46 protein-coding genes, 2 tRNA genes, 3 rRNA genes, 2 pseudogenes and 2 riboswitches (2 of these 55 only partly in view) are annotated in these 57,671 nt (G+C 47.0%); of the genes and pseudogenes, 33 read left to right on the plus strand and 20 right to left on the minus strand.

Annotated features, from left to right (window positions below; translation table 11 throughout):
• The 6 genes from PRU_RS03225 to rrf all read left to right on the plus strand — a co-directional run.
• Positions 1-1,662, plus strand: the 3' portion of a protein-coding gene (locus tag PRU_RS03225) for a transglycosylase domain-containing protein (protein ID WP_013064810.1). 663 nt of this gene lie to the left of the window's left edge; 1,662 of the gene's 2,325 nt are visible here — the last part of the coding sequence; the start codon falls outside the window, past its left edge; it ends in the stop codon at positions 1,660-1,662.
• Between the two features lie 351 nt (positions 1,663-2,013).
• Positions 2,014-3,543 (plus strand): 16S ribosomal RNA (locus tag PRU_RS03230).
• A 118-nt stretch (positions 3,544-3,661) separates the two neighbouring features.
• Positions 3,662-3,735 (plus strand) — tRNA-Ile (locus PRU_RS03235).
• 48 nt (positions 3,736-3,783) lie between these two features.
• Positions 3,784-3,857, plus strand: a tRNA-Ala gene (locus PRU_RS03240).
• Between the two features lie 215 nt (positions 3,858-4,072).
• Positions 4,073-6,970: ribosomal RNA gene (locus PRU_RS03245) — 23S ribosomal RNA — on the plus strand.
• 145 nt (positions 6,971-7,115) lie between these two features.
• Positions 7,116-7,228, plus strand: a 5S ribosomal RNA gene (rrf, locus tag PRU_RS03250).
• Together the 16S, 23S and 5S rRNA genes with 2 tRNA genes alongside form the textbook arrangement of a ribosomal RNA operon.
• Before the next feature lie 75 nt (positions 7,229-7,303).
• Here the strand turns inward: rrf and PRU_RS15985 are convergent.
• Both PRU_RS15985 and PRU_RS03255 read right to left on the minus strand, forming a co-directional pair.
• Positions 7,304-7,405 (minus strand): smalltalk protein, encoded by a 102-nt coding sequence (locus PRU_RS15985; protein ID WP_177168200.1) that lies wholly within the window; start codon positions 7,403-7,405, stop codon positions 7,304-7,306.
• A 203-nt stretch (positions 7,406-7,608) separates the two neighbouring features.
• Positions 7,609-8,148, minus strand: coding sequence for an HU family DNA-binding protein (locus PRU_RS03255; protein ID WP_013065199.1), 540 nt, complete (start codon positions 8,146-8,148; stop codon positions 7,609-7,611).
• A gap of 565 nt (positions 8,149-8,713) precedes the next feature.
• On the opposite strand from PRU_RS03255, the gene PRU_RS03265 reads away from it, so the two are divergent.
• The 6 genes from PRU_RS03265 (at position 8,714) to PRU_RS03290 (ending at position 14,512) form a co-directional block, all read left to right on the plus strand.
• Positions 8,714-10,108 carry a hypothetical protein gene (locus tag PRU_RS03265; RefSeq protein ID WP_143040169.1) on the plus strand — a complete coding sequence of 465 codons (1,395 nt, stop codon included), beginning with the start codon at positions 8,714-8,716 and terminating at the stop codon, positions 10,106-10,108.
• A 226-nt stretch (positions 10,109-10,334) separates the two neighbouring features.
• Positions 10,335-11,015, plus strand: a complete 681-nt coding sequence (locus PRU_RS03270) for a sigma factor (RefSeq protein WP_013063993.1) — start codon at positions 10,335-10,337, stop codon at positions 11,013-11,015.
• A 13-nt stretch (positions 11,016-11,028) separates the two neighbouring features.
• Positions 11,029-11,310: a DUF3127 domain-containing protein gene (locus PRU_RS03275; protein WP_013064622.1), complete on the plus strand. Its 282-nt coding sequence runs from the start codon at positions 11,029-11,031 to the stop codon at positions 11,308-11,310.
• Positions 11,311-11,336: 26 nt separating this feature from the next.
• A complete protein-coding gene (locus PRU_RS03280) occupies positions 11,337-11,705 on the plus strand; it encodes a 2OG-Fe(II) oxygenase family protein (protein ID WP_013064851.1) in 369 nt (122 codons plus the stop codon).
• Entirely contained in the window at positions 11,702-14,047 is a 2,346-nt protein-coding gene (locus PRU_RS15195; RefSeq protein WP_013065563.1) for a hypothetical protein, read from the plus strand. The genes PRU_RS03280 and PRU_RS15195 overlap by 4 nt, the downstream gene beginning before the upstream one ends.
• Positions 14,048-14,080: 33 nt before the next feature.
• The gene (locus PRU_RS03290) at positions 14,081-14,512 is read left to right on the plus strand and encodes a hypothetical protein (protein WP_013063671.1); all 432 of its coding nucleotides are present in this window, start codon (positions 14,081-14,083) and stop codon (positions 14,510-14,512) included.
• Positions 14,513-14,578: 66 nt separating this feature from the next.
• Here the strand turns inward: PRU_RS03290 and PRU_RS03295 are convergent, their stop codons facing one another.
• Positions 14,579-15,655, minus strand: coding sequence for a metallophosphoesterase (locus PRU_RS03295; RefSeq protein WP_177168199.1), 1,077 nt, complete (start codon positions 15,653-15,655; stop codon positions 14,579-14,581).
• Between the two features lie 62 nt (positions 15,656-15,717).
• On the opposite strand from PRU_RS03295, the gene PRU_RS03300 reads away from it, so the two are divergent.
• Complete coding sequence (locus PRU_RS03300; protein WP_013064593.1) at positions 15,718-15,978, plus strand: hypothetical protein; 261 nt, start codon at positions 15,718-15,720, stop codon at positions 15,976-15,978.
• A 90-nt stretch (positions 15,979-16,068) separates the two neighbouring features.
• Here the strand turns inward: PRU_RS03300 and PRU_RS03305 are convergent, their stop codons facing one another.
• Positions 16,069-16,482: a hypothetical protein gene (locus PRU_RS03305; protein ID WP_013065375.1), complete on the minus strand. Its 414-nt coding sequence runs from the start codon at positions 16,480-16,482 to the stop codon at positions 16,069-16,071.
• Positions 16,478-16,588, minus strand: a riboswitch (SAM-I-IV-variant riboswitch). It overlaps the preceding gene by 5 nt.
• 284 nt (positions 16,589-16,872) lie before the next feature.
• Complete coding sequence (locus PRU_RS03310) at positions 16,873-18,969, minus strand: hypothetical protein (protein WP_041385607.1); 2,097 nt, start codon at positions 18,967-18,969, stop codon at positions 16,873-16,875.
• A gap of 365 nt (positions 18,970-19,334) precedes the next feature.
• Between PRU_RS03310 and PRU_RS03315 the strand changes: the two genes are divergently transcribed.
• The 3 genes from PRU_RS03315 (at position 19,335) to PRU_RS03325 (ending at position 23,804) form a co-directional block, all read left to right on the plus strand.
• Positions 19,335-19,763 (plus strand): acyl-CoA thioesterase, encoded by a 429-nt coding sequence (locus PRU_RS03315; protein ID WP_013064489.1) that lies wholly within the window; start codon positions 19,335-19,337, stop codon positions 19,761-19,763.
• A 653-nt stretch (positions 19,764-20,416) separates the two neighbouring features.
• Positions 20,417-21,592 carry a glycoside hydrolase family 3 protein gene (locus tag PRU_RS03320; protein WP_013065062.1) on the plus strand — a complete coding sequence of 392 codons (1,176 nt, stop codon included), beginning with the start codon at positions 20,417-20,419 and terminating at the stop codon, positions 21,590-21,592.
• A gap of 169 nt (positions 21,593-21,761) precedes the next feature.
• On the plus strand, positions 21,762-23,804 hold the full coding sequence (locus tag PRU_RS03325; RefSeq protein WP_041385608.1) for a hypothetical protein: 2,043 nt from the start codon (positions 21,762-21,764) through the stop codon (positions 23,802-23,804).
• A 12-nt stretch (positions 23,805-23,816) separates the two neighbouring features.
• On the opposite strand, the pseudogene PRU_RS16245 reads toward PRU_RS03325, so the two are convergent.
• Positions 23,817-24,123, minus strand: a pseudogene (locus PRU_RS16245) (IS1380 family transposase); the annotation flags it as partial.
• A 25-nt stretch (positions 24,124-24,148) separates the two neighbouring features.
• Here PRU_RS16245 and PRU_RS03335 point away from each other — a divergent pair.
• Complete coding sequence (locus PRU_RS03335; RefSeq protein WP_013063598.1) at positions 24,149-25,063, plus strand: glutaminase; 915 nt, start codon at positions 24,149-24,151, stop codon at positions 25,061-25,063.
• A gap of 1 nt (position 25,064) precedes the next feature.
• On the opposite strand, the gene PRU_RS03340 is transcribed toward PRU_RS03335, so the two are convergent.
• The 3 genes from PRU_RS03340 to PRU_RS03345 all read right to left on the minus strand — a co-directional run bounded on the left by PRU_RS03340 (position 25,065) and on the right by PRU_RS03345 (position 29,030).
• Positions 25,065-26,735 (minus strand): putative transporter, encoded by a 1,671-nt coding sequence (locus PRU_RS03340; protein WP_041385611.1) that lies wholly within the window; start codon positions 26,733-26,735, stop codon positions 25,065-25,067.
• Between the two features lie 208 nt (positions 26,736-26,943).
• The gene (locus tag PRU_RS15990) at positions 26,944-27,105 is read right to left on the minus strand and encodes a hypothetical protein (protein WP_170857894.1); all 162 of its coding nucleotides are present in this window, start codon (positions 27,103-27,105) and stop codon (positions 26,944-26,946) included.
• A gap of 86 nt (positions 27,106-27,191) precedes the next feature.
• Entirely contained in the window at positions 27,192-29,030 is a 1,839-nt protein-coding gene (locus PRU_RS03345; RefSeq protein ID WP_143040072.1) for a hypothetical protein, read from the minus strand.
• 414 nt (positions 29,031-29,444) lie between these two features.
• On the opposite strand from PRU_RS03345, the gene PRU_RS03350 reads away from it, so the two are divergent.
• Positions 29,445-29,831: a (deoxy)nucleoside triphosphate pyrophosphohydrolase gene (locus PRU_RS03350; RefSeq protein WP_013063197.1), complete on the plus strand. Its 387-nt coding sequence runs from the start codon at positions 29,445-29,447 to the stop codon at positions 29,829-29,831.
• A gap of 391 nt (positions 29,832-30,222) precedes the next feature.
• Here the strand turns inward: PRU_RS03350 and PRU_RS03355 are convergent, their stop codons facing one another.
• The gene (locus tag PRU_RS03355) at positions 30,223-30,459 is read right to left on the minus strand and encodes a hypothetical protein (protein WP_041385613.1); all 237 of its coding nucleotides are present in this window, start codon (positions 30,457-30,459) and stop codon (positions 30,223-30,225) included.
• Between the two features lie 176 nt (positions 30,460-30,635).
• Between PRU_RS03355 and PRU_RS03360 the strand changes: the two genes are divergently transcribed.
• From PRU_RS03360 to PRU_RS03405, 8 genes are all read left to right on the plus strand, one after another.
• The gene (locus tag PRU_RS03360) at positions 30,636-31,256 is read left to right on the plus strand and encodes a hypothetical protein (protein ID WP_041385614.1); all 621 of its coding nucleotides are present in this window, start codon (positions 30,636-30,638) and stop codon (positions 31,254-31,256) included.
• Between the two features lie 186 nt (positions 31,257-31,442).
• Positions 31,443-31,832: a (deoxy)nucleoside triphosphate pyrophosphohydrolase gene (locus PRU_RS03365; protein ID WP_013063308.1), complete on the plus strand. Its 390-nt coding sequence runs from the start codon at positions 31,443-31,445 to the stop codon at positions 31,830-31,832.
• Between the two features lie 525 nt (positions 31,833-32,357).
• Positions 32,358-32,606 carry a hypothetical protein gene (locus PRU_RS03375; RefSeq protein WP_041385617.1) on the plus strand — a complete coding sequence of 83 codons (249 nt, stop codon included), beginning with the start codon at positions 32,358-32,360 and terminating at the stop codon, positions 32,604-32,606.
• 52 nt (positions 32,607-32,658) lie between these two features.
• The gene (locus PRU_RS03380; protein ID WP_013063702.1) at positions 32,659-33,765 is read left to right on the plus strand and encodes a HindVP family restriction endonuclease; all 1,107 of its coding nucleotides are present in this window, start codon (positions 32,659-32,661) and stop codon (positions 33,763-33,765) included.
• Positions 33,762-35,108 (plus strand): DNA cytosine methyltransferase, encoded by a 1,347-nt coding sequence (locus PRU_RS03385; RefSeq protein ID WP_013064476.1) that lies wholly within the window; start codon positions 33,762-33,764, stop codon positions 35,106-35,108. Before PRU_RS03380 ends, PRU_RS03385 begins: the two co-directional genes overlap by 4 nt.
• 6 nt (positions 35,109-35,114) lie before the next feature.
• A complete protein-coding gene (locus PRU_RS03390; protein ID WP_013065588.1) occupies positions 35,115-35,723 on the plus strand; it encodes a hypothetical protein in 609 nt (202 codons plus the stop codon).
• Positions 35,724-35,906: 183 nt separating this feature from the next.
• Complete coding sequence (locus tag PRU_RS16250; RefSeq protein ID WP_013063760.1) at positions 35,907-36,734, plus strand: HNH endonuclease; 828 nt, start codon at positions 35,907-35,909, stop codon at positions 36,732-36,734.
• Positions 36,735-37,131: 397 nt separating this feature from the next.
• Positions 37,132-37,251, minus strand: a riboswitch (SAM-I-IV-variant riboswitch).
• A gap of 116 nt (positions 37,252-37,367) precedes the next feature.
• Complete coding sequence (locus PRU_RS03405; protein ID WP_041385619.1) at positions 37,368-37,637, plus strand: hypothetical protein; 270 nt, start codon at positions 37,368-37,370, stop codon at positions 37,635-37,637.
• A gap of 197 nt (positions 37,638-37,834) precedes the next feature.
• Here the strand turns inward: PRU_RS03405 and PRU_RS03410 are convergent, their stop codons facing one another.
• A complete protein-coding gene (locus tag PRU_RS03410; RefSeq protein WP_033151324.1) occupies positions 37,835-38,254 on the minus strand; it encodes a hypothetical protein in 420 nt (139 codons plus the stop codon).
• Between the two features lie 141 nt (positions 38,255-38,395).
• Here PRU_RS03410 and PRU_RS03415 point away from each other — a divergent pair, with 141 nt between their 5' ends.
• Together PRU_RS03415 and glgP are read left to right on the plus strand one after the other, a co-directional pair.
• On the plus strand, positions 38,396-40,108 hold the full coding sequence (locus tag PRU_RS03415; RefSeq protein WP_013064685.1) for a glycogen/starch synthase: 1,713 nt from the start codon (positions 38,396-38,398) through the stop codon (positions 40,106-40,108).
• A 73-nt stretch (positions 40,109-40,181) separates the two neighbouring features.
• Positions 40,182-42,761, plus strand: a complete 2,580-nt coding sequence (gene glgP / locus PRU_RS03420; RefSeq protein ID WP_013064138.1) for an alpha-glucan family phosphorylase — start codon at positions 40,182-40,184, stop codon at positions 42,759-42,761.
• 34 nt (positions 42,762-42,795) lie between these two features.
• On the opposite strand, the gene PRU_RS03425 is transcribed toward glgP, so the two are convergent.
• Genes PRU_RS03425 through PRU_RS03435 form a run of 3 tightly spaced genes read right to left on the minus strand, consistent with a single transcriptional unit; the run spans position 42,796 to position 44,957 of the window.
• Positions 42,796-43,368 (minus strand): DUF4369 domain-containing protein, encoded by a 573-nt coding sequence (locus PRU_RS03425; protein WP_013063625.1) that lies wholly within the window; start codon positions 43,366-43,368, stop codon positions 42,796-42,798.
• Positions 43,368-44,306, minus strand: coding sequence for a ribose-phosphate pyrophosphokinase (locus PRU_RS03430; RefSeq protein WP_013063227.1), 939 nt, complete (start codon positions 44,304-44,306; stop codon positions 43,368-43,370). Before PRU_RS03430 ends, PRU_RS03425 begins: the two co-directional genes overlap by 1 nt.
• 42 nt (positions 44,307-44,348) lie before the next feature.
• A complete protein-coding gene (locus PRU_RS03435) occupies positions 44,349-44,957 on the minus strand; it encodes a thiamine phosphate synthase (RefSeq protein WP_013063409.1) in 609 nt (202 codons plus the stop codon).
• 203 nt (positions 44,958-45,160) lie between these two features.
• Here PRU_RS03435 and fabD point away from each other — a divergent pair, with 203 nt between their 5' ends.
• Positions 45,161-46,051, plus strand: a complete 891-nt coding sequence (fabD, locus tag PRU_RS03440; RefSeq protein ID WP_013064140.1) for an ACP S-malonyltransferase — start codon at positions 45,161-45,163, stop codon at positions 46,049-46,051.
• A gap of 26 nt (positions 46,052-46,077) precedes the next feature.
• Positions 46,078-47,736, plus strand: coding sequence for an alpha-amylase family glycosyl hydrolase (locus PRU_RS03445; protein ID WP_013063395.1), 1,659 nt, complete (start codon positions 46,078-46,080; stop codon positions 47,734-47,736).
• Positions 47,737-47,939: 203 nt separating this feature from the next.
• Here the strand turns inward: PRU_RS03445 and PRU_RS15205 are convergent, their stop codons facing one another.
• A complete protein-coding gene (locus PRU_RS15205) occupies positions 47,940-48,605 on the minus strand; it encodes a GIN domain-containing protein (RefSeq protein WP_177168152.1) in 666 nt (221 codons plus the stop codon).
• A gap of 126 nt (positions 48,606-48,731) precedes the next feature.
• Here PRU_RS15205 and PRU_RS03455 point away from each other — a divergent pair.
• Positions 48,732-49,193: pseudogene (locus PRU_RS03455) on the plus strand (alanyl-tRNA editing protein); the annotation flags it as partial.
• A 38-nt stretch (positions 49,194-49,231) separates the two neighbouring features.
• Here the strand turns inward: PRU_RS03455 and PRU_RS03460 are convergent.
• The 5 genes from PRU_RS03460 to PRU_RS03480 all read right to left on the minus strand — a co-directional run bounded on the left by PRU_RS03460 (position 49,232) and on the right by PRU_RS03480 (position 55,000).
• Positions 49,232-50,308, minus strand: a complete 1,077-nt coding sequence (locus PRU_RS03460) for an endonuclease/exonuclease/phosphatase family protein (RefSeq protein ID WP_013063143.1) — start codon at positions 50,306-50,308, stop codon at positions 49,232-49,234.
• 36 nt (positions 50,309-50,344) lie between these two features.
• Positions 50,345-51,598 (minus strand): ATP-binding response regulator, encoded by a 1,254-nt coding sequence (locus tag PRU_RS03465; RefSeq protein WP_049769067.1) that lies wholly within the window; start codon positions 51,596-51,598, stop codon positions 50,345-50,347.
• Positions 51,599-51,685: 87 nt separating this feature from the next.
• Entirely contained in the window at positions 51,686-52,870 is a 1,185-nt protein-coding gene (locus tag PRU_RS03470) for a glycosyltransferase family 2 protein (protein ID WP_013064671.1), read from the minus strand.
• A 23-nt stretch (positions 52,871-52,893) separates the two neighbouring features.
• Positions 52,894-54,468, minus strand: coding sequence for an Rne/Rng family ribonuclease (locus PRU_RS03475; RefSeq protein ID WP_013063881.1), 1,575 nt, complete (start codon positions 54,466-54,468; stop codon positions 52,894-52,896).
• A 256-nt stretch (positions 54,469-54,724) separates the two neighbouring features.
• The gene (locus tag PRU_RS03480) at positions 54,725-55,000 is read right to left on the minus strand and encodes an HU family DNA-binding protein (RefSeq protein WP_013063334.1); all 276 of its coding nucleotides are present in this window, start codon (positions 54,998-55,000) and stop codon (positions 54,725-54,727) included.
• Positions 55,001-55,194: 194 nt separating this feature from the next.
• Here PRU_RS03480 and pyk point away from each other — a divergent pair, with 194 nt between their 5' ends.
• Entirely contained in the window at positions 55,195-56,640 is a 1,446-nt protein-coding gene (gene pyk, locus PRU_RS03485) for a pyruvate kinase (protein WP_013064982.1), read from the plus strand.
• 24 nt (positions 56,641-56,664) lie between these two features.
• On the plus strand, positions 56,665-57,671 hold the beginning of the coding sequence (locus PRU_RS03490) for a M3 family metallopeptidase (RefSeq protein ID WP_041385624.1). It continues 1,084 nt past the right edge of the window; only the first 1,007 of its 2,091 coding nucleotides appear in the window; it begins with the start codon at positions 56,665-56,667; its stop codon lies off the right edge, out of view.

Below are 57,671 nucleotides of genomic sequence, written 5' to 3' on the forward strand. Positions count from 1 at the left end.
CGCAATCCCGAGCGCAGTCGCGACCGTCGTAACGTGGTGCTCGGTCAGATGGTAAAGGCCGGCTACCTTACCCCCGAAGCCTACGATTCGCTCAGCACCCAGCCACTCACTCTCAAGTTCCATGTGGCCGACCATAAGGAAGGTCTGGCACAGTATTTCCGTGAGTACCTGCGCCAGTACATGACTGCCAAAAAGCCTGTCCGTGCCAACTATCCTTCGTGGAATATGGCCAAGTTCGTTACCGACTCAATTAACTGGGAGACAGACCCTTTGTTCGGTTGGTGTAACAAAAACAAGAAGCGCGATGGCGAGAATTATAACATCTATACCGATGGCCTCAAGGTTTACACCACCATCGATTCGCGCATGCAGGAGTATGCCGAAAAAGCAGCCTACCAGCACGTGGTAAAGTTCCTGCAGCCCGCCTTCGATAAGGAGATGCAGTCAAAGAAGAATGCCCCTTATTCGGCCAACCTCACCGCTGCCCAGGTAGAGCAGATTCTGAATCGTTCTATCCGTCAGTGCGAGCGCTATCGTGTGCTCAAGGAGAGTGGGGCAACCGACGACGAGATCTACCGTTCGTTCCGTACCAAGACCAAGATGTCGGTCTTCACTTACCACGGCGAGGTGGATACCATTATGACGCCACTCGATTCGATAAAATATTACAAATCATTCCTGCGTACCGGCTTCATCAGCATGTGTCCACAGAATGGTTATGTAAAGGCCTACGTGGGTGGTCTTAACTACGAGCACTTTGCTTACGATATGGTGATGGAGGGTCGCCGCCAGGTTGGTTCTACCATCAAACCCTATCTGTACTCGCTCGCCATGGAGAACGGTTTCACCCCTTGCGACGAGGCGCCTAACGTACAGCAGACCTACATCGTGGCCGGTCAGTCGTGGACGCCACGCAACGGTAGTAAGGCCCGCTACGGCGAGATGGTAACCCTGAAGTGGGGCTTGCAGCAGTCAAACAACTGGATTTCGGCCTACCTCATGAGTAAGCTCAATCCCCGTGCCTTCGTCGATCTGCTTCACGAGTACGGTATCCGCAACCCCGATATCCATCCTTCGATGGCCCTCTGTCTGGGTCCTTGCGACATCAGTGTAGGCGAGATGGCCAGTGCTTATACCGCATTTGTTAACCATGGTATCCGCGCTGCGTGCATGTTTGTTACTAAGATCGAGGACAGCGAGGGTAATGTGATTGCCCAGTTCCAGCCCCGCCTTAACGAGGTGATTAGCGAGGAGAGTGCACATAAGATGATATATATGCTGCGCAATGTAGTTGATGGCGGTACCGCCAGTCGTCTGCGCTTTAAGTATAACCTTACCGGTCAGCTGGCAGGTAAAACAGGTACCACCAATAATAATAGCGATGCCTGGTTCGTAGGTCTTACCCCCACATTGGTTAATGCCTGCTGGGTAGGTGGCGACGATCGTGATATCCACTTCAACTCTATGGCCATGGGTCAGGGAGCCTCGGGTGCACTGCCCATTTTCGCACTCTATATGCAGCAGGTTTATAAAAATGCCCGCTTAGGATATCACCAGGACGAGGTGTTTGATGTACCTGCCGGTTTCGATCCTTGTCCGATGGGTGGCGGCGAGACCGACGATTTGGGTGGCGAAAACGACATTGAGGAGATTTTTGAATAAAAACCTCAAAAATATAGAATTTCGTATTTGCCTATATATTATATATAAGGTGTAATACAGAGATTGTAAACATTCCCGAAAACTTTCACGTTTTTGGGAATTTTTTTTGGAAAATGTTTGGTTGGTATTGAAATTTGTTGTACCTTTGCACCCGCAAATCAGGAACACCACCTGACAAGCTAACAGAAAATGAGTTCTTTGAAAGATTTACATAAACAGAAGTAGTACAAGAAGCGAGTACTTTTCGAAGTACTTGGGTAAATGAACAAACCGTTTCAATTTCTTGAATTTGGATAGTTGTTCTGAGACAGATACATTTCTATTTTAAATAGAATAAACAAACAATTTTTTACAGTGAAGAGTTTGATCCTGGCTCAGGATGAACGCTAGCTACAGGCTTAACACATGCAAGTCGAGGGGCAGCATGATCGAAGCTTGCTTTGATTGATGGCGACCGGCGCACGGGTGAGTAACGCGTATCCAACCTTCCCTATAGTAGAGAATAGCCCGGCGAAAGTCGGATTAATGCTCTATGTTGTATTTAGAGGACATCTGAAGAATACCAAAGGTTTACCGCTATAGGATGGGGATGCGTCTGATTAGGTAGTAGGCGGGGTAACGGCCCACCTAGCCGACGATCAGTAGGGGTTCTGAGAGGAAGGTCCCCCACATTGGAACTGAGACACGGTCCAAACTCCTACGGGAGGCAGCAGTGAGGAATATTGGTCAATGGACGGAAGTCTGAACCAGCCAAGTAGCGTGCAGGATGACGGCCCTATGGGTTGTAAACTGCTTTTATATAGGGATAAAGTCGGGGACGTGTCCCCGTTTGTAGGTACTATATGAATAAGGACCGGCTAATTCCGTGCCAGCAGCCGCGGTAATACGGAAGGTCCAGGCGTTATCCGGATTTATTGGGTTTAAAGGGAGCGCAGGCTGATGATTAAGCGTGACGTGAAATGTAGCCGCTCAACGGCTGAACTGCGTCGCGAACTGGTTATCTTGAGTGAGTTCGATGTTGGCGGAATTCGTGGTGTAGCGGTGAAATGCTTAGATATCACGAAGAACTCCGATTGCGAAGGCAGCCAACAAGGCCTTTACTGACGCTAAAGCTCGAAGGTGCGGGTATCGAACAGGATTAGATACCCTGGTAGTCCGCACGGTAAACGATGGATGCCCGCTGTTTGCGATATACTGTGAGCGGCCAAGAGAAATCGTTAAGCATCCCACCTGGGGAGTACGCCGGCAACGGTGAAACTCAAAGGAATTGACGGGGGCCCGCACAAGCGGAGGAACATGTGGTTTAATTCGATGATACGCGAGGAACCTTACCCGGGCTTGAACTGCCAGCGAACGATTCAGAGATGATGAGGTCCTTCGGGACGCTGGTGGAGGTGCTGCATGGTTGTCGTCAGCTCGTGCCGTGAGGTGTCGGCTTAAGTGCCATAACGAGCGCAACCCTTTTCTTTAGTTGCCATCAGGTAATGCTGGGCACTCTGGAGATACTGCCACCGTAAGGTGTGAGGAAGGTGGGGATGACGTCAAATCAGCACGGCCCTTACGTCCGGGGCTACACACGTGTTACAATGGGGGGTACAGAGAGTCGGTGCATGGCAATATGCATCTAATCCTTAAAGCCTTCCTCAGTTCGGATTGGGGTCTGCAACCCGACCCCATGAAGCTGGATTCGCTAGTAATCGCGCATCAGCCATGGCGCGGTGAATACGTTCCCGGGCCTTGTACACACCGCCCGTCAAGCCATGAAAGCCGGGGGCGCTTGAAGTCCGTGACCGCAAGGATCGGCCTAGAGCGAAACTGGTAATTGGGGCTAAGTCGTAACAAGGTAGCCGTACCGGAAGGTGCGGCTGGAACACCTCCTTTCTGGAGAGAACAAGTATCTGAAGGTTTGATTTCAAACCCAGTGCTTCTTTACTACCAATGTTTATTAATATAAGAGAAGTATGAGGCTGGGCAGAGGAACCCCCTCTGACCAAAATAGAGTCCTATAGCTCAGTTGGTTAGAGCGCCACACTGATAATGTGGAGGTCGGCAGTTCAAGTCTGCCTGGGACTACTCAAGGTAATTGTCAATTATCAATTTTCAATTATCAATTCTCGTTATGGGGGATTAGCTCAGTTGGCTAGAGCGCTTGCATGGCATGCAAGAGGTCATCGGTTCGACCCCGATATTCTCCACTAAGTACAGACAACCTCTGAAATTTAATGTTTCATGTTTAATGTTTAATGTACAACGATCTTTGACATGTTGATACACAAGAAACTGTAAGTAAAAGACTTTGTTTTTAGAAACTGAGTAGATTTTTTCTAAAATCTCAATTACAGCTGATAGTATGAGCTACTTCACATTAATATTTAATCTTTAATGTTTAATGTTTAATGTAAGTAAATAGGCGAAAGAAAGTTAGGGCGTCTGGTGGATGCCTTGGCTCTCGGAGGCGATGAAGGACGTGATAAGCTGCGATAAGCCTCGGGTAGATGCAAATAATCTTTGATCCGAGGATTTCCGAATGGGACAACCCAGCTGGCTGAAGGCCAGTTATCTACACCTAAGTGTAGAGGCAAACGCAGGGAACTGAAACATCTTAGTACCTGTAGGAAGAGAAAATAAACTAATGATTCCCCCAGTAGTGGCGAGCGACCGGGGAATAGCCCAAACCGCATGTGTAGCAATGCATATACGGGGTTGTAGGACCACGCCGTAGTACTTGAATCGTGAGGAGAATCTTCTGGAAAGTTGATCCAAAGAGGGTGAAAGGCCCGTAACCGAAGCGAGACGAGACTTAGTGGTATCCTGAGTAACGCGGAGCACGAGGAATTCTGCGCGAATCTGCCGGGACCATCCGGTAAGGCTAAATACTCCCGAGAGACCGATAGCGTACCAGTACCGTGAGGGAAAGGTGAAAAGCACCCCGAGTAGGGGAGTGAAATAGTACCTGAAACCAGACGCCTACAAGCGGTCGGAGCTAGTTTATCTAGTGACGGCGTGCCTTTTGCATAATGATCCTACGAGTTACCATCACCAGCAAGGTTAAGTATTTAAGATACGTAAGCCGCAGTGAAAGCGAGCCTGAACAGGGCGTCAAGTTGGTGGGGGTAGACGCGAAACCGAGTGATCTACACATGGTCAGGATGAAGTCCCGGTAACACGGGATGGAGGTCCGCACCGATAAGCGTTGAAAAGCTTCCGGATGAACTGTGTGTAGGAGTGAAAGGCCAATCAAACTCGGAGATAGCTCGTACTCCCCGAAAGGCATTTAGGTGCCGCGTCGGATGGTCACCGTGAGAGGTAGAGCGACCGATAGGTCAAGAGGGCTTCACCGCCTATCGAGACCTGACGAACTCCGAATGCTCACGGTCTGCAGTCCGGCAGTAAGGGCATGGGTGCTAAGGTCCGTGCCCGAGAGGAGAAGAATCCAGACCGCCGTCTAAGGTCCCGGAATCCTGTCTGAGTTAGTCTAACGAAGTCTGGTCTCGATGACAGCTAGGATGTTGGCTTGGAAGCAGCCATTCATTCAAAGAGTGCGTAACAGCTCACTAGTCGAGAGACCGGGCGTGGATAATAATCGGGTATAAGACAGGTACCGAAGGCGCGGGATAGCATTAAAAAGTATCGGTAGGGGAGCATTCTTGCGGCGCTGAAGCCATCGGATGACTGGTGGTGGAGCTTCAAGAAAAGCAAATGTAGGAATAAGTAACGATAAGGGGGATGAGATTTCCCCCCGCCGAAAGACTAAGGTTTCCCGGGCGATGTCAATCACCCCGGGGTAAGTCGGGTCCTAAGCATAAGCCGAACGGCGAGGGCGATGGCTGACACGGTTAATATTCCGTGACTTCCATAATGGGCGATTTGTGGTGACGGAGCAGTGACACTGCCGCGCGGCGACGGATGTCCGCGTTGAAGGATGTAGGCGTTGAGGAGTGCAGGCAAATCCACACTCCGAGCTGAACTCTGACAGTACAGGATCCTCTTCGGAGGAACTTGATAGCGCAGGTAATCAGACTCCCGAGAAAAACCGCTAAGCTTAACCATTATGGAACCCGTACCGCAAACGGACACACGTAGTCGGGTAGAATATACTAAGGCGTTGAGAGATTCGCGGTTAAGGAACTAGGCAAACTGACCCTGTAACTTCGGGATAAAGGGTCCTCCAGTAATGGAGGCGCAGAGAATAGGTCCAGGCAACTGTTTAACAAAAACACAGGGCTGTGCAAACTCGAAGGATGAAGTATACAGCCTGACACCTGCCCGGTGCTGGAAGGTTAAGAGGAGATGTCAGTCGCAAGATGAAGCATTGAATTGAAGCCCCAGTAAACGGCGGCCGTAACTATAACGGTCCTAAGGTAGCGAAATTCCTTGTCGGGTAAGTTCCGACCTGCACGAATGGTGTAATGATCCGGACGCTGTCTCAACCGCGAGCTCAGTGAAATTGTAGTATCGGTGAAGATGCCGATTACCCGCGATGGGACGAAAAGACCCCGTGAACCTTTACTACAGCTTAGCACTGACCTTGGTCATCGGATGTGTAGGATAGGCCGGAGGCTTTGAAGCGGGCGCGCCAGCGTTCGTGGAGCCATCCTTGAAATACGGCCCTTCTGCTGCCTGAGGTCTAACTTGCGATGCAAGGACACTGTTTGGTGGGTAGTTTGACTGGGGTGGTCGCCTCCAAAAGCGTAACGGAGGCTTCCAAAGGTGCCCTCGGGCCGATTGGTAACCGGCCTAATAGAGTGCAATGGCATAAGGGCGCTTGACTGGGAGGCAGACATGCCGAGCAGGTAGGAAACTAGGGCATAGTGATCCGGCGGATCCGTATGGAAGGTCCGTCGCTCAAAGGATAAAAGGTACTCCGGGGATAACAGGCTGATCCCCCCCAAGAGCTCATATCGACGGGGTGGTTTGGCACCTCGATGTCGGCTCGTCACATCCTGGGGCTGGAGAAGGTCCCAAGGGTTGGGCTGTTCGCCCATTAAAGTGGCACGCGAGCTGGGTTCAGAACGTCGTGAGACAGTTCGGTCTCTATCTATCGTGGGCGCAGGAGTCTTGCGTGGTGCTGACACTAGTACGAGAGGACCGTGTTGGACAGACCTCCGGTTTACCGGTTGTACCGCCAGGTGCACCGCCGGGTATCCGAGTCTGGATTGGATAAGCGCTGAAAGCATCTAAGTGCGAAGCCAGCCGCAAGATGAGGACTCCATTGAGGGTCGTCATAGACGATGACGTTGATAGGGTGCAGGTGTAAAGACGGTGACGTCAAAGCCGAGCACTACTAATTGCCCGAAATCTTTCGCTTCATGCTGATATTATCAGATGTAGTTGTTTCTGAAATGAGCTTCTACACAGTTTTCTTGTGTGCAATTGTCAACCTTATACGTTGTCATTGATTTGGTTGTTGATAATGTTCAATGGTCAATATTCAATGTTCAATGAACGAACTATTAGGTGGTTATTGCAGTGGGGTCCCACCTCTTCCCATTCCGAACAGAGAAGTTAAGCCCACCTGCGCCGATGGTACTGCAATGCAATGCGGGAGAGTAGGAAGCCGCCGTCTTTTTAAAACGCGAAAGCCCTGAGTTAGCAATAACCCAGGGCTTTATTTAATGTTTAATGTTTAATGTTTCATGTCTCAAACTGCAACGCAGCTTGTAGCTCCCAGCGCCGTCACAATCGCCGTTGCGATTGATGCAATCATCTGCACGATAAACTTTAATGTCTCTTTCTTACTCATAATCTCTTAATGTTTAATGTTTAATGTTTAATCTTTAATGTTTAATGTTTAATGTTTCATGTTTTAGGCACGGATTTACACGGCTCTCTTTTAGAGAAACACAGCTGTTCTTTTTCATTGATAACATCCGTGTCCTTTTTTTTAAAAAAGGCCGTGTCGCTCGGCTTTGCCGCTTGGCTCGTCCAAGAATCCGTGCCTAAAAACTAGTCGCCGATCGGTTCGTTGTGGTTTCCACCGTTGCCACCGATATTACCACCGTTGTCGCCGCCTGTCGAAGGATTGCTTGGCTGATCGGGATCCTCAACCGTACCAGGATCGGTACTGGTTACACGCTTCACCTCCTTACCATCGCGGTCGTAGCAGGTAATCTGGATGGCTGTACCTGCCAGCTCCTCCTTCAGATCTACGGCTGGAGTGAAGATTATACGTCGACTGGTTACCAGTCCCGCTTTCACCTCATCAACCTTGGCCACACTCTTGGCGCGGATGCCGAATCGCATGGTTCCCAAACCTGGCAGCGCAACCGAGTGACCCTCAGTGGCCCACGCCTTAATCACCTCGCCAGCTGCATCCCAGCATGCCTGCATAATTCCCTTGCTAACTCCGCTGCGCAGAGCAGCCTCCTTAATCACCTTCTCCTGACTGAGCGAGGTGTACAACTCAGGCATCATGATGTAACGATAAGTTCCCTCATACTTGCCAATCTTCTGCAACTTTTCCTGTGCTTTAACTTTAAGTGCCATAATTTTTAGTGTTTAGTTTGTGTTGTAAATAAAATTTTAATGTTTAATGTTTAATGTCTCATGTCTCCACTCTGATGTTGATTTTGCGGCCACACGTAGAAAATTTCCTTAGTGCACGTGGGAGATATTTTTTTCGCGTGAGCGAGCATCATCGCTATCTTTGTTTTGACGATGCAAAGATACGAAATTTTCAAGCGTTTTACAAATTATTCTTCAAAAAAGACACAAAAAAAAGCACGCTCGAAAAAAAAGTGCTATTTGGTACAGATGGCAGATGGCAGTTTTTATTTCGAGCATGCACCTTACTAGCGTTTTTTGAAATTTAATAATAATATAATATATATATTATATTATTATTAAAATATTATATATTATAAATTTTACTATTGCTGGTCTGCTAGCGACAAGGGTGCAAAAATAAAACTGCCATCTGCCATCTGTACCACTTTACAGAAAAATAGTAGGTACTTGATATAATAAAATGCCTATCAGATGCGTTATACTTTTTGGGGGGTGTCTATATAGACACACCAATTATTCTAACTGATAACCAATAATTATAAAAATGAAACAGAAACAAGAAATTGCGCCCTTGTTGCAACACACACTTGACGTAGGGCGTTGTTGTGCTACTGCAAAGTCGTGGGGCAGCAGTGATCTCTTTGGGAAAGTATTCCAATTTTACAGTTTAACCTGTGTGGCCGCTAAGACGATGGACGAGGTTGAACATGAGATGCATGGTACCATGCTAAATCTTTATCCGATGGATTATAGTTTGCTATCGGTTGAGGTAAAAGGTATGCTTTCTATGTGGGATCAAGTAATGAGCATTTCGCCTATTCTGAAACATCGTGATTATCTGAAGTATCCGCCTGTTGAGTTGGATGATATTCAATCTGTGCGAGATAAGTACAAGGGGGTAGAACAGCTGGTTGATGGAGGCATGATAAGCGGGCTGTTTATCGATTTATGTGATTATGTGTACAAGATGTACGACATTATCCGCCTTGGCCTGAACACTATTTTTGAAAAGTTGTGTAATTTGGCTCGTGATGTTAAGATGCTTGAGGAAAACAGTGAGCTACGTGTTAAGCGCTGGTTGTGTATGGAGCGTACATACAAAGAGGTAAGCTGGGAGAACGACAGAGAGAAGTTCTTGCGAGCGATTAATCACTACGTTGCAATGCACGGAAACACAAAGCAGACGTTAGAAAACTTTTTGCATTATGTTGATGTTATAGCTGTGAACCGCCAACCTAAATTGCTTGGATTGCTTAATGAGCACTATCTAAATGGTGATAACTACGTGATGTTTGTTTTTGCAAATCGTGACCAGTTTACTAACGATGACATTATACGTCACATGACCTTTCGTAACTGTCGTAAACTGCTGTTGCAGCAGATAGAACACTTTGATTTGCAGCAGCCTGTGCCTGGCGCTTATGGCGATTTGTTTACGTGCCGTGCGGCTCAGGAACTTACCGAGCTGCTTGTGCCAACAATAGCTACTTATGTGGATTTTAAGCATGGCTACCAGTATGCGGCTTGGGCGATGGCCATGATGGATATGAAACTGATTCATGCCGATAAGCGTAACAGCGTTCAGATTATGCATTTTGTAAATAAGCATTTTGGCGAGCAGATTGATTCGGCAACCACGCTTTCCCGATGGACGGGCAAACTATTTGGCGCTCGTTTTGGTACGCTTGATATATGCAATTTGGAAAAATCTGGATATACTATCGAAGAATTTAATAAAATGCAAGATTTCTATTGGCATTCGCTCAGCATTATAAATAAGGTGCTGGGGCGTAATCTCCAAACCGAAAACTTTGCTGCCTATCTCTATAAGGAACATAGTAATGTACCCGACTTAAAGAACTATATTGATAACGGAAATGAGCAGTTTCTTGATCGACTAGAAACCTTGAAGCAGGCTTTGAATGGCATGCAACCGTAACATATAGCAAGATACCCCTTTTGCAGCCTTGATAGCAAAAATGGTTATTGGCGGCTGCAAAAAGGGGTGTTTGCTAAAGCTTTGTTAACTTTGAACTGATTCCTACAATTGTTTTTGCAGTTGTTGAGTGATTGTGTAGTTTGTTGGCTGCAGGAAACAAACCTCCTTTTTATTATGAATTAATTTTGCAATCGCATTCAAAAAGCAAAATTAATTTTTTAAGCGTATGAAGTATAAAGTAATTATTAATGAGTTAAAGGAAACAGCCGATCCAAACGTGTTGGCATTCCTAAAAGATGTAGAGAACAAGAAACGGTTGAGTTGCAAAGATCGTCAGTACTACCTGACTCGTTTGCACGAACCAGGTGTTGACGAAATTATTGTGAATGATCACATCCCGGCGATTATCCGTGTGGCTTATTCGTACAGCCAGAAAACCAAGAAACTTACTTTTCTTGATTTGGTAGGCGAGGGTGTAGTGGGTGTTTACAAGTTTATCGAAAGGTATAAACATCGTAAAGGTGCCAACGACCGCCTGCTCCGTCGGTATGTCATCCAAGCCATTCAGCGTGTTATCTGTAAACAGGAGTGCCCGTTGGCCTTCTGTAGTTTCGACGAGGAAGATCCACAGCTTTATAAAGATGCTGCATCCGACTGGGCATTAGCTTCACGACAGAATCTGAAGGTGAAGGATGTAACGGCTAACGAGCGAAATGCCTACGGTGTAAGGGTGAAAAGATGCTGTGCCAGTTGCATGTTTAAGGATATGACGAGGGCTACAGCCACGCGCTACTGTACGAAAAAAGAGCATAAGGTGAATCCTCGCGATGTGTGCGACTTGTGGAAGATGGACGAACTGTTTGCGAATTTAATTCCCGGTGCTAAAACCGATAATAATAACTATTAATTTTATTTACATTATGAAAACAATTATTTTGAGGGTGAAAAAGTGCGGAGTAATGACTACCGTGCAGAGTGAGAAATCGGAAAACGGCATGCTTAACAAGCGCACGTTGGTGCTTCAGGAGCTTGGTGGTAAGTACGAGAATAGCTATGTGGTAACCACACTTGGTAACCTGGCTACTATCGAGTTTGCCGAGGGCGAACTGGTGATAGCTAATCTGCGATTCCAGACTCGTGAGTATAACGGACAGGCGTTTATGGATGTAATTGCAAACGAAATTTGCAAGATTAAAGATTAAACATTAAACATTAAACATTAAGATTAATGAAGGACAGAGTAAACAGAACAATTTCGATTAATGGTATGCTGGTAATCAGCAAAACCGAGAGTGGTCAGGAGTACGTACAGTTTTTGCCAAACAATCCTGTGGTAGGGCAGGTTGAGCCTTTCTCGGGTTTGGCGCGCGCCCAGCTGTTAAGTAACGGTATATTTGATAGTATGCGAAAAAAGACGCGACATCGAGGTAAACCTGTATTCAAGGGTATGTGGTCGAGCCTTTCGTTTGCAGCCGACGGCTATGATTATATCATCTTCAAGGTGCCTAACAGTATGCGCTATATGCTGCATAAGATATTGCAAAGAGACGTGAATAAAATCATCTCTTACCTGAAAAAGGAAGGATGGAGTAAGTGATTTATCATGTTACTTATAACGCGAAGAGGCAGAAAATTGCCTCTCGCGTTAATAACCGAGAGGAGTTCCTTGCCATCCGCAATAGTGCCGAAAACCTTGAAAACCTCGCAAAGGCGCGTGCAGGCGACGAAAAAGCCAAGGCAAAATTGGCGCAGTTTGCCTACAATTTAGGTCATGCAGAGGGCCCGTTGGCGGGCTGCAAGAGCATCGGTAGCTACTTTTTCCATGATATCGACTGCTACAATCAGGACGAATCACAGAAAATGGCTCAGCAAATACTCGCAAAAAAGGATGAGATAGGGCTAAAGATGCTGGAGATGAGTGCCAGTGGCGGCTACCATCTGGTTTGCAGTCGTCAGTTAGGTACCACCATCCTCGAAAATCAGGTGCGTATAGCCAGTATTCTGCAGTTGGAGATGGATACCAATACCCATGATTTGCAGCGCGTTTCGTACAGTTCGAGTGGTTCGCCTGATGATCTGATCTATCTGGATGACGAACTGTTTGACGAACCGATGAGCATCCAGGAATGCGAGGCCGAATACACTCAACTAAAAGAACGTGAGCGTCAAGGGCTCGAAGATGTTCCTCCATCAGCTAAGAAGGCTCGCAAACATTACAAACCTTGGCTGGAGGTTTTAGCAACGCATAAAGAAAAAATCCTAAAGTCCTGTGGTCCGTTGCAAAATAAACCCATCGACGACCGCATTAGGTTTATTGCCGATGGCGTGATGAAGGAGAAAGGACTCGAACATTCCGATTTCCTGGATGCAGGTGGCCGACACACTACGGTAAAGGTGTTTTTGAGTGGTGCCACACAGCTGCTTACTAAGGCAGAAACCAACGGAGTACTGGCTGTGCTGATGCCCGAACATTGGAACGACGATAACATTCAGCAACTGGTAACTGATTTCTACGCTAAGTACACCAATCCTAACCAGAAACTGCTGAAGTTCCAGGAGCAGCTGTTTGCGCAGAGTTTACGACTGCGCCACATGGAATGCCCCCAGCCAACACAAGATGTAGATCCCGATGCACCCAGTTCCGAACTCTCTCGGATATTTGCCAGCAGTCAGCCTCCACAGCTGCCCTCGGTGCTGCCCAAACTGGTAAAGGCAGTAACCTGCAACACGCCGCAAAAGTACAAAGCCACGGTGGCACAGGCCATGTTTCCACCTCTGATGTCATATCCTCGAAAGCTAAGCTTTGTGTATATCGATAATCAGGTTCGTGAACTTCGCGCCAACTGTCTGATAGTAGCCGGTACGGGTTCGGGTAAAGACTCGAGTACCAAGCAGCCGCTCGCTCATATCATTGCCGATATGAAGCAGCGTGATGAGGAGAATCGCCGTCGTCTGAAGGAGTTTAACGACGAGTATAACTCGAAGGCCGCCAACAAGCAGAAACCGCAACGTCCCGACGATCTGATTATTCAAACCATCAAGAGCGATATTACCAAAGCAGCCTTGGTGCAGCGTATGGACGAGGCGCAAGGTGCACCGCTCTATGTGCGAATAAACGAGTTGGAGCAGTGGGATAAGATTGAGGGCGCTACTGGTCGCGGCAACCAGTTTACCACCCTGAAGCTGTGCGACGATGAAGGTAACGATTATGGAACCGATCGCGCTGGTACTCAGAGTGTAACAGTGTCGGGTAGTTTGCATCTTAACTGGAATGCCAATACCACCATCGCCAAGGCCATCAAGTATTTCCGCTATGTGCTTACCGATGGTCCTATCTCTCGCCTTTGCCTGGGTACTATCCCTGAGGATGAGATTGGAGCCGAAATAGAGGTGTTTGGCACTTACGACGAGAATTACGACTCAACCCTGAAGCCTTTTATCGAGAACCTAAAAAAGAGTACGGGTGTTATCGATTGCAAGGAGGCCAAACGGTTGGCTCATAAGCTCAAGGACGATTGTGCCGATTTTGCCCGTCTGTCGCAGGATCGTGTTTTCGACAACCTCTCGCACCGTGCCCTGGTGATTGCCTTTCGTAAGGCTTGTCTGCTCTATGCCGCTAATGGTATGAAGTGGGAAAGGAGCATCGAGTCGTTCTGTCGCTGGAGTCTGTTCTACGACCTCTACATTAAGATGGCCATCTTTGGCGACCTGATACGCCATGCCGATGATGATATGCCAACATCAAAGCGCGGCCCTCGTAGTTTGCTTGATTTGTTGCCCAGTACGTTTACCATCGATGATGCCAAGCAGGTTCGAATAAAACTTGGTATGGACACCGATAAAACAGGCAATATGGTCAGCACCTGGAAAAAGCGTCATTATGTGGTACAGATGGCAGATGGCAGTTTTAAAAAAGCGTCAAGTACATTAAAACATTAAACATTAAAGATTAAACATTAAACATTAAACATTATGACTACAACACCTAGAGGAATACGTAATTGTAATCCACTGAATATCCGTCGCAGTGCGGCAAAGTGGAAGGGGCTTTGTGCCCAGCAGAACGATGCTTCGTTCTGTCAGTTCGAGAGCATGGAGTGGGGGTGGCGAGCTGCCTTCTGGTTGCTTACCCGCGTGTATTACCACACCTACCGATTGTTTACCATCCGTAAAATCATCACCAAGTGGGCGCCGCCTATCGAGAACCACACCGCAGCCTATATCCAGAGAGTGTCGCAGCTCTCTGGTATCGGCCCCGACGAGCCCATCGGCATCCCCAGCGATCGCCCCGCCCGTTGGATAAGCGTGGCCCGCGCCATGGCCATCCAGGAAAACGGCACCGCCCAGATTGATGATTTCGCCATGCTAAAAGGCTTTGACCTTTGCCGCCAAGACGCCAAGTAGACTAAAAAGTTTGAGAGTATTGATGATAGCCGAATGTGGCGGGGCTTTATGCGCTGCCTCTTTCGGCTATTTTGCTTTTAAGGTGATGAGCCAAGGATTTGGCTTGTCGGTGGAACCGAAAAGGGTGGCTTTGTCACCGATGGCGCTGAAACGGCGCAGCTGCAAGTAGTCAGGATGGCCGTCGGCATCGGTGTCGTTGAAGGTGATAAGCGTGCACCAGCCAAGCTTGAGGTAGCCAGCGTTGGCATAGGTGAACGGAAGTTGTTGGCGCTGTGCGCCTTGAACGCTGTCACCTTGTACGGTGATGCTGTCGCCAGGGGCGAGAAGGTACATGCCTGAGTCGGACGAGTTGCCTCGTTCTTCGAGGGTGTGATTGTGTCCAAACAGTAGGACGATGTCGTGTTTTTGGGCGGCACGGCTAAGGGTATTGAACCAGCGTAGCCCGCCGGGGTTGTCATTACGAGAAGCGTGAATAGGCACGTGTGACATCACGATGATTGGGTCGTGACCGCTTAGGGTGTCAGCCCATGCCGCGAAGCGGGCGGAGGCCGATTCGGCTGAAATGCCGTAAGGGTCGGCTATGTCGATACCATTGTAGGCGCGCAAGCCGCCAGATGGTAGCAGTGGCATCGGCATGGTACTATCATTATTAGCAGATGGAGGATTGTTGCCTGGAATGTTATCACCTTGCTCATCGTAAAGAGCTACTGCAGCTCGTGTCAACGAGTCGGTAGCATAAGCCATTTGAGCGTAGCTGATACCATAGATATAATAGCCATCGCATCGATGGGGACCACTAAAGAAGGCTGAATAGTCATCGGTGCAGTTCCGGTCATGTGAGCCGTAAGTAAAGAATATCTCTGTCTTGTTAGGATTAAGTGATGAGAAAATCTCTGATCGGAGGTCGGCAAGTGTGAAGGCTGGTTGTCCTGTATCTCCTGCATCAGGACCACTGCCTACGTAGTCGCCTCCGAGCAGCACAACACTTGGAGTAACAATACCATTGCGGTTGGCAACCTTTTGAATAGCTGCTGCCAGATTGTTGCCATTGCCCGCCTCATGACGGTCGGTCGCGACAAATAGCGAGGTAGTTTTACCTTCCCAAACAGGTGGATTGTCTTCCGTAGCACAAGCAGTTATCATCACGATACTGCAGATTGCCGTAATAGCAAGTAGTAAATCTTTCTTCATCTTTAGATTGTTTTATGGCGCAAAGATACAAAAAATATTGGGAATGGCCTCACGGCTGTCCCAATATTTTTCTAAAACGTCCCGCAGCCTATATCCAGAGAGTGTCGCAGCTCTCTGGTATCGGCCCCGACGAGCCCATCGGCATCCCCTGCGATCGCCCAGCCCGTTGGATAAGCGTGGCCCGCGCCATGGCCATCCAGGAAAACGGTACCGCCCAGATTGATGATTTCGCCATGCTAAAAGGCTTTGACCTTTGCCGCCAAGACGCCCAATAGCATATCTAAGATATGAAAGCACGCAGGGGATTGTGGGCGGGGTGCGCACGAATGTGGCGGGGCTTTATGCGCTGCCTCTTTCGGCTGGAACTACTGTTTTAGCAGGGCTTTGCCGTACTTGTACCACCAGTAAACAGAATTGTAGAGTGCGTAAACACGCTCTTTGAAGAAGTCTGGATACTTTGGTGTTAGCTCTTCTGCATTGTAACCTGCAATGACACAGATGAAAGAGAGGTCGGCCTCGATGTAATCACACCATTTGTTCTGACCAAGACACCAGCCGAGGATGTTATCAAACTCGGCTTCGCTTTTTGGCAACTGCACGTGCACGACAAGGTGCGGCTTGTCCTGCTGGTACAGGAGCCAATAGGAACCATGTCCTTCGATGTGTTTCAACTCTGCCTTGAAGGACTCGAAGGCAACATGCTTAGGCTTTAGCCCAGGCTTCTGTAGGCGTGGGAACAATACTAAATCACTTTTTTCAATCTTTCTGATTTCCATCATCGTAAATTTTTAGTGGGTTAAACAATCTCACTCACATCATTTTACCACCGATGCCTACGACAGTTGGCCGGTTGGTGGGCAAATTGTGCCACTCTTGATGCAATTATCTGCTGCAAAGATATGGATTTAATTCGGAATGAACAAATGTTTTGAAGGAAATGTTTGTTTAGAGTGAGCCGTAGGCTTAGTGTTGGCAAGTGCTTGCTGGACTATTAAGTACAGATTTTTCTTAAAAACATACTACTGTTAACAATATTTAAGGGTGGGGTACTGATGCCAGCGGTACCAATGGCTGGGATGTCCAAAATAAATAATCACCCCCATCATATCAAAAACATTCAGCGAGAGCCACCCCGTGACCCTCGCTGATGTTTTTTATGAAATACACTCTTAGTCAGCAATGATGGTAAGACCCTCACGGGTTGTAACATTACGATCGTCACAACGCCAGTGGATGGTGAACTTCTTGATGCCCCACGACCTGGCGTAGCTCTGCAGGATGTCGACATTTTTAGTCATGATTTCCTTCGATGCCTTGACGATATAGCCGATGGTATTCAGACTGGTAGCCGTCTTGTCGGCTATCCTGAAGGTGCTGGCATAGAGGTCGGGGAAGGCATTGCGGATGTTCGACTCCAACTCGCCCTGCGCACCTACGATAGGCGAAGATACCCACTCATCGATGGTGATGTACATGCGCCACGACTGCATGGCACGGTTAGGCTCCAACAGGTTGTGCGTATAGGTGGCATCGGCATCATTGTTGTATACATATTTGCGTGGGGCATTCTTATAGCCGTCCTCTTTCTTATATACATGCATCAGCACAGCTGTCTGTGGCGATGATGTGATGTTGACGGTATACTGTCCTGATGGATTATCCACCGACCAACATATCTCCTGACTCACATCGGCATCGTTCACCAGGATGGCAGCAGGCATCTGATGACAGTAAGAGATACGATCGCCTACTTTCTCGTAATACTGCGGCAGTGCCCCCGTATAGGTCCACGCCACCTTCGTACCCACCGTATTCTTCTTCACACCCAGCTCCTTGGTGGTTTGCGACATGCCCACCGAGAACGATGAGCCGTTGGTAGTACCCACCGAGTAGCTGCCGCCAACGCTAAAGCTGCCCATAGGCCCCGCGGCATTAGCTCCACCGCTGGCACCCCAGGTGATACCCACCGTCTCGGTGGTAGAGTGCGACGTGCCCGTGGTGACGGTAGTGGTCGACGAGTTATTGTCGGTATTAGGTGCTGCAGCCTCCAGGTGTATGCTGCCGCTACCAGTAAGATCCATCGAGGTGTCGTACTTCGAGAGGAATGCCCCATACCAGCGGTTATACTCGCCGAAGTTGGTAGCGTTGTACCAATAGTCCTCCCCTCGTGTGGGGTAGAAGATCTTTGATCCGTTGCGATTACCCATACAGAGGGTGACATTCTGTTTCAGGTAGTAGTAGTCCTTGTTGGCATCGATGTTGTGTACGCCCCACGAGCTGACCTTCATGTTGACGCGGTTGTTGCGCCGCTTTGTCGAGGCATCATCGTCGGTAAAGCAGATACTACCGTTGTAGGTGAATGTCTCGCTGGCATTCATCAGCTCGTTGATGTTCGAGCTGCCGCTGGCGCGTGTCATAGAGCGACGTGCAGCAGCCTGCTGGTAGCTCTTCTCTGTGTCGTTCAGCCACTGTGCAGCAGCATCGGCCAGCATACCGCTGATGGCAGCTGTACGTGTCATCTTACCGGTCACCACTTGTGGATCGGTGGAGTTACCGTTTTCGTCGCTCTCACTGACGTACGAGGTGAAGTTCTCTACAAACGGTTCCTGCATGAAGTAGTCGTTCGATCCCAGGATGATCATCTCGGCAAAGGGGGCATTCATGTCCATGTCCTCGTCGTCGGCTCTGGTTCTGGCCACACGCTGCATGTTGGCCATGCGCATCTTCATACGCTCCAGGCGTGGCGAGCTTTGTGCGGCTTCGGCAGCCTCTTCGCTGGTAATGTCAAACAGCTGCTCTATGTCGGCCTCTTCGAGTGCAAGCAGCGACAGCAGATAGGTCAGTCCGAACGCGCCGGCCTGCTCGTTAGTGGGGTTAGTGAGACATATGTAGCCACCATCCATGGTGAGTCGTACTGCTGCCTTCATCACCTCGGGGTCTAACGCTGCAGCCATGTTGTCGAACATGCTACCCGACAGTATCACCATGCGGGTGTCGGCATCTATGCTGGCCGTGGTTTTAGGCAGTCGCTTCACGAGCGATGCACCGGTAGTACCCTCGTCGAATGTGCCAATCACGGCAGTGGGTACGTCGGCTGTCACCAGCACGCCCATCCGGTCGGTTGTAGGCTCTTTAGCCTTGTTGGATTGCACACCGCTCGACACGTCGGCCACGATAGGATTATCGTTCTGTACACATGATGTGGTACTCAACCCTGCTACCATTATCAGAGTGAGCATCAGATAATAAGATCGTTTTGTTTTCATCTTCCAAATTGTTTTAGGTTATTATATCTTGCCGCAAATATACGCACTATTTTCCAAATTTCCAAATGTTTTTTGATAAATTTTAATGTTATCTGTCCTTTTCTTGCGTCCCAAAGGTAAGAGTGGCTAGCCCACCTCAGGCATACAAAAAGCATATCTAAGATATGAAGCACGCAGGGGATTGTGGGCGGGGTGCGCACGAATGTGCGGTAAAAAAAATTTGTAGCCAAGTCTCTTATAGGGCGAGATGTTTTAAATCAAGAGTTTGCAGGGATTGGGAATAATATTCCTGTTTCGAGGGAGGGGAAGTGTGGAGTTTTGCATAACTTTGCAGCCGAATTCATAGGCTAGTTTAGTTTTCAGTGATGGCACAAGAAGTAAATAACGGCTATAGACATATCTTGCCGATTCAGATTCGATTCAACGACGTGGATAAGTTTGGCCACGTCAACAATACCGTTTATTTTCAGTTCTACGATACGGCCAAGACCGAGTACTTTGCCACCGTTTGCGAGGATGTGGATTGGGAGCGCGTAGCCATTGTGGTAGCGAAGATCGAGGCCGACTTCGTGTCACAGATCAAGGCAGGCGACCATATCGCAGCGCGTACGCGTACGATGAAGATTGGCAATAAGAGTTTCCATCTCGAACAGGACATTATCGATGTTGATACCCTGGAGGTGAAGTGCCGTTGCGCTTCAGTGATGGTGCTCTACGACTTGGAACATCATCAGACCATGCCCTTCCCAGAGGCCTGGCGCCAGGCTATCCGTCAGTACGACGGACTGGAGTGAAATTGTGTAGTTCACCATCATCAGGTTGTCGTCATATGCCATTATCTGACGGACAACACCATCACCGGCATCTTCCCATTGACTGTCGGAGGCAATTTGGAAGGTTTCACTTTTCATATTCATCTTTAGAATTTTAATGTGAATTCATCCTGGATATCGCTGTTCTCTACTTCGTAAGTCAACACATGCCTATGGGGACTCTTATTTTCAATTTCGGGTGATTCTACTGACACCCTTGCATATTCTTGATTCATATATTTCACTGTATATAATATATATCATTATTATCGGTGACAAAGGTACAAAAAATATTGGGAATGGCCTCACGGCTGTCCCAATATTTTTCTAAAACGTCCCGCAGCCTATATCCAGAGAGTGTCGCCTAAAAATATCGAGAGGGATGAGCTTTGCGGCTCAACCCTCTCTTTGTTTTCGTTGGTATAGTGTTAGTAGTAGTAAAGTTGTAGTTCCCAATTATTGGTAAAATCATCTTTTTCACCGCAAATATACGTAATAGTTGGTAATATTCGTCGATTAATGCTTAATTATTAACATCTTTTTACTATTTTGCACCCTATTATTTTGTTGGGTGCCAAAAAATGTTGTATCTTTGCACCCATCTAATTAATCTTTTTGCAATTAAAACTATAGGTATGAAAATTTTTAAAACATGGATTACCGCCGCAGTGCTTTTTGGCGGATTGCTGTTAACAGCTTGTACTAACGATGACAACCCCAGTGGCAGCTCGGCCGGTAGCGTTGAGGAGCAGCTGCGAAAAATGACCCTTCGTGAAAAAGTAGGTCAGATGTTCTACGTGCGCCCCGAGGCCCTCGACACCACGATACACTGGAGCAGTTTCGAAGAACTTTCGCCCTACAAACTGCAGCAGATTAACGATTGCATGGCAGGTGTGGTTAAGAACTATCCCATAGGTGGCATGATACTCTATGCCTGGAACATCGAAGATGAAAACCAACTCTCTTCTTTCATCTCGCAGATACGTGCTCTCAATGGTAGTCCGTTGCTGTGTATCGACGAGGAGGGCGGTCGCGTGTCGCGCCTGGCCAACCATCCCAACTTCAATCTGCCCAAATATGAGTCGATGGAGTCGATTGGCGAAACCGGCGATCCCGCCAATGCCTACGAGTGCGCTAACACCATCGGCACCTATCTTACCCGTTATGGTTTCGACATCGATTTTGCCCCAGTGGCCGATGTCAACACCAATCCCGACAATGTTGTGATTGGTAAGCGCGCCTTCAGTAGCGATCCGGCTGTGGCAGCATCCATGGTAACCAGCTACCTGCAGGGGCTGAAAGATGCTGGCATCACGGGCTGCATCAAGCATTTCCCCGGACATGGCGACACCACTGCCGACACCCATTACGGCTATGCCAAATCTATGAAGACCTGGGACGAGATGATGGATTGCGAGATGGTAACCTTCCGTGCAGGTATCGCCTGGGGCTGCGAGCTGATTATGACTGCCCACATTGCAACCCCCAACGTGACTGGTACTGATGAGCCCGCCACCATGTCGCCCGTCATCCTTAAGGATAAGCTGCGTGGCGAGTTAGGCTATCGTAACATCATCGTTACCGACGCCATCAGCATGGGCGCCATTACCAAGCAGTACACCAACGCCGAAGCCGCTGTGGGCTGTATCAAGGCCGGTGCAGATATCGTGCTCGATCCCCGCAATCTGGTCGAGGCCTTCGATGCCGTGATAGCCGCCGTTAACGATGGCACCCTCAGCGAGGCCCGCATCAACCAGAGTGTTCGCCGCATCCTAACCCTCAAGCAGCAAATCCGCAACCGCACCAAGTAACTTTGGAAATCACATAAAACGAGAAAGAGGAATGAGCATCGCTGCTGATTCCTCTTTATGTTTTTTACAAACCACCAAAATATTTATTATCATAATTTTGCTGGTTGCGAAAAAAAGTGTTACTTTTGTGGCCGAATTAAACTGAACAGAAAAATTGCAATAAAAAACTATGCTCGAATATACATATAATTATAAGTTGCATATTGCGTTTCAAAACCTGATGGAGGATTATCGCGTGGATGCCTGGAGTGGAATACATAAATTATTCAGCTCTTATAGAGATGTGTTGCCTTGGATATACCGCGATAAGCGTCGTTATAAATTTGAAAACGTTGGTATCAGTTGCCCGGCAGATGTGAGCGATTTTCTACATCAGTTCGGAAAAAAATATAAAGCGTATATCAGCCAACATGCTGTAGATTTTGAAGCCCAATCCGAAAAGGAACTCATCGAAACTGTTAGTATTTTGTTTAGGAATGAGCTCGAAAAGCAACAGCTGTACGACGCTGACGTAATCGATGCACTGCGTGCCATTTACCCAGATTACACCTTGTTTGCACGCGACTTGCTGTACTATCCTTATCAAGTGTGTAATATTATATTTGTATATAACGAGAAATACGCATTAGCCTGTTTGGATATGATATTAAACATCTGTTCAAAGATTAAGGAAACTTTAAAGGCTCGTGCCTTATTTCATGGGAATTACGATGATTTTGTTGATGCCGTAAAATGGCTTTCTTATTATCGGGATAATAATAATGTGCGTTTGGTTCATTTTGCCAATATCACCCCCGATAAGGATTCTTTGCTGAGACATGCGTTCGAGGAAACACTGTCTCGATATGATAACAAAACCCAAAGTGTGATTGTAAAAGGTGAGATTGATTATCTTGAGTTCATGTGTTTTCTAAAGAACGAAAATGAATTATTCCGTTTGTCTCGTGTGGGAATAGAGCGTTTTCAGCAATTAAAAAAGTTGTTGGCCGATTTCGAACCTATATATCATAAGATACTCTTTGATAATACAGATAACGTACGTTACAATCTCTGCAAGTACCAGTTCCACTTTCTTAGTAACGATGATGTCGAATTTGTTAGTCAGTTCTACGGCAAACATCATCATTATCCTATGTTCTACATCTTGTGTAGGTATTTTAATACCACTACCAATAATAATGCCAAGATTTTTGCATCGTACTGTGGCTTGGGTGATGAGGCTACGCTGGCAGCAGCTCGCAGTAAGTTTTCAAGAGAGAGAATTCGACAAATTATTGGAATTAAATCGTTTGCCGACCAGGATTATAAAAACGTGATGAATCCCCAATGGTGGCAGCCGTATAACCTGTCGTTTACTGGTGTGCTAACCCCAAAAATGTCGCAGTTTAAAAATATTTCCCGCCGTGAGCATTTGTCTATCTCGTTTAACACCTATGCCTGCTTGGCTAACCTATTTCAGGATTCGCGAGTATTGCATTTTACAACCCGATATACTGATATAGGTATAGGCAAAATCTCTGCATATATCAATGGGAACCAGCCATTCCATACTTGTATTTACGATGCTAAGTATTTAAACTTTAATTTCTTTTCGGCTTTTGAAGATTTCGAAATCATGGTACGCAAGTACCGTAAAAATACCGATAAGATATCATTACTCCCCTTTGTAAGCAATCCCAAATATTGGAGGGAGGGTAAAGTGATTAGTGCCGATAGTGTTGAGCATTTTTTGTATGTGTTCGAGTGTATCATCAAGGATTTCTGGGGTGTCAGTGTCCAAGATCATTATGTGCAGTTGCCTGCCAACCGCATTGATTACGCGGAGATATTCTATAACATTATCAAGGATAACGGTAAGGGGATGTTTGTTAACGATATCTTTGCCCGCTATAAACAGCTTTATCCCCGAAGTAAATATAAAACCCCTTTACAAATCAAACCCTATCTGTTCAAGGATGAAAGGTTGATAAATATCGGTAAAACAACCATCTACTCGCTGGTCGAGTGGGGCGTTTTTTCTGGTTCATTGTTCGACTTGGTTGTAGATGTGGTGGCCCAGTCCGATAGTCCTGTCCGCGTGCGCGATTTGATTAGCCAGGTACTCGAGCGCCGCCCCTCATCCACTAAACGTAGTGTAGAAAATATAATCTATCTTTGTGTAAAAGATGGACGTCTGGTTAGAGTTGGTAAGGCATTGATTGATATTCCCTAAAATTCGCAGATAAAAATCATAGACGTTGCCCGTCTTTTCTACCGTGTATGATATGTTCTCCGTTGCCAGTTCTTCTATGCCGCGCAGCACCGTGCACATCCTTCAGATACAGGTTGAGGTCTTCCATGCAGTCGCCGCCACAGCAGAAAACGGAGAAGACGGCCCGTATTATCTCGCTGTACTGATAGCCTATCAACTTACTGCGAAGTCCCAGGTGGGAGTCGATTACAGAGGAAAGAATACGGTAAAATCTGTCCAAAACGAAAAATATTCCGCCAAAAGCGCTGATTTTCTCAGATTTTTGTTGTACCTTTGCCATGTCATTGATGATTTTGCTTGAAGTGATGGACTACGGACAGATTATAGATAAGGTGTACACAGCCTGCCTGCCCTTCGCCAATGAAGGGAGGCAGGCTGACTATATTCCCATGCTGGCAGAAGTAGATGCCAAACAGTTTGGCCTGTGCCTGCTGACGCTCGACGGGAATGTCTACGAGCAAGGCAACACGCGCACCCGCTTCTCGCTGCAGAGCATCAGCAAGGTGTTTGCCCTAGCCATGTGCCTCAGCCAGGAGGCTGACCGCCTGTGGCAGCGCATGGGTAAGGAGCCTTCCGGTAATGCGTTCAATTCGCTGGTACAGCTGGAATATGAACACGGCATTCCCCGCAATCCGTTCATCAACGCCGGTGCTATCGTCATGGCCGACGTGCTGCTCTCTACGCTGAGCCGCCCCGAGGAACAATTTCTGACCTTTGTCAGGAGCCTCAGTGGCAGCAGCACCGTGGGGTTCAACCGCCGTGTGGCACAGAGTGAACAAAGTTGCGGCTACCTGAACGCAGCCATTGCCAACCTGCTGAAATACCACGGCAACATTCGGGGTGACATTACCCGTGTACTAGAATTCTACTTCCTGATGTGCTCCGTAGAGATGTCGTGCCACGAGTTGGCCCACGCCTTCCTGCCCTTTGCCAACCATCGGCAACCATTCAACTATGGCGGCGTGTCGCTCACCTCGTCGCAGGTGAAACGCATAAATGCCATCATGCAGACCTGCGGATTCTATGACGAAGCCGGAGAATTCTCTTATCGCGTAGGCTTGCCGGGCAAGAGCGGCGTGGGAGGCGGCATAGCGGCCATCCATCCGCTGCACTATGCCGTAGCCACCTGGAGCCCCCGGCTTAACATAAAGGGTAACTCCGTCATGGGCATGAAGGCACTGGAACTGCTGACCTCTGAGACCGAAGAGTCTATCTTTTAATTCAGCCGCCCGCAATCATAAGTAACATCTGCACGAGAATAACTCTGGCGAACATGCCCAAAGGATAGACCGTGGCATAACTGACGGAAGGACTGTTGCCCTCAATGGTGTCGTTGACATATGCCAAAGCCATCGGATTGGCCATACTTCCGCTAAGGATGCCGCAGATGGTGCCGTAGTCGAACTTGTGGCTCCGCAGGGCAGCCATGCCCACCAATAGCACAGGCACAACAGTGAGTGCAAAGCCTATGCAAATCCAGAGGATACCTTCTGGTCTTATGACCGTCTCGAAAAACTGTGCGCCACTATCCAGACCAAGAGAGGCCAGATAGAGCGAGAGCCCCAACTTACGGAGCATCAGCGAGGCACTGCGGGTAGTGTAGGTGATGAGGTGAAACCGCGGCCCAAAAGCTCCCACGATGATACCTACCACGATGGGGCCTCCTGCGATGCCCAGCCTGACCGGAATGCTCATGCCAGGCAACTGGAGCGGGAGACTGCCCAGGGCAAGTCCGAGGATGATGCCAATGAAAATAGCGGCCAGGTTGGGCTCGTTTAGGCTCTGAACGCTGTTGCCGAAGAAAGCCTCAACGGCATCGACGGACTTGGGGTCACCCACGATGTGAAGACGGTCACCATACTGCAACCGCAGGTCTGGCGTGGCCAGCAACTTGATGTCACCACGTGTGATACGGCTAATGTTGACACGGTAAGTGTGGCGTATCTTCAGACTGCCAAGTCGCCTGCCGTTGAGTATCGGTTTGGTGAGCACTACCACGCGGCTCTCCATCTTGTTATCGAGTGCATTCCAGTCCACCTTCTCGCTGTTCCAGTCTTCCGGCTCTTCCACATGCAGGCCTATTAGGATTTCGAGCATTGAGGCATCTTCCTTTTTGGTGACTACCATTAGGCGGTCGTCCAACTGTAGTTGGGTTGTCGACTTGGGCACGATGACTTCGTCACCGCGCCAGATACGCGAGATGATAAACCGCAAGTGAGTCATCGTCGCAATCTCTTCCAGACTCTTGCCAACGATGGCGGGATTAACCACGTTGAACCGGGCAATGTAGGTCTCGTTCTCTTCACTGATACTTCTGGGCATCAGGTCGGCAGGGCGTACGAAAAATTTGCGCATAAACAGGATGGCGAGGATGACACCTACCACACCCAACGGATAGGTGACGGCACAACCGAGGGCCGTCCCACTGTGGGGGATGCCCAGCTGTGACAGTGTCTGCTGGGCAGCACCCAGTGCAGGTGTATTGGTGGTAGCTCCACAGAGCAGTCCCGCCATGTCAGGCATACTGATGCCTGTAAGCGGACAGAGACAGACTGCCATCGCCGTGCCGATGAGAATGACGGCCAGCCCCCACAGGTTGAGTGTAACACCCTCGTGGGCCAGCGAACCGAAGAAACCGGGACCCACGCTCAGGCCGAGACAATAGACAAACAGAATCAAACCGAAACTTTGGGCATAGTCAAGCATCCTGGAATCTACTTCAAAACCGAAATGACCTGCTAGGATACCAACAAAAAATACGAATGCCACGCCAAGGCTTATACCCATGACCCGAATCTTGCCCAAGGCAAGCCCCAAGGCACAAATCAGCGACAGTACCACTACGGTCTGCATAGCCGATGGATTAAAAATCAGATTGTTTATCCACTCCATTTCTCACACGATTTGGCTACAAAGGTAGTCATTTTATGTCGAATGACCGAGTGCTTTTTGTTTTTTAACCTCCTTTTACATCAGATTGTAGAACTTGTCAAATGCAGCACGCGCCATCGCGACGAATGCTGCATTTTAGTTTCATGCCAGGCACTTATAAACGCAAGGGCGATAGCCGTAGCCAAAACAATTCTTTTCATCATCACCTTCAATTCTTGATATCTACACCACCAATAAAATTGTCGGCTATGATGTGTAGGCAATGTGCATCCTTTTCTGCTGTTCTTGAAGCATGGTTGCCGGCATCGCCCTCTTCGGCGTTGTAAGCTGCATCTACGAGTGGATTGCTGCTGCAGGATTGTAATCTCAATAAGGTTTTTTATAATTAAAAAGAATCCCGATAGCTCTCAGTGGCTGTCGGGATTCGCTTTTATCGTTTATTTGTTTTAGCTCATATCAAGCGCCTTCTGCAGTGAAGTCGTTTCGTGCATAGAGCTTTGTGGTAGTGTTATGAGTTACCTTTATGCCATCGTTAAGCGAATAGGTGTAGTAGGCTGTTGATCCATCGCCGAACGTGGCCTTAAACGTAACTATATACGCCTGATTATTCGACAGATAATGGCCCAGAGTCTGCTCCTCGCCGTTAGGTACCGACATACTGTAGTTGCCCACCATAATATTAGTGCCCTTGCGATATACACGGATGTCAGAGATGTAAGCATCATCCTTCAGGTCGTTCTTGATTACCAGTTCGCCGGCATGCTTGTTGTTGGGGCGTGGTATCTTGAAGAATTCTGTCTTAGAGTGGTTGTAATATACAGACTTCAGGTCGGCCTTGGTGGTCCAGAAGGTCTGCATCTCGTACTGAGGATTGGTGGTAACCTTGATGAGCAGAGGCTTGGTATCGCTCTCGTCCTTGGCATTGGGATCGTACCACATCCACGATGCGTTGAGTGCCTGCGTGTTGCGGTATGGCAGCGATTCGGTGATCTTAAATCCGTAGTCCTCGTCCCAATCGTAGTGAGGCAGATCGTTGAACTTGATGTTCCAATCGATGCTGTTTCCGGCATGACGATCCTCAATCTCTACATTCTGTATGGCATAGCTCTCCTTGTGGGTCCAGTTCCAGCCCATGGACAACTGTACCTGCAAACTCTTTGATTTCTTGGCTGTAGGTTCTTCGCCTGGTTTAGCCTCTTCGCCAGCCTCCAGCTTACCTGTAGCCGAAACGTTAAGGCTGAACGACTTAGAGTCTTCATAATACTTCTGATTGGTGGTGGTGCCTGGTGTTGGTGGACATGCTGCCAGGAACTGCAGCTCGGTCTGAGGCATCACTGTATTTTCGTCCTTCATCGGCACAACTTGAGTGTCAAAGTTGGTAGCCCACAATCCGCAGTGGCGGATGTATATACCTACACGTCTATTCCAGCCTTTACCCTTCCACATGCCGGCATTGGCCACGCTGGTATTCATCTTAACAGCAAAGTAGTCGCCTGCTCCAGCCTGTCCCTCGTACACGTGTACTGGATAAACGTCGAGCAGAGTGGTGGCCGAACCTGTTCCGTCAAGATAGTACTTCTCGCCCCATGTGGTGTCGTAGTGCACGTGGGCAGAATATGAGTTTACATGCACAAAGTGGTACGATGCAAACAGGTTCTCCATCTTCTTGGTGTCTTCTTTATCATCGCCGCCGAAGGCTCCGGTATAGCCCTCGTAGCGCTCGGCGAAAGCTGTAAACACTCCCGACAGTGCTACATATGCCTTTTCGTTGCGATTGGCATTGTCAGCCACGGGGTCGCCTGTTTGGCTCAGTTTGTCGATGAGAATCTTTGTGTTATTGTTGAATCCCAGAATCCAGGTAGAGTCGGTAATTTCTGGATCGAGAGTGATGTAGTCGTGGGTTTCCAGATATGCCTTAATCTCGCTCTCCACAGGGTTCATCAGTAGCACCGTCTCGCCACTATACATGATATCATCCATTTGCTCGTCGCTCAGGTCGGTAAGTTTGTTGACTACGTATACAGGTATCGACAACGTTTCGCTCAGCTGGTCGATTGCACCCTTCGAGGCCCAATCGATGGCTTGTTTCACATCGGGATCCACTCCTGGTGCTACATAGATATACGTCTTAATCAACTGTGTGGGCGTAAACTCGTTGCCACCCACCATTCCCGATGTTCCCTCCTCGGGCATTACAGGATTGTCTTCTGCTTTTGTACATGAGGTTTGCATCATGCTAGTGCTGCAGAAGGCAATTGCTCCTGCCAGCAACCAAATAAGCCTTTTTCTTTTCATAATATAAATATGTATTAAGTTAATAGATCTTTTCATTACATTTCCAGGAGGCAAAGTTAGTGCAATTGTTTTACTTGGCCAAATTTTTATCGCATAAATAACAATAAATTTTGATGAGATGTATGTTGTTTACAATTATTAACTTAAATACTTCGCTTTAATAGAAAAAAAAGAAGGAATGAGCATCGCTGCTGATTCCTATGGAATTGTGTACTTTAACTTAAACCATCCTCGCATCACTGCGAGATTCCAAACTATAAAAATATAAAAACAAATACGGCTGCAAAAGTATACGTATTTTTGTAAATCACCAAATAAAATCTACTTTTTGTTTTGCTAGATGCGAAAATTGTTGTACCCACGAATGAAATTTTGCAAGTATATCGAAATAAAGTACTACTTTTGCAGACGATTATGAAGCAGATTGAAGTAGTAGCAGCGATTATTCGCAAAGACGATAAGGTGTTCGCCACCCAGCGCGGTTATGGCGAATGGAAGGACTGGTGGGAGTTCCCCGGTGGTAAAGTAGAACCAGGCGAAACACCCGAGGCAGCCTTGAAACGTGAGATACGCGAGGAACTTTCTACAGAGATAAGCGTGGATACATTTGTGTGTACCGTAGATTACGATTACCCCAAGTTCCACCTTACCATGCATTGCTATTATTGCAGTTTGCTTGATGAGGCTTTACACCTTAACGAACACGAGGCTGCACGGTGGTTAACTCTAGAGCAACTTGATAGCGTAGATTGGTTGCCAGCCGATTTGGTGGTAGTTGAGGACATCAAAAAAGGGGAATGAGCAGTCGCTGCTGATTCCTCTCACTATGATTATATAAATTATGAAAAAACTAATTTGGCAGCAAAAGTACATGGAATTTTGCAAACCACCAAAAATAATCGTTGTTTTATTTTTCAGGCAGCGAATAATAACAAAAAAATAGGTGAGCATCATAAAAATGCTCACCCTTTTTCTTGGGTAGTGACGTATACGGCTTGCCCTCTCGGGATTCTGCCCGGATAGTCAAAAAGCACCTTTGGCAAAAAAATAATGGAGTAGTGTCGATAAAGTCTTGCTCCCTCGCGGGATTCTGCCCGGATAGCCAAAGGCTACCTTTTGACGTGGCAAATATAGTAAGTATTTCTGAATGCTCCAAACATTTTGGTGAAATATTTAAAATTTTTCATTGTTTTTATGCATCACGATGCCACCATTGCCCTCCATAAATACTAAGCATTTCTGATTCTGTAAAGTTGGTGTAGTCATTCCAGTTTGTTGAACCAAGAAATTCATCCTTCGCTGAATCGTAAATCCACCAATGGGTAGAACGAAAACAACCACCTAAATAATGAGTGTACTCATGTTCGTTGTCTGGGTCACTTTTTAATGCTTCGAGCATTTGCTCTGTCGAAATCCATTTCTTCTCCATAATTGTTTGTTTTAAAATCATCGCAAAGGTATAAGATCGCCCTAACCTGACCAAACAATTTTGATCAGTTTAGATCGAATTTTGATTGTTTAGATCTATGCAAAATAATTATCAATAATTGTTTGTTTATTTGCTCGAAATGTTGTATCTTTGCACTTGGATATCAACCAGAATATATGATACAAGAAGATATTGTAGAATACGAAATACTTGAAGAGGATTTCTCTTCAGAGTGGATAGTTTCAGAGCCACCAACAAGGGATCTTGATACCTTGCTGGAGGACCTGCATTCATTGCATGGTTCAGCATTTGTAACCCAGCTTAAGTATATAGCAGCCCATAGAGCATTTACGCCGATTAGTGGCGAAACGGGAATATATAGTGTAGGTGGTGAACAGGATGCTGATTTCGAGAACCTGCTTAATGCAGCCCGCAAGGCTGTAGAACATGGTTACCGTGTATTCATCCTTCCTAACCCCAAAGGCATCAGAACTGCTGATTTTATCTTTGAAAAGAAAAGCAATTATAAAATGTATGATTTAAAAACTATTATAGGGCAGTCTTCTGTTGTAAATAGGTTGTTTGAATCTATCGGTCAGAGTAATAGAGTACTGCTAAATATTAATACAGAATATAATGCACGTTTGTTGGCATCAGATATTAAGTCGTATTTTGAAGTTAATGATGATGCAGTAGAAGTATTGATTTTTAAAGGGAAAAAAGTGATTTCTGTAAATAGAGTAGGAGTGGGAAGTACCAACTTTAATCGTGTGTTTCGAAAGAAGTACGAAAAATAAAAAGCCATCCATAAGGATGACTTTTTAAATGGAGTAGTGTCGATAAAGTCTTGCTCCCCGCACTCAGCGGCGTAGCCAAAAGTAAACTTTTGACGCTGCAAAGATAAGAATAATTCTGATACGTTCCAAATATTTTTGGTAAATATTTAGTTTTTAGTGAAATAAATGCTACTTTTGTAGCCGATTATGAAACAGATTGAAGTAGTTGCAGCGATAATACACGATGAGGCTGGTCGCATTTTTGCCACGCAGCGAGGATACGGCGATATGAAAGATGGATGGGAGTTTCCTGGGGGCAAAATGGAACCTGGCGAAACGCCCGAAGAATCGTTGAAACGTGAAATTTGGGAAGAGCTGGAAACAAATATCACAGTGGAGCGGTTGGTTAAAACCGTAGAGTGGGATTATCCTAAGTTTCATTTAACTATGCATTGCTTCTGGTGTAGTGTAGTGAGTGGAGCCCTGACGCTTAAAGAGCACGAGGCAGCCCGCTGGCTAACTATAGATCAACTTGATTGTGTAGATTGGTTACCAGCCGATTTGGTGGTAGTTGAGGACATCAAAAAAGAGGAATGAGCATCGCTGCTGATTCCTCTCACTATGATTATATAAATTATGAAAAAACTAATTTGGCAGCAAAAGTACACTGAATTTTGCAAACCGCCAAAAAAATCTGTGTTTTATTTTTCAGGCAGCGAATAATAACAAAAAAATAGGTGAGCATCATAAAAATGCTCACCCTTTTTTGGGGTAGTGTCGATATGGTCTTGCCCTCTCGGGATTCTGCCCGGATAGTCAAAAAGCACCTTTGGCAAAAAAATAATGGAGTAGTGTCGATAAAGTCTTGCTCCCTCGCGGGATTCTGCCCGGATAGCCAAAGGTTACCTTTTGACGTTGGCAAATATAGAGAGTTTTTTTGAAAGATCCAAATGTTTGGTACATTTTCTAACATAAACTGGCTCTTTTAACATTTTAAAACTAAATTGTGGCTCTATTTTAAATAGAATACTAATTAAAAATGGTGGCATGTTAATGCTATTATTTTATTTAAATTCTGGTCACAAAATTAGTAACTTTGTACCCTATAAAAACAAGATACGAATGGCTAACAGAAACGTTATTCTCTTACATCTCTTAGAGTCAGATACTTACGAGTTTTTTGGCTCTCCAGCCTCGCTTTTCGACAAGCACGAGGCCAATGAGTTGCTTATTGCTCAAACCAGTTTGAACAACCATTTCAGCAAAATGGCTGCTCAGGGTAAAGAGTTGGTATACAGAAACGCCTATTGCGAAATCCGCAAAGGCGAGATTTATGTTAAGCCATCAACACGAGGACGTAAAAAGTTTTAAACTAATGTGTGTTTCCTTCCTAAAATGTCGTTTTCAATAATGATTTTATAATATGGCTAAAAAAGACACAAAAGAAGTAGCTTGTTTCGTTGAGGGTGTTTTACCAGGTTTATTTGGACAGAAATACTCAAGTCGAGACTATAGATATGAAGATTCATGGGGTAAGAATCAGTTTAATAGCTCATTCCCAGCCTCGTTAGTTGCTTATATGGGTAGTAAAGGAGTTAACCCTATTTATATTTGTACGAATAAAAAGAATGAAGTTGTTCATAAAACGATCAATACAACAGATCTGTTTGGCGTTAATCCTTTAGGTGAAGATGCATATTATAATTATGAGGCTGAATATTATCCCTATGAGCAATTTTATTATGCAGCTAAGAAAGAGAAAATAGATTTGGTAATGATAAATCGTAGTACAGAGGTGGCAGCTAGCGGCTTGGAAGTTAAATTAACTACCCTTCCTGATAATACTACGAAAGATTTGGAAGAATCTGAATATGGAAGTGAGATTGTTGTAAGGTCTCCTACTATTTTATTTTTGGCTTGCAGTATATGTTCATGCTATAACAGCGAGAAAGGTAAAAATAGACTGCATTCGATTTTGAATACAATTGGATCCGAAATAAAAAATTGGAGTGAAATAAGACAGGTACTTCCTCATTATAAAGCTATTTGTAAAGCTATACTTGATGTTTCCATAGATTTAAGTAACAAGCAGATTCCTTTAATTATTCAACCGATTTGGAAAACTGATAAGAAATTAAAGGATTTCGCAGATGATTGTCTTGATGTATTTGTTTGGTCAAATCTTTCTGTTATACAGATGTGTTTAAGAGAGACTAATGCGGATAACGATATTTCACGCAATCAGCGAACAATTATCTGGCTATATAAGATGCTATGGGACTTTAGTCTATATGGAAGTTTTAATTACACGGGTATCGTTAACGAGCTAGCATATAATTATAAAACAGACAAGGCTTTTTCTATTAGTGGAAAATTGACAAATCCATTGATGAGATGTCCAGAATTGACAAAGCCTAGAATAAGTAAATATGAAATTAAAAACATCATTTTGGGTGATGGTCAGAAGCTTCTCAGCCCAGAAAGAAGGTTTGATGCGTTTATTGTAAGTCATCCAGAGTTATTCAAATGAAAGTAGTTGATTTGTTTTGTGGGTGTGGTGGCCTAAGTCTTGGCTTCCAGAAAGCAGGATTTAATATTCTTGCTGCTTTTGATAATTGGGATGATGCGATAACGGTGTATCATGCTAATTTTAAGCATCCTGTAATAAAACAGGATTTGTCAAATGTAGATCAGACTGTAGAAAAAGTAAAAAAATATAAACCTGATATGATAATTGGTGGTCCTCCTTGTCAGGACTTTTCTTCAGCAGGAAAACGAGACGAAAATAATGGACGTGGTGATCTTACTATAAATTATGCTCAGGTTATTGCTGCTTTAAAACCAGATTGGTTTGTGATGGAGAATGTAGATCGTATCACCAAAACCGAAAAGTTGGTTGAAGCAAAAACTATTTTTAAGCAGTGTGGTTATGGATTAACGTATGCGATATTAAACGCAAGTCGTTGTGGTGCACCACAACGTCGCAAACGATTCATAATGATAGGTCATCTGGGCGAAGAAGACGGTTTTATGTCGAATATTCTTGAGTTACGCCAATCTGATAAAGAAATGACTGTTGCAGATTATTTTGGAAGTCAGCTAGATATTCAGTACTATTATCGCCATCCACGTAGTTATGCTCGAAGAGGTATTTTCAGTGTAAACGAGCCTAGTCCAACAATTCGTGGAGTCAATCGTCCTATGCCTGCCGGATATCAATTGCATAGTAATGATCCAGTAAAGTCATTAGAAGGAATACGCCCTCTAACAACATTGGAAAGAAGTATGATACAGACATTCCCCAAAGATTTTAGATTCCTTGGAAATAAGACTAATATGGAACAGATGATTGGCAATGCAGTTCCTGTTAATTTGGCAAGATACGTGGGTGAATGTATTATGGCTTATTTGGGCAATAATAATCCTGTTAATTACGAACAACTACGAGAGGATTATCCGGAAAAAATAGTGAATAATTCATCTGTCTCAATTAATCCTGAATTAAAAGTAGATAAGGAGAAGAACGTATTAATAAGTCTTGTGAAAAACGATAATGTAGACCTGTTTTTAGACGGTTCTGCACGTATTTATTATACAGGGAAAAAGTTTCCATCAACAGTAGCTTTAAATAAGCTATACTATTTTATGCCATATGTTAAGCAAAAGGGTATTCGTGATATTTATCTAATAAAAATAGCCAGAGTTGGTTCTAAGCACGAGATACATCCTGATGCAGATGAAAATGATCTACGTTTGGTATTCGAGATAGAAAAAATAGGTCAGCTATTTGATGACTACAAACCTGTAGAATTAAAAATTTGGCATACGTTTACGGATACGACTATTAAGAGTGTTTTGTCTAATAGATTATAGAAGCAGATGGTAGCAAAGAGCAAGCAGCAAAGACTCAATGAAGAGATTGCATACGAACTTGACAAGTATCAGGTGATGCTCGAATATGGCCGTATGTGTCTCGATGATGATAAAGCGATTCGTAAGAAGTATGCATGGATGAACTATGTCAAGAATGGATGTTTGAGTGGCATGGCTATAGATTTGATTATGGCTGGTGCTACTAAACTGATTTCATCAGAGTTTTTTGGGGTATACCTACCATATTTTCTCATTGTCTTTTTCCTGGTGCTAATTATGTATATCTTCTTTTTTTTCATTCATAGGAAACAAATCGCCAAACTTATTGGCGCAGAAGAGAAGGCAACATTGAAGGAACTGCTTGATAATCTACGCTCCTATCTTCACAAGTTAGGTGAGTGGATGAAGGAAGTTGATTGTCATATTGAACAGGAGAAAAGTGTCCTTGATATAATCGAGAAGGAATTGGCTGTTGCAAAGAGCCAGCAAGCTAAAGAGGTAAATAAACTCAGTGAGATATATGGCAATCTTGATGAAAAAATGGACGATAAAGCCCATCAAATGGCAGAAGAAAGATTAATACAGTATAAACGATTTATTTACGATTATGAATAAGAATACAAATACACGAGAGCAAGTACCGACACCTACAAATGTCATTACTCCCCAACCCTCGCCATCAGATTCTTCCTCAACTTCAAGTGGAGGTTCAAACTGAAGAGAGGTGTCAAGTCCGACAACGGTTTGAAGAGATGAGATCTAAGATTTTGGACAGTTGATATTTCAAAAACTGACAATATGGATAGACTGGGGTTTATAAAGTTCAATACTCGCTTTTCTACTGAAAAATCAGGAAAGGCGAGCAGTTATGCTCGTGCAATAGCAATTTTGGATGATGTCTTGCAGCATCAAAACGAGATTGTTTTTAGTGGTAAGTCACTCTATGAAATATCCGATCCAGACGAGATTGAAAAGATTTTAGATTTTGTGAATCGAGAAGTTGGGAAATTGAAAAATGGTAAGCCAAACATCTTTGATTACGATAAAAATATACCCCAAAGTTATTTGCTGAAAAATTTTTGTTCAGCAGCATTGAATAGCTTGATAGAGTATTCTCAATTTGAGACTGCAGAAATTATTGTGGCAGAAGAAACGAATCCTCATCTGATTTCTACGAAATTAATGGCTCATTATGATATAACAAAGGAAGGTGAAGATGTAATATATGAAGCAAAACGTAGAAAGGGACAGAATTATTTTCGTTTCATGGTGCTTGACAACTATGGCTCGCGTTGTGCATTAACGGGTATTGATATACCAGAGTTATTGCTGGCTAGTCATATTATACCTTGGTCTGATAAAAAGCATAAAAGTGATCGACTTAATCCATGTAACGGTATCTGTTTGTCGGCTCTTTATGACAAGGCGTTTGATAAAGGACTGATTACGTTCAAAGACGATCTGACAGCATTATTCTCAAATAAGCTTGAAGCCAATGTTGGTAAGGAGTATTTTAAGCAATATTTCGAACCCATCAGGAATAAGAAACTTATAACTCCAAGGAAGTATCTTCCTAGTCCAGAATTCTTGGAATGGCATAGAGATTGTATTTTTAGTAAAGAATAAATTACGATCGGCTTAACGTTATAAAAGGTAAGACTATTTGTAAAGAAATCCCCAAACGCGTACTATCCATGATATAATATAATCTTCGCCTCTATACCAGAGCAGACAGTATAGGGGCGGAGATTTTTATATAGAGGTATTAGCTTAAAAGAACTAACTTATTCTGGCTTATATCATAAGCAATAGGATGGGCGAATGATATACTGTGACCATCGTGGACGCAGGTGGCGTCGATACCTCGACGTTGGAATTCATCCATTAGGGCTGCGTCGTGATAAGCGCGCATCGAAGTGAAACTTCGAAGATTTATCTGAGAATTGAATACGTTAACTAACTCTGCGATTTGCATATCGGCAAATTGCAATGCAAACTTGATGTAATAAATGTGCTGTTGCATAACTTAGGATAATTTTGAAGTGAATAATAATGTTGCTTCCACATCGTACCTTGGCCACCGTGACATCCTAATGCTCGGTTGGCGAGTCCGCCATAAAGGCGACTGCTCTTGATGTTTCGGGTGCAAAGATACAAAGTTTTCTGTGGAGAACCAAAAGAAATGACTGTAAATTTTGTGGAGTGCGAAAATTGTGCTAATTTTGTGGCGAAATAGAAACAATTAATTCTTGACAGAATATGATAGCTTGTCTTATATGGGTTCTTTTGTATGCCTTCATAATATGGATGCTGGCTGCCATTACTTCATGGTGGGCTGTGATAATTATGCATATAGGAGCTGTAATATTTCTACTAATATACAAAGGTGACGCTATTTTTAGAGGAAGTAATCCACCAGAAAATCCGGATGATAAAACTTGTGACGATGAAAGTTATCGAGCTGCTCGTGAAGAACGGGATGCATATGATGACTACATTGCCTCTATAGATATGGATAAAGATAGATGAAACAAAAAGGGGAATGAGCATCGCTGCTGATTCCTCTGTGATAATTATAACTAATAAAACCCAATTCTTTCTCGCATCACTGCGAAAATAGAATGAACATAATCATTAAAATGAATTTCATAATCATTCATTTAACAATCAACGTGGCAAAGGTAATAAGAATTTGGAAAACGACCAAAAAAAACGCCAGTAAAAAATTACTGGCGGCGGAATTCGATGGTCTTGGGCAGTTTTTGCCATTTACCTTTGAAGGGCACCTTGAGGGCGCTACCTGATTCTTGCTTGAGGATGAATACTGAATCGCCCTTGGCGGTGAGGGTGGCGGTGAGATCCTCGCTGCCGTAATCGTTGATCATCTGCAGCGTGGCCTTGTGGCCCTTTACCTCGGCATCGGTGATGACCCAGGCAAACGAGTTGAAACGCTTACTGAGATAGCCGGGTACCTGGCCAAACAAATCCTGCCCGGGAACGGTAACATCTTGTTGGTAAAAATTAATACGCATCACAATATCAAGTTCCTTATTTATAAGGTACGCGCGAAAGGGGCCTTGGGTGTTCTGCGCACTGGCCGTAATACTGGCCAAACACAGCAGGGCTGAAACTATTAACTTGTTCATATTACAACACTTATACGTTTTTTAGACCGCAAAGATACTAATCTATATCATCTTTTAAACGTTTACGCCGAAAAAAATAACAAAAAGATTGGTGATTTAATAATTTTTTAATTATCTTTGCGCCAAATTAGTTAGTATAACATGGCAAAGGAACGATTTACACCTGATTTTATTTTTGAGTCGAGTTGGGAGGTTTGCAACAAGGTGGGCGGTATCTATACCGTACTTTCGACACGTGCTAAAACTTTGCAACAGGTTCTGAAAGACAAAATCATATTTATTGGTCCTGATTTCTGGAAAGAGCAGGAGAGTCCTTACTTTAGGGAGGCCAACAGCTTGCTGGCCGAGTGGCAGTGGGCTGCGAAAGAGCAGGGCCTGAAGGTTAGGGTGGGCCGATGGACTGTGCCTGGTGAACCAATCGCTATTCTGGTTGATTTTAATCCGTATTTTGAGAAGAAAAACGAAATATATGGCTGGTTGTGGGAACACTACCAGGTGGATTCGTTGCATGCCTATGGCGACTATGATGAGGCATCGATGTTCTCGTATGCAGCAGCTCTCGTAGTAGAGAGTTTCTACAAGCACAGCCTGAAGCCCGAACAGAAGGTGATATACCACGCTAACGAGTGGATGTGCGGACTGGGACTGCTCTACCTGAACAACAAGCTGCCACAGATTGGTACGGTGTTTACGACCCATGCTACGAGCATTGGCCGATCGATTGCGGGTAACCAGAAGCCGCTGTACGACTACCTGTTTGCCTATAACGGCGACCAGATGGCGGGCGAGCTGAACATGCAGAGCAAACACAGTATTGAGAAGCAGACTGCCCACTATGCCGACTGCTTTACCACAGTGAGCGACATTACGGCTAAGGAGTGCGTGGAGCTGCTGGATAAGCCGGTGGACGTGGTGCTTCCAAATGGTTTTGATAATAGTTTTGTGCCCGCCACAGCGCAGGCTTTTGCCCGCAAGCGTAAGGCCGCGCGCAAAAAAATGCTGCAGGTGGCTAATGCACTGCTGGGCGAGGAACTGGACGACGACACGCTGCTGATTTCGACTTCGGGACGATACGAGTTCCGCAATAAGGGTATCGACGTGTTTGTTGAGGCTATGAACCGACTGCTGCGCGACCGCGACCTGAAAAAGAAGGTGGTGGCATTTATCGAGGTGCCCGGTTGGGTAGGAGAGCCACGCAAAGACTTACAAGAGAGACTTGCTACATTAAACATTAAACATGAAACATTAAACATTAAGCAAGCCACCAACAGCGAACAGCCATCATTTAACACTCCTCTTGAGGTGCCGATGGTGACGCACTGGCTGCACAACATGAGTCACGACAACGTGCTGAGCATGCTGAAATACTACGATATGCACAACCGTAAGGATGAGAACGTGAAGGTGATTTTCCTGCCTTGCTATCTGGACGGTAATGATGGTATCGTGAACATGACCTACTACGATGTGGTGCTGGGCAACGACCTGTGCATCTACCCATCGTACTACGAGCCCTGGGGTTACACCCCACTTGAGGCAATAGCCTTTAAGGTGCCTTGTATCACTACCGACCTGGCTGGATTCGGACTGTGGGCCAACACGGTGTTCGGTCACGACGGACAGCTGGAGGATGGTGTGAAGGTGATTCACCGCACGGATTACAACTATAGCGAAGTGGCCGATAATATCAAAGATACGGTGGCTGAGTTCTCGAACATGACTAAAAAGCAGATTGAGACTTGCCGCAAGAATGCTGAAGCCCTCTCGGAGAAGGCTCTCTGGACTCACTTTATCGAGTACTACTACGAAGCGTATGATATCGCGCTGCGCAAGGCGCAAATGCGAGTACATTAAACATTAAACATTAATGATTAAACATTAATTGTTAGAAAATTAAAGAAGAATTCAAATAAAAATTTGAGAGATTATGAAAATTAAAGCTGATTATGCAAATGCTCCAATGTGGAAGGATTTGACCGTGAAGTCGAGTCTTCCTGAAGAACTGAAGTGTTTGGACGAGATTGCCCACAACATGTGGTGGGTATGGAACTACGAGGCTCGCGACTTGTTCCGCGACCTGGACCCTGAGCTTTATCATGAGGTAAAACACAACCCAGTTATGCTGCTTGAGCGACTGAGTTTTGCCCGTAAAGAGCAAATTGTAAAGGATAAGGCGCTGATGAAGCGCATTAAGAGCGTTTACACCTTGTTCCGTAAGTATATCGACGTTGAACCCGACAAGAAGCGCCCATCGGTGGCTTACTTCTGTATGGAGTACGGTATCCACTCTGCCCTGAAGATTTATTCGGGTGGTCTGGGTATGCTGGCCGGTGACTACGTGAAGGAGGCTTCTGACTCTAATGTTGATATGTGTGCCGTTGGTTTCCTGTACCGTTTTGGTTACTTTACACAGAGCCTCTCGATGGAGGGACAGCAGGTGGCCAACTACGAGGCACAGAACTTTAGCAACCTGCCTATCGAGCGGCAGCTTGACAAGGATGGTAGCCCCATGGTGATTGATGTGCCTTACACCAACTACCAGGTTCATGCTTATGTTTGGCGTGTAAACGTGGGTCGTGTAAAGCTGTACCTGCTGGATACTGATAACGAGATGAACTCGGAGTTTGACAAGCCTATCACCCACAGCCTGTATGGTGGCGACTGGGAGAACCGCTTGAAGCAGGAGATTCTGCTGGGTATCGGTGGTATGCTGCTGCTGAAGAAGCTGGGCATTAAGAAGGATATCTACCACTGTAACGAGGGACACGCTGCCCTGTGTAACCTGCAGCGCCTGTGCGACTATATCGACGAGGGTCTGACATTTAACCAGGCTCTGGAGCTGGTTCGTGCCAGCGGTCTTTACACCGTTCACACACCAGTACCTGCCGGTCACGACTACTTCGACGAGGGTCTGTTTGGCAAGTACATGGGCGGTTACCCACAGAAGCTGGGTATCTCGTGGGACGAGTTCATCGGCATGGGTCGTATCAATCCTAACGACCACAGCGAGCGTTTCTGCATGAGTACATTTGCCTGCAACACCTGTCAGGAGGTTAACGGTGTATCAATGCTGCACGGCTGGGTAAGCCAGAAGATGTTTGCACCTATCTGGGCCGGCTACTATCCCGAGGAGAACCACGTAGGTTATGTTACCAACGGTGTTCACTTCCCCACATGGTGTGCTACCGAGTGGCGTAAGGTGTATGCCAAGTACTTTGATGCTAAGCACATGAGTGACCAGAGCAACGAGGAAATCTGGCACGGCATCTACAACTGTCCTGATGAGGAGGTTTGGGCCACACGTATGGCACTGAAGAACAAGCTGTTTGACTATATCAAGGAGCAGTTCCGCGAGAAGTGGCTGAAGAACCAGGGCGATCCTTCGCGTGTGGTTTCACTGCTCGAGGGTATGAATCCTAACGCACTGGTAATCGGTTTCTGCCGCCGCTTTGCTACTTACAAGCGTGCACACCTGCTGTTTACCAACCTGGAGCGCTTGAGCAAGATTGTGAACGATCCTGAGCACCCAGTAATCTTCCTGTTTGCTGGTAAGGCTCACCCAGCTGATGGTGCCGGTCAGGGCTTGATCCAGCGCATCTACGAGATTTCGCAGCGCGACGAGTTCCTGGGCAAGATCATCTTCCTGGAGGACTACGACTTCCTGCTGGCCCGCCGCTTGGTATCGGGTGTAGATATCTGGATGAACACTCCTACACGTCCGCTGGAGGCATCGGGTACATCGGGCGAGAAGGCCGAGATGAACGGTGTAGTAAACCTCTCAGTAAAAGACGGTTGGTGGCTTGAGGGCTATCGCGAGGGTGCCGGTTGGGCTCTTACCGAGAAGCGTACCTACCAGAACCAGGGCTACCAGGACAACCTGGATGCTGCTACCATCTACCACCTGCTGGAGAACGAGATTATCCCATTGTACTACGATAAGGATAAGAAGACTGGCCTGTCGAAGGGTTGGGTGAAGGTAATCAAGAACTCGATTGCTCAGATTGCTCCTCACTACACCATGAAGCGACAGCTTGACGACTACTACGAGAAGTTCTACAACAAGCAGGCTAAGCGCTTTAAGGCTCTGAGCAAGGACAACAACAAGCTGGCCAAGGAACTGGCTCAGTGGAAGGAGACCGTAGCTGAGCGCTGGGATGCCATCCACGTGGTTAGCGCCGAGTGGGATTATCCTGCTGCCGGTATCGAGACTGCACAGAAGTACACCATCCGCTACGTGATTGACGAGCAGGGACTGGAGGATGCTGTAGCACTCGAGAAGGTGAACGTACATATTAATAAGGAGGGCGAGGAGCGTATCTTCTCGATCGAGCCACTGAAGATGGTGGGCCACGAGGGTAACAACTATATCTTTGAGGCTACACTGGCTCCACAGCAGGCTGGACAGTTCAAGAGCGCCATCCGTATGTATCCTAAGCATAAGGAGCTGCCTCACCGTCAGGACTTCTGCTACATTAAGTGGCTGGAGCTGCCTGCACACACCGTGTAATTACATTGGTACAAGCATAAAAAAGAACCCGGGTTCAATCTCTGAACTCGGGTTTTTTATAATTCTGGATGATGTATCGTCCTAAAACGTTTTGCCGGTTACGCTGGCCGGTTTGAGTGATGCAATCGCTGATGCGGCGGTGCAGACTGTCTACCTGCTGCTGCAACTGCTGGCGATGGGCGGCGTTGGTACGGGTGGAGAGCTGGGCCAGGCGGATAAGCTGGGTGCCAAGCTTCTGCACGGTATCGTTAAGGGCCTGCCACTGATTGTTGAGCTGGGTACCCGACACACGCGATGGGCGGGGGTGCTGGTTGAGCTCGATGGTGATTTCGCCAGGTTCGAGGAAGAAGCTGCAGCTGGTGAGCTGCTGGCGGTTGAGATAGGCACGGCAGAACAGCGTGGTATCGGTGGTGCCGGCAAACTTAAAGGTGCCGCCGCTAACGATGGCCTGGCCAAGAACCTTTTGTGGCGGGTCTTCGAATGCCAGGGTTACGGTGTCGCCATCCTTCAGCTGGGTAGCGCAACCCTTAATCTGATAAACATCAGACTGGCAGGCGCAAAGCATGAAGCTTGCAACTGCCAGTCCGATAAAACTTTTATTTGTCATTATACAATGTACAAATCGCTGATGCTCTTGTTGTCGATTACACGCTGGATGGCCTCGGCAAACATCTCGGCTACACTGAGCTGCTTAATCTTAGCACAACGCTGGGTGTAAGGAATAGAGTCGGTGAATACAATCTCCTCGAGGGCCGAAGCCTGTACACGATCGCTGGCAGGACCACTCATCACACAGTGGCTGGCGCAAGCGCGAACAGTGAGTGCACCGTTCTCCTTCATCAGGTCGGCTGCCTTGGTAATGGTACCGGCAGTATCAACCATATCGTCGATAATCACTACGTTCTTACCTGCTACATCACCAATAATCTGCATAGATGCTACCACGTTGGCGCGGGCACGAGTCTTGTTACACAATACCAGTGGGCAGCCCAGGTACTTGGCGTAGGTGCTGGCACGCTTTGAACCACCAACATCGGGTGATGCGATTACCAGCTCGTCGAGCTTAAGCGACTGCAGGTAGGGCAGAATAACGTTTGATGCATACAGATGATCGACAGGAACATCGAAGAAACCCTGAATCTGGTCGGCGTGCAGGTCCATGGTGATCACACGGTTAACACCAGCAGCGCTGAGCAGATCGGCCACCAGCTTGGCACCGATGCTTACACGGGGCTTATCCTTACGGTCCTGGCGGGCCCATCCGAAGTAGGGGATAACGGCATTGATGGTACGGGCCGAAGCGCGCTTGGCTGCATCAATCATCAGCAGCAACTCCATCAAATTGTCGGAACTGGGGAAGGTGCTTTGAACCAGGAAGATGTCGCGACCGCGGATACTTTCCTCGTACGAAACAGCAAACTCTCCATCAGAGAATTTGGTGATTTGTAACTTACCTAACGGGCAACCAAGACTTTGACAGATTCTTTCTGCCAGGTATCTCGTGGCTGTTCCTGAGAATACCAAAAAGGAGCTCTTATCACTCATTGTTAATACCTATTTATATTTTTATATTAGTACTTTAGCATGCTAATCAATCGTTTTTCGCAGTTTTTCGAAGTGGTTAAGTAAGGCCTTGTAGTCGATCTCGTTGTGGATGTTGAAGCGGTTCCATAGGTCGCCGCATATCACCATGCCACCAAAGCCTAAATCCTTAATCTCCTTCACGCGGTCGAGATTCATTCCTCCTAAGGCGTAAACCTTCTTGTCTATCAGGCCCTGCTTGGAGGCTGCGCGTAACTCGTCCATCGTAAACGACTGCTTCTCGTCGGCATTGGTCTGACTGTCGAAAATAGAGTGTAGGAAAACATAGTTCGACTTTTTCTTTGTTTCCTTGAGTTCGCTGATAGCGTGGCACGTGCGGCTGATGTTGCCCTTATAGCCAACGGGAGCCTCGGTGAACGCATCGTCGATATGTATACCGCGCAGGCGATACTCCTCTTTTAAATAGAAGTGGCCGTGAACGGTTATGCGGTTGTGATAGTCGTCGCCAAGCAGAGTCAGTAAGCGCTCAGAATACATGGGCGAAGCACCTGGTTTGTACAGGTGCAGATTATCCAATCCCTCCTCGAAGAGGTTCACAAGTATCTTGTCCTCTTCGACGAAGAATGTGGGTTTCGTCATTACAATAAGCTTCATTTTTGCCATCTGTTCTCTTTCTAAGTGCAAAATTACACAGATTTTTCGATATTATCACCACTTTCGGCAAAAAAATAGTCATTAGGGTGCATTTTTCAGAAAGTTTTAGTAATTTTGCATCCTGAAAAGAGCAAAAGGAGGAAAAAAGGAGGAGTTTTAGATAGTGAAATAGTAAAATTGTAAAATAGTAAAATTAAAGAAAGATGAAAGCATTTGTTTTTCCCGGACAGGGAGCACAGTTTGTAGGAATGGGTAAGGATCTGTATGATACCAACCCCCTGGCAAAGGAACTTTTTGAGAAGGCTAACGAGATTCTTGGCTATCGTATTACCGATATTATGTTTGCTGGTACCGACGAGGAGCTGAAGCAGACTAAGGTTACACAGCCTGCCGTTTTCCTTCACAGCGTTATCTCGGCACTCTGCATGGGCGACGCTTTCGATCCTAAGATGGCTGCTGGTCACTCACTGGGTGAGTTCTCGGCTCTTACAGCTGCTGGTGCCCTGAGTTTTGAGGATGGCTTGAAGCTGGTTTACGCTCGTGCTATGGCTATGCAGAAGGCTTGCGAGGCTCAGCCCTCAACTATGGCTGCTATCATTGCTCTGCCCGATGAGACTGTAGAGCAGGTTTGCGCCGAGGTTAGCAAGCTGGGTAAGGGTGTAGTAGTAGCCGCTAACTATAACTGTCCTGGACAGCTGGTTATCAGCGGTAACGTTGAGGCTATCGAGGAGGCTTGCGAGCGCTTGAAGGCTGCTGGTGCTAAGCGTGCACTGGTGCTGAAGGTAGGTGGTGCTTTCCACTCGCCACTGATGCAGCCTGCTAAGGACGAGCTGCAGGCAGCTATCGAGGCTACTGAGATTAAGACTCCAAAGTGCCCCGTTTACCAGAACGTAGATGCTAAGCCTCATACCGATCCTGCTGAGATCAAGGCTAACCTGATTGCTCAGCTCACAAGCTCGGTTCGCTGGACTCAGAGCGTACAGAACATGATTGCCGATGGTGCCGACGACTTTACAGAGTGCGGTCCTGGTAAGGCCCTGCAGGGTATGATCGTTAAGATCAACAAAGAGGTCAATGCACACGGTATTGAGTAAGATTAAACATGAAACATTAAACATTAATGATGAATAGTTCGAAGATAATTATTTATCAGGTGTTTACCCGCTTGTACGGCAATAAGAATGTGACGCGCCATGAGGACGGAACATTGGCCGAGAACGGTTGCGGAAAACTGAACGACTTCACGCCCAAATCCTTGAAAGCTATCAAGGAGATGGGCGTGAGCCATATTTGGTACACAGGTGTTATCCGACATGCATCGCAAACCGATTACACCCAGTACGGCATTCCACGTCAGCACGCTGCGGTGGTGAAGGGTAAGGCTGGTTCGCCTTACGCCATTACCGACTACTATGATATCGACCCTGATCTGGCCGAGAACGTAGAGCAGCGCATGCAGGAGTTTGAGGCGCTGGTAGAGCGCACACACAAGGCCGGACTGAAGGTGATTATCGACTTTGTGCCTAACCATGTGGCTCGTCAGTATCACTCTATCTGCAAGCCCAAAGGGGTGAAGGACCTGGGCGAGGAGGATAACCCACAGAACGGATTCGACCCGCAGAACAACTTCTATTATTGTCCCGGACAGCGTTTCCATCCTTACTTCGACTTGTATCACGGCGAGGCCGAGGAGTATGACGAGGAGCCTGCCAAGGCCACGGGTAACGACTGTTTCCACAATGCACCAGGCATGAACGACTGGTACGAGACGGTGAAGCTGAACTACGGCGTGGATTACTATGCCGGCGGCGTGGGCCACTTTAATCCTATCCCCAATACATGGGATAAGATGACGGATATACTGCTCTTCTGGGCGGCTAAGGGCGTTGACGGATTCCGTTGCGACATGGCCGAGATGGTGCCTGCTGCCTTCTGGCATTGGGCCACGGATAAGGTGAAGTACCGCTATCCCGAGTGCGTGTTTATCGGCGAGGTGTATAACCCCGGCGAGTATCGCAACTACCTGGGTGCCGGATTCGACTACCTGTACGACAAGGTGGGCATGTACGATACGGTGCGCAGCGTGATTTGCAACCAGCAGAGTGCCCATGCGATAACAGGCGCCTGGCAGCAGACGGATGATATCAAGCAGCACATGCTGTACTTCCTGGAGAATCACGACGAGCAGCGCGTGGCCAGCGACTTTTTTGCCGGCGACGGCCGCAAGGGCATACCGGGCTTAGTGGTATCGGCCCTGCTGCAGCAGAACCCGCTGATGATTTACTTCGGACAGGAGTATGGCGAGCGTGGTATGGACAAGGAGGGCTTTAGCGGCTGCGACGGACGAACCACCATTTTCGACTACTGGAGCGTGGACACCATGGTGCGTGCGGCTAACCGCAAATATACCATCCGCGAAAAGTATATCTACGATATGTATTGCAAGGTGATGACGCTGGCACAAAAGGAGAAGGCTATCACGCAGGGCGAGATGTTCGACCTGATGTATGCCAACGGCCATCTGCAGCGCCAGTATGCGTTTATACGCAAGCACGGCACCGAGGCCATCCTGGTGATTGCCAACTTTGCCGATCAGGCTACCACCGTAAACGTAAATATTCCCGCCCATGCCTTCGATTACTTGGGCTTGAGCGAGAAAAACGCGCAGGTAACCGACTTGCTAACCGACACGAAATCGCGCCTCCATTTTAAGCGCGACGAGTCCGTTCAGGTTGAAGTTCCCGAGAACGGCGCCGCCATCCTAAAATTCCGCGCGTAAATATTATTAGGCACGGATTCTTGGACGAGCCAAGCGGCAAAGCCGAGCGAACACGGCTTTTTTTTATAAAAAAGACACGGATTTATAATAAAAAGAACACGGCTAAAGTTGAAATAACCAAAGCCGTGTTTTTAATTTATTAAAGCCGTGTAAATCCGTGCCTAAAAAAATCCGTGTTAATCCGCGTAATCCGTGCCTAATAATTAGATCTCACTGATGCTGCCGACACCGGAGCGGTGGGTATCCTTCTTCTTGGGATGACCGCCGTACTCTAACGATCCTACACCCGACACGCGGCCTTCGATGCTTTCGGAAGCATAACACTTGATGCTGCCCACACCTGATACGCTGGCTGTTACGTTCAGTGCCTTTAGGTTGCCAGCCTCGATACTGCCAACACCGCTATTGCGCAACTCAACATCATCGGCAATACCGCTGACTGCAATCTCACCAACACCACTATTGGTAATCTCTAATTTATCGGTATCCAGACTGTCCATCTTAATGTTAGAGGCACCACTATTGGTAACCTTGGTAAGGTCGGCAGTATAAACCTTGATTTTTACCTCTTGTGTGTTCAGATTGAGATTTTTCTGTGTGTACTTAATGTTCAGTGCGCCGTTGCCACTTTCGAACTTGTAGTATTCAATATAATTGTCGGGAGCAGTGAGCTCGATGGTGCCGCTCTTTTTCACGTCCTGCACGATCTCTACGTGGCCCACGCAACTCATGTTTACTTCCTCGAAAGTATCAACCTTATAGGTCTTGGTTACGATGTTGTCGCTGGGAGTTACCTTGTTGATACCCAAATCTAACTTACACGATGTGAGCGCCAAAGCACATACCATCAAAAATAATACCTTTTTCATATTCATTTATTTATTTAGTTGTTTTATTTTATTCTTTTGACGCATGTAAGGCGGAAAAAGTTGCAAGAAACTTGTTTTTTTTAGTTAAAATTCGTATTTTTGCGCCAAAATTTTAAAGATATGGCCGATTTTGTATTGAACGAGCACAACAAGGAGGAGTTTCCACCAGCCCATACAGCCGAGCATCTGCTGAACCAGACGATGATCAGGATGTTTGACTGCGGGCGATCGTATAATGCCCATGTGGAGCGTAAGAAGAGTAAGATGAGTTTCCATCTGGCCCAGAAACCATCGCGCGCCGAGGAGCGTGAGATTGAGGAGCGCATGAACGACCTGATAGCACAGGACTTGCCTGTGACGTTTGAGTTTGTGACCCGCGACACGATACCCGATGATGTGACGCTTGACCGACTGCCCGATGATGCATCGGAGACCATCCGCCTGGTGCGCATTGGCGATTATGATGTGTGTCCCTGCATCGGTAAGCACGTAAGAAGCACCAGTCAGATAGGGCGCTTTGAACTGCTGGGCACCAACTGGGACGAACAGGAACGATCGTTCCGCGTAAGGTTTAAAATCGTGCAATAAAAAAATCCCGCTCTGAACAGGCGGGATTCTTTATGTTGTTACTTCTGTTGATCCTGAGGAATCTGAATTTTTGAGAACACGGGGTTGTGGTCGGAATAACTCAATTCGCGCTTGTAATACGACAGACCTAAGAAGGTTTTATCGTGGAAAATATAGTCGATGCGCACCTTCTTTTTTCCACCACGGAAGGTGTACATAAAGCCGCTGCCACACTCGGTAAAGCCATCCACCTTATCGCCCAGCATGGTGTTGTAAACGTAAGAGTAGGGCACATCGTTGAAGTCGCCGCATACAATGATGGGGCGCTCGCAATTACGCATATCCTGCGCCAGCACGTTGGCCTGGCCCGAGCGGGCTATCATACCTATGGTGTAGTTGCCGTATAGGGCGCGTAGTAAGGCGTTGCTCTCAATGTCCATACCCTGACTCATGAGCTTGCCGGCTCTGTACATGGTACCGTTGATACCGGTGGTTTCCAAGTGGGCGTTATACACACGGATAACGGTTCCCTTGTAGTTTACCTCGGCCCACATGGCGCTGTTGTTGGTCATCTCGAAGTTCATGTTCTTCGACTTAACGATGGGGTAACGGCTGTAGATAACCATATCGTGCTCGCCCTGGGCCATATAGGGGAAGTACTCCTTGTAAGAGTCGCTGTTCTTCTTGTCGCCGCTCTGGTCGTTATACTCCTGGAAACAAGCCACATCCACCTTCTGCTTCTTCATCTCGCTCAGAATATCCTGGGCAATAAAGCCTGAGGTTTCGCGACCGAACATGGCCACGTTGTAGGTAGCAATCTTGATGCCGGGCTTGATGTCGGCATGCTCATCGAGCGAACCAAACTGATAGATGGTGCCTGAGTAGGGGATGCAGCACATGATGGCAATGAGCGGAATGAAAGCCCAATGGAAACGGCGCATAATAACCCAGTAAAGAAACAGTACCACATTGGCTGCTATCAGCACGGGCAGGGCATAAACCAGCATGGCGCGGGCTGTATTACCTGCAGGCTGAACATCACCACCGTAGAGACCTACAAGGGTGAATATCATGACAAGTACGGTGAGAATAAGAATGGAGAATGAAAAGTACTTTTGTACAGCAAGTTTTCCCATAATGTGTGAGTATAAAAAATATATGTGTAGTTATGCTTAGTCGAGGTATTTGCCAACTATCTCGATCAGGTTCTCAACCTTGAATGGCTTGGCCATGAACTCGTCGCAGCCAGCATCCTTTGCATCGCGGATATTCTCCTCGAAGGCATAGGCGCTCAGGGCGATAACGGGTGTGTCGGTATCTATCTCCTTAATGATGCGGGTGGCATCAAGACCGTTCATCTCGGGCATACGAATGTCCATCAGTATCAGATCGGGGTGCTCTTCCTCGTTCATGGTTACAGCCTCGATACCGTTATGGGCACGAATAAGGCGGTAACGCTTGTGGAGCACAATTTTTACCAGTTCGTAGTTGCTGTCCTCGTCCTCGGCTACCAGGATGGTCTTCTTGTTCTTATCGTCGGGGCGACCGCTTACACGGATGGTGCGAACATTCGAGGTGGTGGTGTTGCGGGCTGGTGCTATGCCGCCAATGGTACCCTCGAAGGGCAGCACAAAGTGGAACAGCGAACCCTCGCCAAGCTTCGACTCGACATAGATCTTACCGCCCAGCTTCTCGACAATAATCTTACAGAGCGCCAAACCAAGGCCGTAGCCGTTGTTGTTGGTCTCGGCATCGCGAGAAACGTAGGTGTTAAAGATATGCTGAAGATCCTCGGGGGCAATACCCGTACCGGTGTCTTGCACAAAGAATTCGATGTTTGAGCCTTCGTCGAGCATGCGGTAACCATAGGTGATGCTGCCGGCCGAAGTATGTTTCAAGGCGTTGCTGATAAGGTTTGAGAATACCTGGGTGATACGGTTGGCATCGGTGTTGAAGGTAACGGCCATATTGGGCTTCTTCCAACTGAGCTTAACCGTCTCGGGGCAACGGAACTTAAACAGATTCTTGATACTGTCGCAGAGCTGGTTGAGGTCGGTGCTCGACTTCTTCATCGTGATTTCGCCGGCCTCTACACGTGAGAGGTCGAGAATCTCGTTTACCAGGCTCATCAAACGGTTGTTGTTGCTTTCAATGATTTCGAAGAACTTCATGCGGTCGTCCTGTGAATCGGTCTCGACCAATACGCGAGAGAAACCCTCGATGGCATTCAAGGGGGTGCGGATTTCGTGGCTCATATTAGCCAGGAAAAGCGACTTCATCTTGCTCGCTTTTTCTGCTTTTTGGGCCTTCTCCTCATATTCTTTCAGCTTCTGGGTTGCGATGGCTAGCTGTTCTTGCGCAAGGGATAATTTGCGATTGGCCTCCGCATATTTCTGAAGCATTACTTCCTTCTCGCTATATTCCATGTTGTTATTAAAAATCACTATTTGGCTACAAAGGTAATGCTTTTTTTGTAAACACAAAAGAAAAATGAAAGAAAATTAGCAAAATTTTCAACTTCTCTTGGCTTTTTCCCAAGCGCCACTGTGATTATGGCTGCGCAGGTAGGCCATTCCGCGAAAAACATTGAGGTTCATAAAAACAAAATAGTAGGCGGTGTAAAGCAGCTTGTTCTTAACGCCGTGACGGGCCAAAAGCCAGCCGGCAAAGGCGCCTAGATAGAACAAAATCTGTGCTGCTAACATCAAATCGAAAAACGAACCTGCGCGCATTACAGAAAGTAATATGTTGATACCCAGTAAGATAACCATTGCGATTGGAGTAATGCTCCAACGCAGCACGCGGTGACTGATGTACTGGAAGCTTACCAGCGGGTACTTGATGGGGTTGAGCAAACTGCGCAACCACCAGATGCTTTGAAGTCCGCCGGCAGCGATACGGCGCTTGCGTTTGCTCTCTTCAAAAATGTTGGCAGAGCCGTACTCCTGAGCGTAGGCATCGGGGGTGTAGGCGATGCGCTTGCCATCCTGTACCACAAACATTGACATCATGAAATCGTCTAACAGGGCATTGTCGGGAACCTCGCGTACCAGCTGGGGGTCGATGGCGTAGAGTTCGCCGGCGGCACCCATGGCCGAGAACAGCTCGCTGTCCCAACGTTTCAAGGTGCTCTCGTAGCGCCAGTACAGACCTTCGCCCTCGGCAGCCATCTGGCCCTCCTTGCGGGCGGCCACGCGTTTCTCGCCCGATACACAGCCCACGGTGGGGTCGGTAAACAGGCGGGCAATCTCCTTCATGGCGCCTGGATTAATCATGGTGTTGGCATCGGTAAAGGCCACATAGCGGGTCTTGAGTTCCTGCAAACCGTGCTTAAGGGCGGCCGACTTGCCGCGGCGCTCGGGGCTGAACACGATATCAACCTCGGGGTAGGCCTTAAGCAGCTCGTTGGTGCGGTCGGTGCTGCCATCGGTTACCCACATAATACGGAACTTTTCGCGGGGGTAATCGATAGCCAGGGTGTTGGCCATCTTCTCGGGCACCACATCTTCTTCGTTATAAGCACAAATAAGCAGGGTGATGGTGGGCAGCTGCTCATCGGCAGGCACGACGGCCTTGCGGGGAGCGCCCGCAAAAAGCCGTTTTAGCCTGAGGATGATGTATAATAGAATTCCATAACCTAAATAGGTGTAGAATACTATGAGCAACATGGCCCAGAATAGGATTTTTAGTGTGAGCATAGGTTTTCGATATAAGAGTTTTATTACTTTGTTTCGATTTCTTCCTTCATGTCTATATATTGCCTGTCGGCATCATAGAACTCGTACTGAAGGAACGCCAGCTTCTGCGAGGGGATGACCCGTACGCCCAGTCCGTACTTCATTTGCCACTTCATCTTGAGGCTGAATAGGCCTTGGTTAATGTAGGCGGCAACGTAGGGATGAACGTGCAGATAGAACTTGCGCATACCTATCTTATTTACTAGGGTGTCAATCTTACTCTCGAGGGTATCAGTGAACAGGATGCTCGACTTGATAGTACCTTTACCGAAACAAGTGGGGCAGGTTTCCTCGACGTTCACATTCATAGCGGGGCGAACGCGCTGACGGGTAATCTGCATCAATCCGAACTTAGAAAGGGGCAGGATATTGTGCTTGGCTCTGTCCTTCTGCATGTTCTTGCACATGCGCTCGTAGAGCAGCTGGCGGTCCTCGGGTAACTTCATGTCGATAAAGTCGACGATGATGATACCACCCATATCACGGAGCCTGAGCTGGCGGGCCAGCTCGTCGGCAGCTCCAAGGTTGGTTTCGAGGGCGTTGGCCTCCTGATTGTTCTCTTTCTTGATTCGCGTACCGCTATTCACATCCACTACATGCATGGCCTCTGTGTGTTCGATAATCAGATAAGCACCATGTTTGTAGTTTACCGTTTTTCCAAAGCCCGACTTGAGTTGCTTGGTTACATCGAAATTGTCGAAAATGGGTACCGTGCCGTTATAGAGCTTAACGATATCCTTCTTTTCGGGTGCGATGAGTCCCAGATAGTTCTTGATTTCGTCGTAGATGCCGCTGTCGTTTACATGGATGCCGTCGTAAGTGGGATTGAAGAGATCGCGCAACAGTGCTACGGCCCTGCTTTCCTCCTCGAAGCAGAGTTGTGGTCGCTCTGTGGTCTTCTGTACTTTGCTAATCACGTCTTCCCAACGCTTCAACAGTATCTTCAGCTCGGCATCAAGTTCAGCTGCGCGCTTTCCCTCGGCTACTGTACGTACAATAACACCGAAATTCTTTGGCTTGATGCTCTGAATAAGCTGTTTCAGTCGGCTACGTTCTTCGCCCTTCTTGATTTTGGTCGAAACAGAAACACCGTCCTCGAAAGGAATGAGCACCAGATAACGGCCGGCAAAACTCAACTCGCAGGTGAGGCGTGGACCCTTGGTGTTAATAGGTTCCTTTACAATTTGTACCAGTATTTCCTGACCAACCTTCAAGGTGTTGGCAATGCTGCCATCCTTTTTAAGTTCTGGCTGGATGTGGGCTTTCTGGATAGGGTAGAGCTTCTTGCGGTCGCTCACTACCTGTTTCAGATATTTCTCGTAAGAGTTAAATTGAGTTCCCAGATCAAGATAATGCAGGAATGCAACACGTTCGGCTCCGACATCAACGAAACAAGCGTTAAGTCCTGGCATCAGCTTCTTGACCTTTGCCACATAAATGTTGCCCACCGAGAACGACGCCGTGCGCTGCTCCTGCTGGTACTCTACCAGCTGCTTATCCTCGAGCAGGGCAATGCTTATGTCCTTTGGCTGCACATCAATGATAACTTCACTTGTCATTGTCTTTCTCCTTAATTGTTTTCCTTAAAAATTCTTGAGGGAATGTCTCGTTAGCACTAAAAAGGGTGTGCCGCTATCCATTATAGATTAGCAAGACACACTCCTTTCATTTCTTTACTATTGGTCACAGAGGATCAAGATTTACTTGCTCTTATGACGATTCTTGCGCAGGCGCTTCTTACGCTTGTGAGTAGCCATCTTGTGGCCCTTCTTTTTCTTTCCGTTTGGCATAATACTTAATAATTTATAATGTTAATTACTTCATTTTTTCAATAAAGCTCTTCGAAGGCTTGAAGGCGGGAAAGTCGTGAGCCTCGATTACCAGTGTGGTGTTCTTAGAGATGTTGCGGGCGGTCTTCTGAGCACGACGCTTCACTACGAAAGTACCGAAGCCACGCAGATATACATTCTCCTTCTCAGAAGCGAGACTCTCGCGGATGCACTCCATGAATGCCTCTACTGAGATGGCTACATCTTTCTTAGCCAGGCCGGTCTCTTCAGCAATTCTGTTGATGATTTCTGCCTTTGTCATTTCTTTATCTGTTTCTTTCTCTTTTATATATTAATAATGTGTAAACTCGAAATTCTTCGATTTCGGACTGCAAAGTTACTAATTTTCAGCCGATTACGAAAATATTTCTCGTTTTTTTTTCAAAAAATCACAAAAATCACCGCTTTTTGGCCGTTTTTTTGTATCTTTGCACCACAAAATGAAGGAAAAATAACATGAAGCAGACAAAAATTGTAGCTAGCATTAGTGACAGAAGATGTGATCAGGATTTCATCCGCAGTCTCTTCGAGGCAGGCATGAATGTAGTGAGAATGAACACGGCGCATGCCGATGAACAGGGTATTAAAAACATAATTAATAATGTGCGTAGCGTGAGCCACCACATTGGTATCCTTATCGATACCAAGGGTCCTGAGGTGCGTACCACCGGATGCCCAGAGCCCATCGCCTATAAAACAGGTGATGTGGTGAAGATTTTCGGTCGCCCCGAAATGGATACCACGCACGACATCATTAACCTGTCGTATGCCGACTTTGCTGCCGACGTACACGAGGGTTGTCATATCCTGTTCGACGACGGTGCACTCGACATGAAGGTGATCGGTATCAACGGTCCAGCTGTAATCGCTCAGGTGCAGAACGACGGTGTGCTGGGTTCGCACAAGAGCGTAAACGTGCCCGGTGTTCACATCGCACTGCCTACGCTGACCGAGAAGGACCGCAAGAACATTAAACTGGCCATCGACCAGGACATCGACTTTATTGCTCACAGCTTTGTGCGCTCGGCTGCCGACGTGCGTGCCGTGCAGGCTATCCTGGATGCCTACAACAGCGACATCAAGATTATCTCGAAAATCGAGAACCAGGAGGGTGTGGACAATATCGACGAGATTATCGAGGCTTCGTACGGTATCATGATTGCACGTGGCGACTTGGGTATCGAGGTGCCCATCGAGCGTATTCCTGGTATCCAGCGACAGATTATCCGCAAGTGCGTACGCGCTAAGAAGCCTGTAATCGTTGCTACACAGATGCTGCACACCATGATTAATAACCCACGCCCCACACGCGCCGAGGTTACTGATATTGCTAATGCTATCTACTATCGCACCGATGCACTGATGCTGTCGGGCGAGACTGCCAGCGGAAAATATCCTGTAGAGGCCGTTCGCACCATGGCCGCTATCGCCGAACAGGCTGAGAAGGACAAGATGCGCGAGAACGACATCGAGGTGCCCCTGTCACCAACATGCGATATCCGCGAGTTTATGGCTCACTCGGCTATCGAGGCCACCGAAAAGCTGGGTGTGAAGGGTATCATCACCGACGCCAGCTCGGGCGACACCGCTCGCAACCTGGCTGCCTTCCGTGGTCCTAACCCCGTGCTGGCTATCTGCTACAACGATAAACTGCAGCGTCTGCTGAACCTTTCATATGGTGTAATCCCTGTATTTCAGAAGGAGCATATCGACAACGAGGTGCTGTTCCATGCGGCTGTACGCATGCTGCGCCAGAAGGGTTACGTGCAGGATGCTGATAAGATTGCCTACCTGAGTGGAAACGTAGGCGAGGGCGGTGGCACCAAGTTCCTGGAGATTAACACCGTGAAGGAGGTGATGACCAACCAGTATAAGTTCCACCTGCCACACTCAAATAAATAGACTTTACTTTATAAACTAACATTAATGGATATGAATTTTAAAAGAACACTCATGACGATGAGTATCGCAGCTGTGATGCTGCCAACTTTTGCCGCTGACGGACTGCCTAAGGGCGCACCCGATTTCAGCAAGATTAAGGAAACCGACTACCTGCCTGCCATCGAGAAGGCTATCAAGCTGAAGCGACAGGAGATCAACAAAATTGTAAGCAACAAGCAGAAGCCTACCTTCAAGAACACCATCCTGGCGTTGGAGAAGAGCGGACTGGAGCTTGACAAATGGCTGAACGTAGCCGAGGGACTGGCCAGCGCACACAAGACGCCCGCCATTGCCGAGGCTGAGAAGAAGTCGACACCGCTGCTGACTGAGCTGGAGAACGAGATCTCGTTCAACAAGGCGCTGTTTAAGCGTGTGAAATATGTTTACGACAACGAGTACAAGAACCTGAAGGGCGAAGACAAGCGCCTGACCGAGGTGGTATATAAGGGTTTTGTACGTTCGGGTGCTCTGCTGGATGATGCCAAGATGGAGCGCATGATGCAGATTAATATGCGTATATCGGAGCTGCAGCAGCAGTGGGGCGACATGCTGCCCGCTGCTACCAACAACGCTGTGGTTTGGGTATATAGCAAGGACGAGCTGAAGGGCTTGAGCGATGCCGATATTGCCCAGTGCAAGAAGGATGCCGAGACTCGTGGAGGTAAGGCTCCTTACGCTATCGTGATAGTAAACACTACCCAGCAGGCTATCCTGAGCAGCTTGGAAAACCGCGATCTGCGTCGCCGTGTGTTCGAGGCTTCACGTCATCGTGCCGACGGCTCTGATCAGTACAACACCTTCCCCCTGGTAGTTGAGATTGCTAAGCTGCGCGCCGAGAAGGCCGAGCTGATGGGCTATAAGAACTACGCCTCGTACTCGCTGGAGCGTACGATGGCTAAAAACTCTGACAATGTGTACAACTTCCTAAAGCAGCTGATTGCTGAGTACACACCAAAGGCCCAGGCCGAAACCAGGGCCATCGAGGAGTTTGC

Origin of the sequence: Xylanibacter ruminicola 23 (assembly GCF_000025925.1) — a bacterium.
Taxonomy (GTDB): domain Bacteria; phylum Bacteroidota; class Bacteroidia; order Bacteroidales; family Bacteroidaceae; genus Prevotella; species Prevotella ruminicola.

Coding starts and splice junctions, on each gene's coding strand:
- PRU_RS15985 (WP_177168200.1), bottom strand. CDS start 7,405: ATGAGTAAGAAAGAGACATTAAAGTTTATCGTGCAGATGATTGCATCA.
- PRU_RS03255 (WP_013065199.1), bottom strand. CDS start 8,148: ATGGCACTTAAAGTTAAAGCACAGGAAAAGTTGCAGAAGATTGGCAAG.
- PRU_RS03265 (WP_143040169.1), top strand. CDS start 8,714: ATGAAACAGAAACAAGAAATTGCGCCCTTGTTGCAACACACACTTGAC.
- PRU_RS03270 (WP_013063993.1), top strand. CDS start 10,335: ATGAAGTATAAAGTAATTATTAATGAGTTAAAGGAAACAGCCGATCCA.
- PRU_RS03275 (WP_013064622.1), top strand. CDS start 11,029: ATGAAAACAATTATTTTGAGGGTGAAAAAGTGCGGAGTAATGACTACC.
- PRU_RS03280 (WP_013064851.1), top strand. CDS start 11,337: ATGAAGGACAGAGTAAACAGAACAATTTCGATTAATGGTATGCTGGTA.
- PRU_RS03290 (WP_013063671.1), top strand. CDS start 14,081: ATGACTACAACACCTAGAGGAATACGTAATTGTAATCCACTGAATATC.
- PRU_RS03295 (WP_177168199.1), bottom strand. CDS start 15,655: ATGATAACTGCTTGTGCTACGGAAGACAATCCACCTGTTTGGGAAGGT.
- PRU_RS03300 (WP_013064593.1), top strand. CDS start 15,718: ATGGCGCAAAGATACAAAAAATATTGGGAATGGCCTCACGGCTGTCCC.
- PRU_RS03305 (WP_013065375.1), bottom strand. CDS start 16,482: ATGATGGAAATCAGAAAGATTGAAAAAAGTGATTTAGTATTGTTCCCA.
- PRU_RS03310 (WP_041385607.1), bottom strand. CDS start 18,969: ATGAAAACAAAACGATCTTATTATCTGATGCTCACTCTGATAATGGTA.
- PRU_RS03315 (WP_013064489.1), top strand. CDS start 19,335: ATGGCACAAGAAGTAAATAACGGCTATAGACATATCTTGCCGATTCAG.
- PRU_RS03320 (WP_013065062.1), top strand. CDS start 20,417: ATGAAAATTTTTAAAACATGGATTACCGCCGCAGTGCTTTTTGGCGGA.
- PRU_RS03325 (WP_041385608.1), top strand. CDS start 21,762: ATGCTCGAATATACATATAATTATAAGTTGCATATTGCGTTTCAAAAC.
- PRU_RS03335 (WP_013063598.1), top strand. CDS start 24,149: ATGGACTACGGACAGATTATAGATAAGGTGTACACAGCCTGCCTGCCC.
- PRU_RS03340 (WP_041385611.1), bottom strand. CDS start 26,735: ATGGAGTGGATAAACAATCTGATTTTTAATCCATCGGCTATGCAGACC.
- PRU_RS03345 (WP_143040072.1), bottom strand. CDS start 29,030: ATGAAAAGAAAAAGGCTTATTTGGTTGCTGGCAGGAGCAATTGCCTTC.
- PRU_RS03350 (WP_013063197.1), top strand. CDS start 29,445: ATGAAGCAGATTGAAGTAGTAGCAGCGATTATTCGCAAAGACGATAAG.
- PRU_RS03355 (WP_041385613.1), bottom strand. CDS start 30,459: ATGGAGAAGAAATGGATTTCGACAGAGCAAATGCTCGAAGCATTAAAA.
- PRU_RS03360 (WP_041385614.1), top strand. CDS start 30,636: ATGATACAAGAAGATATTGTAGAATACGAAATACTTGAAGAGGATTTC.
- PRU_RS03365 (WP_013063308.1), top strand. CDS start 31,443: ATGAAACAGATTGAAGTAGTTGCAGCGATAATACACGATGAGGCTGGT.
- PRU_RS03375 (WP_041385617.1), top strand. CDS start 32,358: ATGGCTAACAGAAACGTTATTCTCTTACATCTCTTAGAGTCAGATACT.
- PRU_RS03380 (WP_013063702.1), top strand. CDS start 32,659: ATGGCTAAAAAAGACACAAAAGAAGTAGCTTGTTTCGTTGAGGGTGTT.
- PRU_RS03385 (WP_013064476.1), top strand. CDS start 33,762: ATGAAAGTAGTTGATTTGTTTTGTGGGTGTGGTGGCCTAAGTCTTGGC.
- PRU_RS03390 (WP_013065588.1), top strand. CDS start 35,115: ATGGTAGCAAAGAGCAAGCAGCAAAGACTCAATGAAGAGATTGCATAC.
- PRU_RS16250 (WP_013063760.1), top strand. CDS start 35,907: ATGGATAGACTGGGGTTTATAAAGTTCAATACTCGCTTTTCTACTGAA.
- PRU_RS03405 (WP_041385619.1), top strand. CDS start 37,368: ATGATAGCTTGTCTTATATGGGTTCTTTTGTATGCCTTCATAATATGG.
- PRU_RS03410 (WP_033151324.1), bottom strand. CDS start 38,254: ATGAACAAGTTAATAGTTTCAGCCCTGCTGTGTTTGGCCAGTATTACG.
- PRU_RS03415 (WP_013064685.1), top strand. CDS start 38,396: ATGGCAAAGGAACGATTTACACCTGATTTTATTTTTGAGTCGAGTTGG.
- glgP (WP_013064138.1), top strand. CDS start 40,182: ATGAAAATTAAAGCTGATTATGCAAATGCTCCAATGTGGAAGGATTTG.
- PRU_RS03425 (WP_013063625.1), bottom strand. CDS start 43,368: ATGACAAATAAAAGTTTTATCGGACTGGCAGTTGCAAGCTTCATGCTT.
- PRU_RS03430 (WP_013063227.1), bottom strand. CDS start 44,306: ATGAGTGATAAGAGCTCCTTTTTGGTATTCTCAGGAACAGCCACGAGA.
- PRU_RS03435 (WP_013063409.1), bottom strand. CDS start 44,957: ATGAAGCTTATTGTAATGACGAAACCCACATTCTTCGTCGAAGAGGAC.
- fabD (WP_013064140.1), top strand. CDS start 45,161: ATGAAAGCATTTGTTTTTCCCGGACAGGGAGCACAGTTTGTAGGAATG.
- PRU_RS03445 (WP_013063395.1), top strand. CDS start 46,078: ATGATGAATAGTTCGAAGATAATTATTTATCAGGTGTTTACCCGCTTG.
- PRU_RS15205 (WP_177168152.1), bottom strand. CDS start 48,605: ATGAAAAAGGTATTATTTTTGATGGTATGTGCTTTGGCGCTCACATCG.
- PRU_RS03460 (WP_013063143.1), bottom strand. CDS start 50,308: ATGGGAAAACTTGCTGTACAAAAGTACTTTTCATTCTCCATTCTTATT.
- PRU_RS03465 (WP_049769067.1), bottom strand. CDS start 51,598: ATGGAATATAGCGAGAAGGAAGTAATGCTTCAGAAATATGCGGAGGCC.
- PRU_RS03470 (WP_013064671.1), bottom strand. CDS start 52,870: ATGCTCACACTAAAAATCCTATTCTGGGCCATGTTGCTCATAGTATTC.
- PRU_RS03475 (WP_013063881.1), bottom strand. CDS start 54,468: ATGACAAGTGAAGTTATCATTGATGTGCAGCCAAAGGACATAAGCATT.
- PRU_RS03480 (WP_013063334.1), bottom strand. CDS start 55,000: ATGACAAAGGCAGAAATCATCAACAGAATTGCTGAAGAGACCGGCCTG.
- pyk (WP_013064982.1), top strand. CDS start 55,195: ATGAAGCAGACAAAAATTGTAGCTAGCATTAGTGACAGAAGATGTGAT.